This is a genomic window from Pseudomonas sp. 29 (genome assembly GCF_002754355.1).
Lineage (GTDB): Bacteria > Pseudomonadota > Gammaproteobacteria > Pseudomonadales > Pseudomonadaceae > Aquipseudomonas > Aquipseudomonas neuropathica.
This window is the reverse complement of record NZ_PEEY01000001.1, coordinates 1077269-1133036: the sequence shown is the minus strand read 5'-3', so window position 1 is coordinate 1133036 and position 55768 is coordinate 1077269. Positions and strand designations below refer to the sequence as shown.

The 55768-nt window shown below is 59.6% G+C and carries 61 protein-coding genes (2 of these 61 cut by a window edge); 53 read left to right on the top strand and 8 right to left on the bottom strand.

Annotated elements, in window-relative coordinates; translation table 11 throughout:
- Window positions 1-117, bottom strand: the 5' portion of a protein-coding gene (locus tag CLU80_RS05290) for an acyl-CoA dehydrogenase (protein WP_093435481.1). 2331 nt of this gene lie to the left of the window's left edge; the window shows 117 of its 2448 coding nt (coding positions 1-117); it begins with the start codon at window positions 115-117; its stop codon lies off the left edge, out of view.
- 248 nt (window positions 118-365) lie between these two features.
- On the opposite strand from CLU80_RS05290, the gene CLU80_RS05285 reads away from it, so the two are divergent.
- The 4 genes from CLU80_RS05285 (at window position 366) to CLU80_RS05270 (ending at window position 3534) form a co-directional block, all read left to right on the top strand.
- Window positions 366-1025 carry a transglutaminase-like domain-containing protein gene (locus CLU80_RS05285; RefSeq protein ID WP_093435478.1) on the top strand — a complete coding sequence of 220 codons (660 nt, stop codon included), beginning with the start codon at window positions 366-368 and terminating at the stop codon, window positions 1023-1025.
- Window positions 1026-1068: 43 nt separating this feature from the next.
- On the top strand, window positions 1069-1692 hold the full coding sequence (locus CLU80_RS05280) for a glutathione S-transferase family protein (RefSeq protein ID WP_093435475.1): 624 nt from the start codon (window positions 1069-1071) through the stop codon (window positions 1690-1692).
- 133 nt (window positions 1693-1825) lie between these two features.
- Window positions 1826-2758, top strand: coding sequence for an ABC transporter ATP-binding protein (locus CLU80_RS05275; protein WP_093435472.1), 933 nt, complete (start codon window positions 1826-1828; stop codon window positions 2756-2758).
- On the top strand, window positions 2755-3534 hold the full coding sequence (locus CLU80_RS05270) for an ABC transporter permease (protein ID WP_008087860.1): 780 nt from the start codon (window positions 2755-2757) through the stop codon (window positions 3532-3534). Before CLU80_RS05275 ends, CLU80_RS05270 begins: the two co-directional genes overlap by 4 nt.
- A gap of 147 nt (window positions 3535-3681) precedes the next feature.
- Here the strand turns inward: CLU80_RS05270 and CLU80_RS05265 are convergent, their stop codons facing one another.
- The gene (locus CLU80_RS05265; protein ID WP_099756917.1) at window positions 3682-4200 is read right to left on the bottom strand and encodes a DUF2062 domain-containing protein; all 519 of its coding nucleotides are present in this window, start codon (window positions 4198-4200) and stop codon (window positions 3682-3684) included.
- A 136-nt stretch (window positions 4201-4336) separates the two neighbouring features.
- Here CLU80_RS05265 and CLU80_RS05260 point away from each other — a divergent pair, with 136 nt between their 5' ends.
- The 12 genes from CLU80_RS05260 to CLU80_RS05205 all read left to right on the top strand — a co-directional run bounded on the left by CLU80_RS05260 (window position 4337) and on the right by CLU80_RS05205 (window position 15798).
- On the top strand, window positions 4337-6571 hold the full coding sequence (locus tag CLU80_RS05260; protein ID WP_099756916.1) for a DNA internalization-related competence protein ComEC/Rec2: 2235 nt from the start codon (window positions 4337-4339) through the stop codon (window positions 6569-6571).
- 101 nt (window positions 6572-6672) lie between these two features.
- Window positions 6673-7308 carry a flagellar polar localization protein PocA gene (gene pocA, locus CLU80_RS05255; RefSeq protein WP_042560451.1) on the top strand — a complete coding sequence of 212 codons (636 nt, stop codon included), beginning with the start codon at window positions 6673-6675 and terminating at the stop codon, window positions 7306-7308.
- Window positions 7305-7733, top strand: coding sequence for a flagellar polar localization protein PocB (gene pocB, locus CLU80_RS05250; protein ID WP_093435463.1), 429 nt, complete (start codon window positions 7305-7307; stop codon window positions 7731-7733). The genes pocA and pocB overlap by 4 nt, the downstream gene beginning before the upstream one ends.
- Window positions 7733-8743 carry a tetraacyldisaccharide 4'-kinase gene (lpxK, locus tag CLU80_RS05245; RefSeq protein ID WP_099756915.1) on the top strand — a complete coding sequence of 337 codons (1011 nt, stop codon included), beginning with the start codon at window positions 7733-7735 and terminating at the stop codon, window positions 8741-8743. Before pocB ends, lpxK begins: the two co-directional genes overlap by 1 nt.
- A gap of 21 nt (window positions 8744-8764) precedes the next feature.
- Window positions 8765-8950 (top strand): Trm112 family protein, encoded by a 186-nt coding sequence (locus CLU80_RS05240; RefSeq protein WP_003174668.1) that lies wholly within the window; start codon window positions 8765-8767, stop codon window positions 8948-8950.
- Window positions 8947-9711: a 3-deoxy-manno-octulosonate cytidylyltransferase gene (gene kdsB / locus CLU80_RS05235; protein ID WP_095048623.1), complete on the top strand. Its 765-nt coding sequence runs from the start codon at window positions 8947-8949 to the stop codon at window positions 9709-9711. The genes CLU80_RS05240 and kdsB overlap by 4 nt, the downstream gene beginning before the upstream one ends.
- The gene (locus CLU80_RS05230; RefSeq protein ID WP_093435454.1) at window positions 9711-10175 is read left to right on the top strand and encodes a low molecular weight protein-tyrosine-phosphatase; all 465 of its coding nucleotides are present in this window, start codon (window positions 9711-9713) and stop codon (window positions 10173-10175) included. Before kdsB ends, CLU80_RS05230 begins: the two co-directional genes overlap by 1 nt.
- Entirely contained in the window at window positions 10172-11191 is a 1020-nt protein-coding gene (gene murB / locus CLU80_RS05225; RefSeq protein ID WP_099756914.1) for a UDP-N-acetylmuramate dehydrogenase, read from the top strand. The genes CLU80_RS05230 and murB overlap by 4 nt, the downstream gene beginning before the upstream one ends.
- 245 nt (window positions 11192-11436) lie before the next feature.
- Window positions 11437-11907, top strand: coding sequence for a (2Fe-2S)-binding protein (locus tag CLU80_RS05220; RefSeq protein ID WP_095048621.1), 471 nt, complete (start codon window positions 11437-11439; stop codon window positions 11905-11907).
- Entirely contained in the window at window positions 11904-14225 is a 2322-nt protein-coding gene (locus tag CLU80_RS05215; protein ID WP_099756913.1) for a xanthine dehydrogenase family protein molybdopterin-binding subunit, read from the top strand. The genes CLU80_RS05220 and CLU80_RS05215 overlap by 4 nt, the downstream gene beginning before the upstream one ends.
- A complete protein-coding gene (locus CLU80_RS05210) occupies window positions 14225-15205 on the top strand; it encodes an XdhC family protein (RefSeq protein ID WP_099756912.1) in 981 nt (326 codons plus the stop codon). Before CLU80_RS05215 ends, CLU80_RS05210 begins: the two co-directional genes overlap by 1 nt.
- Window positions 15202-15798, top strand: a complete 597-nt coding sequence (locus CLU80_RS05205) for a nucleotidyltransferase family protein (protein ID WP_099756911.1) — start codon at window positions 15202-15204, stop codon at window positions 15796-15798. The genes CLU80_RS05210 and CLU80_RS05205 overlap by 4 nt, the downstream gene beginning before the upstream one ends.
- A gap of 267 nt (window positions 15799-16065) precedes the next feature.
- Here the strand turns inward: CLU80_RS05205 and rne are convergent, their stop codons facing one another.
- Window positions 16066-19305: a ribonuclease E gene (gene rne / locus CLU80_RS05200; RefSeq protein WP_093435441.1), complete on the bottom strand. Its 3240-nt coding sequence runs from the start codon at window positions 19303-19305 to the stop codon at window positions 16066-16068.
- Between the two features lie 699 nt (window positions 19306-20004).
- Between rne and rluC the strand changes: the two genes are divergently transcribed.
- Genes rluC through CLU80_RS05180 form a run of 3 tightly spaced genes read left to right on the top strand, consistent with a single transcriptional unit; the run spans window position 20005 to window position 22627 of the window.
- Entirely contained in the window at window positions 20005-20964 is a 960-nt protein-coding gene (rluC, locus tag CLU80_RS05190; protein WP_038364486.1) for a 23S rRNA pseudouridine(955/2504/2580) synthase RluC, read from the top strand.
- Window positions 20951-21613, top strand: a complete 663-nt coding sequence (locus CLU80_RS05185) for an HAD-IA family hydrolase (RefSeq protein WP_099756910.1) — start codon at window positions 20951-20953, stop codon at window positions 21611-21613. The genes rluC and CLU80_RS05185 overlap by 14 nt, the downstream gene beginning before the upstream one ends.
- Before the next feature lie 24 nt (window positions 21614-21637).
- Window positions 21638-22627: a S49 family peptidase gene (locus CLU80_RS05180; protein WP_099756909.1), complete on the top strand. Its 990-nt coding sequence runs from the start codon at window positions 21638-21640 to the stop codon at window positions 22625-22627.
- A 48-nt stretch (window positions 22628-22675) separates the two neighbouring features.
- Here CLU80_RS05180 and CLU80_RS05175 read toward each other — a convergent pair whose 3' ends face one another.
- A complete protein-coding gene (locus tag CLU80_RS05175) occupies window positions 22676-23254 on the bottom strand; it encodes a Maf family protein (protein WP_099756908.1) in 579 nt (192 codons plus the stop codon).
- Between the two features lie 105 nt (window positions 23255-23359).
- Here CLU80_RS05175 and CLU80_RS05170 point away from each other — a divergent pair, with 105 nt between their 5' ends.
- The 27 genes from CLU80_RS05170 to CLU80_RS05040 all read left to right on the top strand — a co-directional run bounded on the left by CLU80_RS05170 (window position 23360) and on the right by CLU80_RS05040 (window position 48230).
- Complete coding sequence (locus CLU80_RS05170) at window positions 23360-23887, top strand: YceD family protein (RefSeq protein ID WP_038364482.1); 528 nt, start codon at window positions 23360-23362, stop codon at window positions 23885-23887.
- Window positions 23888-23900: 13 nt separating this feature from the next.
- On the top strand, window positions 23901-24083 hold the full coding sequence (gene rpmF, locus CLU80_RS05165; protein ID WP_003179396.1) for a 50S ribosomal protein L32: 183 nt from the start codon (window positions 23901-23903) through the stop codon (window positions 24081-24083).
- A 4-nt stretch (window positions 24084-24087) separates the two neighbouring features.
- On the top strand, window positions 24088-25098 hold the full coding sequence (gene plsX, locus CLU80_RS05160; RefSeq protein ID WP_093435433.1) for a phosphate acyltransferase PlsX: 1011 nt from the start codon (window positions 24088-24090) through the stop codon (window positions 25096-25098).
- Window positions 25099-25220: 122 nt separating this feature from the next.
- Complete coding sequence (gene fabD, locus CLU80_RS05155) at window positions 25221-26159, top strand: ACP S-malonyltransferase (protein ID WP_034155355.1); 939 nt, start codon at window positions 25221-25223, stop codon at window positions 26157-26159.
- 16 nt (window positions 26160-26175) lie between these two features.
- Window positions 26176-26919 carry a 3-oxoacyl-ACP reductase FabG gene (fabG, locus tag CLU80_RS05150; RefSeq protein ID WP_034155354.1) on the top strand — a complete coding sequence of 248 codons (744 nt, stop codon included), beginning with the start codon at window positions 26176-26178 and terminating at the stop codon, window positions 26917-26919.
- 196 nt (window positions 26920-27115) lie between these two features.
- Window positions 27116-27352 (top strand): acyl carrier protein, encoded by a 237-nt coding sequence (acpP, locus tag CLU80_RS05145; RefSeq protein ID WP_003175607.1) that lies wholly within the window; start codon window positions 27116-27118, stop codon window positions 27350-27352.
- 108 nt (window positions 27353-27460) lie between these two features.
- Window positions 27461-28705 (top strand): beta-ketoacyl-ACP synthase II, encoded by a 1245-nt coding sequence (gene fabF, locus CLU80_RS05140; RefSeq protein ID WP_093435430.1) that lies wholly within the window; start codon window positions 27461-27463, stop codon window positions 28703-28705.
- Window positions 28705-29520 carry an aminodeoxychorismate lyase gene (pabC, locus tag CLU80_RS05135; protein WP_099756907.1) on the top strand — a complete coding sequence of 272 codons (816 nt, stop codon included), beginning with the start codon at window positions 28705-28707 and terminating at the stop codon, window positions 29518-29520. Before fabF ends, pabC begins: the two co-directional genes overlap by 1 nt.
- A gap of 3 nt (window positions 29521-29523) precedes the next feature.
- Window positions 29524-30705, top strand: a complete 1182-nt coding sequence (gene mltG, locus CLU80_RS05130; RefSeq protein ID WP_099756906.1) for an endolytic transglycosylase MltG — start codon at window positions 29524-29526, stop codon at window positions 30703-30705.
- Between the two features lie 19 nt (window positions 30706-30724).
- Window positions 30725-31357, top strand: coding sequence for a dTMP kinase (tmk, locus tag CLU80_RS05125; protein WP_093435422.1), 633 nt, complete (start codon window positions 30725-30727; stop codon window positions 31355-31357).
- Window positions 31350-32333 (top strand): DNA polymerase III subunit delta', encoded by a 984-nt coding sequence (locus CLU80_RS05120; RefSeq protein ID WP_095048608.1) that lies wholly within the window; start codon window positions 31350-31352, stop codon window positions 32331-32333. Before tmk ends, CLU80_RS05120 begins: the two co-directional genes overlap by 8 nt.
- Before the next feature lie 42 nt (window positions 32334-32375).
- Window positions 32376-32732 carry a PilZ domain-containing protein gene (locus CLU80_RS05115; protein ID WP_093435417.1) on the top strand — a complete coding sequence of 119 codons (357 nt, stop codon included), beginning with the start codon at window positions 32376-32378 and terminating at the stop codon, window positions 32730-32732.
- Window positions 32733-32746: 14 nt separating this feature from the next.
- Entirely contained in the window at window positions 32747-33538 is a 792-nt protein-coding gene (locus CLU80_RS05110) for a TatD family hydrolase (protein WP_099756905.1), read from the top strand.
- 351 nt (window positions 33539-33889) lie between these two features.
- Window positions 33890-34528, top strand: coding sequence for a TetR/AcrR family transcriptional regulator (locus CLU80_RS05105; RefSeq protein ID WP_007908276.1), 639 nt, complete (start codon window positions 33890-33892; stop codon window positions 34526-34528).
- A gap of 137 nt (window positions 34529-34665) precedes the next feature.
- Window positions 34666-35634, top strand: a complete 969-nt coding sequence (locus CLU80_RS05100) for a GTP 3',8-cyclase MoaA (protein ID WP_093435412.1) — start codon at window positions 34666-34668, stop codon at window positions 35632-35634.
- A gap of 171 nt (window positions 35635-35805) precedes the next feature.
- Entirely contained in the window at window positions 35806-36411 is a 606-nt protein-coding gene (locus tag CLU80_RS05095; RefSeq protein ID WP_007908280.1) for a DUF4823 domain-containing protein, read from the top strand.
- 15 nt (window positions 36412-36426) lie between these two features.
- Window positions 36427-36987, top strand: coding sequence for a DUF1285 domain-containing protein (locus CLU80_RS05090; RefSeq protein WP_053122580.1), 561 nt, complete (start codon window positions 36427-36429; stop codon window positions 36985-36987).
- Window positions 36988-37123: 136 nt separating this feature from the next.
- Complete coding sequence (locus tag CLU80_RS05085) at window positions 37124-37840, top strand: FadR/GntR family transcriptional regulator (RefSeq protein WP_095048605.1); 717 nt, start codon at window positions 37124-37126, stop codon at window positions 37838-37840.
- Between the two features lie 132 nt (window positions 37841-37972).
- Window positions 37973-38848 carry an SMP-30/gluconolactonase/LRE family protein gene (locus CLU80_RS05080; RefSeq protein ID WP_099756904.1) on the top strand — a complete coding sequence of 292 codons (876 nt, stop codon included), beginning with the start codon at window positions 37973-37975 and terminating at the stop codon, window positions 38846-38848.
- 270 nt (window positions 38849-39118) lie between these two features.
- The gene (locus CLU80_RS05075) at window positions 39119-39937 is read left to right on the top strand and encodes an SDR family oxidoreductase (protein WP_093435401.1); all 819 of its coding nucleotides are present in this window, start codon (window positions 39119-39121) and stop codon (window positions 39935-39937) included.
- 135 nt (window positions 39938-40072) lie between these two features.
- Window positions 40073-41077: a substrate-binding domain-containing protein gene (locus CLU80_RS05070; protein WP_077574064.1), complete on the top strand. Its 1005-nt coding sequence runs from the start codon at window positions 40073-40075 to the stop codon at window positions 41075-41077.
- 53 nt (window positions 41078-41130) lie between these two features.
- Complete coding sequence (araG, locus tag CLU80_RS05065) at window positions 41131-42678, top strand: L-arabinose ABC transporter ATP-binding protein AraG (protein ID WP_099756903.1); 1548 nt, start codon at window positions 41131-41133, stop codon at window positions 42676-42678.
- A 12-nt stretch (window positions 42679-42690) separates the two neighbouring features.
- Window positions 42691-43659: an L-arabinose ABC transporter permease AraH gene (gene araH, locus CLU80_RS05060; RefSeq protein WP_026000669.1), complete on the top strand. Its 969-nt coding sequence runs from the start codon at window positions 42691-42693 to the stop codon at window positions 43657-43659.
- A 259-nt stretch (window positions 43660-43918) separates the two neighbouring features.
- Entirely contained in the window at window positions 43919-44632 is a 714-nt protein-coding gene (locus CLU80_RS05055) for a GntR family transcriptional regulator (protein ID WP_093435395.1), read from the top strand.
- Entirely contained in the window at window positions 44629-45627 is a 999-nt protein-coding gene (locus CLU80_RS05050) for an ADP-ribosylglycohydrolase family protein (protein WP_099756902.1), read from the top strand. Before CLU80_RS05055 ends, CLU80_RS05050 begins: the two co-directional genes overlap by 4 nt.
- 214 nt (window positions 45628-45841) lie before the next feature.
- Window positions 45842-47308 (top strand): purine-cytosine permease family protein, encoded by a 1467-nt coding sequence (locus CLU80_RS05045; protein ID WP_093435390.1) that lies wholly within the window; start codon window positions 45842-45844, stop codon window positions 47306-47308.
- Entirely contained in the window at window positions 47301-48230 is a 930-nt protein-coding gene (locus tag CLU80_RS05040; protein ID WP_099756901.1) for a PfkB family carbohydrate kinase, read from the top strand. The genes CLU80_RS05045 and CLU80_RS05040 overlap by 8 nt, the downstream gene beginning before the upstream one ends.
- A gap of 150 nt (window positions 48231-48380) precedes the next feature.
- Here CLU80_RS05040 and CLU80_RS05035 read toward each other — a convergent pair whose 3' ends face one another.
- The 4 genes from CLU80_RS05035 to CLU80_RS05020 all read right to left on the bottom strand — a co-directional run bounded on the left by CLU80_RS05035 (window position 48381) and on the right by CLU80_RS05020 (window position 51066).
- Window positions 48381-48638: a hypothetical protein gene (locus CLU80_RS05035; protein WP_099756900.1), complete on the bottom strand. Its 258-nt coding sequence runs from the start codon at window positions 48636-48638 to the stop codon at window positions 48381-48383.
- Window positions 48639-48682: 44 nt separating this feature from the next.
- The gene (locus CLU80_RS05030) at window positions 48683-49024 is read right to left on the bottom strand and encodes a hypothetical protein (protein WP_007908306.1); all 342 of its coding nucleotides are present in this window, start codon (window positions 49022-49024) and stop codon (window positions 48683-48685) included.
- A gap of 82 nt (window positions 49025-49106) precedes the next feature.
- Window positions 49107-50303: an MFS transporter gene (locus CLU80_RS05025; protein ID WP_099756899.1), complete on the bottom strand. Its 1197-nt coding sequence runs from the start codon at window positions 50301-50303 to the stop codon at window positions 49107-49109.
- A 109-nt stretch (window positions 50304-50412) separates the two neighbouring features.
- Window positions 50413-51066, bottom strand: a complete 654-nt coding sequence (locus CLU80_RS05020) for an HD domain-containing protein (protein WP_099756898.1) — start codon at window positions 51064-51066, stop codon at window positions 50413-50415.
- A 228-nt stretch (window positions 51067-51294) separates the two neighbouring features.
- Here CLU80_RS05020 and CLU80_RS05015 point away from each other — a divergent pair, with 228 nt between their 5' ends.
- The 7 genes from CLU80_RS05015 to CLU80_RS04985 form a co-directional block, all read left to right on the top strand.
- Window positions 51295-51774 carry a GNAT family N-acetyltransferase gene (locus CLU80_RS05015; protein WP_093435380.1) on the top strand — a complete coding sequence of 160 codons (480 nt, stop codon included), beginning with the start codon at window positions 51295-51297 and terminating at the stop codon, window positions 51772-51774.
- Window positions 51775-51933: 159 nt separating this feature from the next.
- Window positions 51934-52596, top strand: a complete 663-nt coding sequence (locus tag CLU80_RS05010; protein WP_099756897.1) for a hypothetical protein — start codon at window positions 51934-51936, stop codon at window positions 52594-52596.
- Window positions 52593-53087: a PAAR domain-containing protein gene (locus tag CLU80_RS05005; protein ID WP_093435374.1), complete on the top strand. Its 495-nt coding sequence runs from the start codon at window positions 52593-52595 to the stop codon at window positions 53085-53087. Before CLU80_RS05010 ends, CLU80_RS05005 begins: the two co-directional genes overlap by 4 nt.
- Before the next feature lie 5 nt (window positions 53088-53092).
- Complete coding sequence (locus CLU80_RS05000) at window positions 53093-53821, top strand: alpha/beta hydrolase family protein (protein ID WP_007908319.1); 729 nt, start codon at window positions 53093-53095, stop codon at window positions 53819-53821.
- A gap of 1 nt (window position 53822) precedes the next feature.
- A complete protein-coding gene (locus CLU80_RS04995) occupies window positions 53823-54344 on the top strand; it encodes a hypothetical protein (RefSeq protein ID WP_093435370.1) in 522 nt (173 codons plus the stop codon).
- 154 nt (window positions 54345-54498) lie between these two features.
- Window positions 54499-55488, top strand: coding sequence for a 2-dehydro-3-deoxygalactonokinase (locus CLU80_RS04990; protein WP_099756896.1), 990 nt, complete (start codon window positions 54499-54501; stop codon window positions 55486-55488).
- A 19-nt stretch (window positions 55489-55507) separates the two neighbouring features.
- A protein-coding gene (locus tag CLU80_RS04985; RefSeq protein WP_093435368.1) for a 2-dehydro-3-deoxy-6-phosphogalactonate aldolase crosses the window boundary here: on the top strand, window positions 55508-55768 show its start. 360 nt of this gene lie beyond the right edge of the window; only the first 261 of its 621 coding nucleotides appear in the window; it begins with the start codon at window positions 55508-55510; its stop codon lies off the right edge, out of view.

Below are 55768 nucleotides of genomic sequence, written 5' to 3'. Positions count from 1 at the left end.
AATACCCATCGCCAGCAGGTAGACTGCCACGATGCCCAACGCAGGCAGAGGTGAAATACGCCGGTGGGCGAGATACGCCACACCAACGATCAAAACCAGTATCCACAACAACAGCATATTCAGTCCTCCGTGAACCAAGGCAAATCGACCCTCCAGAGCTTAGACGGCATCTGTAAAACCGGGTGGTCAGACCAAGGTGATTGAAATCGTGGGAAACCCCGGATGGTTTTCGTAGGTTCGGTGGGCAACACGTGTGGGAAATCGTTCGCTGATCCCGCGTCTTTGCGTCCAAGTTTGGCCGAAACGTCGTTATCTCTGTGCTGACGCTGTCGCTAGACTCGGGGCTCACCCAGGAGATTGTCGTCATGCGCGAGTATCTGAGTCCCGGCCGCTTCATCGATAGTGACCACCCGGCAGTGGTGGAGTTCGCCGAACAACATCGGGGTGCCAGCCGCGATCCGCTCGAGCGGGCGATCAATCTTTATTACGCGGTGCGTGAGGCGGTGCGCTACAACCCCTACACCTTCAGTCGCGATCCGCAGACCTTGCGTGGCAGCTATGCGCTGACGACGGGGGAGAGTTATTGCGTGCCCAAAGCCACGCTGCTTGCCGGTTGTGCGCGGCATTGCGGGATCCCGGCGCGTATCGGTCTGGCCGACGTAAAAAATCACTTATCGACGCCACGTCTGCTTGAGTTGCTGAAAAGCGACATGTTCGCCATGCACGGGTACACCGAACTGTTCCTCAATGGACGCTGGGTCAAAGCCACACCGGCGTTCAATCAGAAGCTATGCGAATTGTTCAACGTTGCGCCGCTGGAGTTCGACGGTATCAATGACAGCGTTTTCCACCCGTTCAATCGCGACGGCGCGCAGCTCATGGAGTATCTGGTCGATCACGGCCAATTCGCCGATGTCCCGGAAACGTTCTTCTTCGAACATTTGCAAAAGTGCTATCCGCATCTGTTCACTGATCAGCAGCCGCAACGGCTGGGCGATATGCAGAGTGATTTGAGCCGTACCTGATCCGGCGTATGCTGCCTGCCCACTCATTTGAAAAGAGGCGGTCATGCTGAAGATCTGGGGACGGAAAAACTCATCGAATGTCAGGAAGCCATTGTGGGCGGCTGAAGAGCTTGGCCTGGCCTACGAGGCAATCGATGCCGGCGGCGCATTTGGAGTAGTCGACACTCCCGAGTACCGGGCGATGAACCCGAACGGTCGGGTGCCGGTGATCGAAGACGACGGTTTCGTGCTGTGGGAGTCCAACGCCATCGTCCGCTATCTGCTGGCCAGACATGCGCCCGACAGTCACTGGTATCCGGCGGATCCGCAAGCGCGAGCCATCGCTGACAAATGGATGGACTGGACCACTTCAAGTTTTGCCGGTCCCTTCCGCACGGTGTTCTGGGGCGTCTTGCGCACGCCGGCGGACAAGCAGGACTGGGCTGCGATCAACGCCGCGATCAAGGAATGCAATGAGTTGCTGAGCATGGCCGATCATGCCTTGGCCAGTCAGCCATATCTCTCTGGACAAGACATCGGCATGGGCGATATCCCGCTCGGCAGTTTCATTTATGCCTGGTTCGAGATGCCCATCGAACGCGCACCACAAGCGCATCTGCAAGCCTGGTACGAGCGCTTGAAGCAGCGTCCGGCTTACCAGAAAGCGGTTATGACCGCGTTGACTTAATACTTACTATCGACACACTTGACTGTACTTGTGCGGCGGCGGCAAGCACCATTGCGCTCTGGTGCTGCGGTTGTTTCCCTCGCCGCCCGCCCTTATTTATCCCTTTCTTCCCTTCTTGGTGCGTAAATCCGATATGAGTTCCGCTCTGTCCATCCGGCAGCTAACCAAAACCTACGGCAACGGGTTCCAGGCCTTGAGTGGTATCGATCTGGACGTCGCCGAAGGTGATTTTTTCGCCTTGCTCGGCCCTAACGGTGCCGGCAAATCCACGACCATCGGCATTCTCTCGACCCTGGTGAACAAGACCAGCGGCACGGTGAATATCTTCGGCCATGACCTGGACAAAAATCCTGCGCAGCTCAAGCGCTCGATTGGCGTGGTGCCCCAGGAATTCAACTTCAATCAGTTCGAAAAGACCTTCGACATCGTCGTGACCCAGGCCGGTTACTACGGCATTCCGGCGAAGATCGCCAAGGAACGCGCCGAGCAGTACCTGACCCAGCTGGGCCTGTGGGACAAGCGCGATGTGCCGTCGCGTTCGCTGTCCGGGGGCATGAAGCGGCGTTTGATGATCGCCCGAGCGCTGGTGCACGAACCGCGTCTGCTGATCCTCGATGAACCGACCGCAGGCGTCGACATTGAGCTGCGTCGATCAATGTGGACGTTCCTCACTGAGCTGAACCAGAAAGGCATCACCATCATCCTCACCACGCACTATCTGGAAGAGGCTGAGCAGTTGTGCCGCAACATCGGCATCATCGACCACGGCACCATCGTCGAGAACACCAGCATGAAACAGTTGCTGGGCCAGTTGCACGTGGAGACCTTCCTGCTGGACCTGAAAAACGACTTGAACGCCGCGCCGCAATTGCTCGGTTATCCGGCGCGATTGATCGACAGCCACACCCTGGAAGTTCAGGTCGACAAATCCATGGGCATCACGGCGTTGTTCACCCAGTTGGCGCAGCAGAACATCGAAGTGCTGAGCCTGCGTAACAAAACCAATCGCCTCGAGGAGCTGTTCGTGTCCCTGGTGGAGAAGAATCTGTCGAAGGTGGCGGTATGAGTTCCGAATTCCGTCCCAACCTCGTCGCCCTGCAGACCATTGTTTACCGCGAGGTCAAACGCTTCACACGGATCTGGCCGCAGACGCTGCTGCCGCCGGCGATCACCATGGTTCTGTATTTCGTGATCTTCGGTAACCTGATCGGTCGGCAGATCGGCGACATGGGTGGCTTCACTTACATGGAGTACATCGTGCCGGGGCTGATCATGATGTCGGTGATCACCAACTCCTACGGCAACGTGGTCTCGAGTTTCTTCGGCAGCAAGTTCCAGCGTTCCATCGAAGAGCTGATGGTGTCGCCGGTGTCGCCGCACACTATTCTGATCGGTTTCACCATTGGCGGCGTGTTGCGTGGTCTGATGGTTGGCGTGATCGTGACCATTCTGTCGCTGTTCTTCACCCATTTGCAGGTACATCACCTCGGCGTGACCATTTTGGTGGTGGTACTGACGGCGACGATTTTCTCGCTGCTGGGCTTCATCAACGCGGTGTTCGCGCGCAACTTCGATGATATTTCTATCATCCCGACCTTTGTGCTGACACCGCTGACGTACCTGGGTGGGGTGTTCTACTCGATCACCTTGCTGCCGCCGTTCTGGCAGACCGTGTCACTGGCCAACCCGGTGCTGCACATGGTCAACGCCTTCCGTTACGGCATTCTGGGTGTGTCGGATATCAAGATCGGCATTGCGATCACCTTCATGCTGGTGGCGACCGTTGTGCTGTATCTCGGCTGTGCGCGGTTGCTGGTGAGCGGGCGCGGGATGCGTACCTGATCCAGAACCGCGTCGACTTCTTCGCGAGCAGGCTCGCTCCCACATTGGATCTATGTTGTGCTGAAGATCTTCTGTGGGAGCGAGCTTGCTCGCGAATGCAGACGCCACAAATCAGAACGGCCTCCCATTGCGGAGGCCGTTTTGCGTTCAGCGCATGCGACTCTTCTTGCGCCGCGCCCATTGCCGCGCCACCCACCAGCGCCAATACATCATCACAATGCAGTAGGCGAGGGCGCCGAGTACCAGTCCGACTACCACCGAGCCGAGCAGAAACGGCTGCCACAACGTCGACAACTCGCTGCTGATCCACTCCCAGGTCAGCTCGTCCGGTAGATGTCGGGCGGGCACATCCATCAAAAACGCCCCGGCCTGATAGGTGCAGAAGAACACCGCCGGCATGGTGATCGGATTGGTCAGCCAGACCAGGCTGACAGCAATCGGCATGTTGCCGCGCACCGTGATGGCGAGGGCGGCGGCCACCAGCATCTGCGCCGGGATCGGCAGGAACGCGGCGAACAGGCCAACCGCCATCGCCCGGGCGACCGAGTGACGATTGAGGTGCCAGAGGTTCGGGTCATGCAGCAACTTGCCGAGAAAGCGTAAGGATTTGTGTTCCCTGATGCTCGTCGGGTCGGGCATATAACGTTTGAATAAGCGCCGGGGCATAAGGCTTCTCGGTCGGTTAAGGCGGCAAGTATGTCTGGATTCTACGAAGCGCCCATTCAGACTTTGTGACAATTGTTGACGACGCGTGTAACCGATAACCGCTATGCCTAAGTGCGGGACTCTCAAGGACGGGCTTATGCGCACAGGGATGATGGCGCTCGCAGCCGGTCTGCTGGTCGCGGTTTTTATGCCGGCATTACCGCCGGTCTGGTTGATGCTGTTGTTGCCGGTCGTGGCTTTGATGCTGCTGCCGTTTCGCAGCTATCCGCTGGCGTTTTTGCTGTTTGGCTTCACGTGGGCCAGCGTCGGTGCGCAATGGGCGTTGAATGATCGTTTGCCGGCCGGGCTGGATGGCGAAACCCGGTGGGTTGAAGGGTGGGTCGTCGGTTTGCCGCAGAGCAGCGACGGCTTGGTGCGCTTCGAATTGGCTGATGCGCACTCGCGTCATGAAAAACTGCCATCGCTGATGCGGCTTGCCTGGTACGCCGGGCCGCCGGTCAACAGCGGCGAGCGTTGGCGCTTGGCGGTCAAGCTCAAGCGTCCCGGTGGATTGCGCAATCCCGAGGCCTTCGACTACGAGGCCTGGCTGCTGGCGCAACGCATTGGCGCCACCGGCACGATCAAGGACGGCCAGCGCTTGAGCGAAGCGCGTTGGGCCTGGCGTGACAGTATTCGCCAGCGTTTGCTGAGTGTGGATGCGCAGGGGCGAAACGGCGCATTGGCGGCGTTAGTGCTGGGTGACGGCTCGGGGCTCAGTCGCGAGGACTGGCAGACTCTGCAGGACACCGGCACCGTGCACTTGCTGGTGATTTCCGGTCAGCACATCGGTTTGCTGGCGGCGCTGATGTATGGGCTGGTCGCCGGCATGGCGCGATATGGCCTGTGGCCGCTGCGCTGGCCGTGGCTGCCGTGGGCCTGTGGTATGGGGTTCGCGGCAGCACTCGGTTATGGCCTGCTTGCCGGGTTCGACGTGCCGGTGCAGCGCGCCTGCGTGATGGTCGGACTGGTGCTGTTGTGGCGCCTGCGCTTTCGTCATCTTGGCGCAGGGTGGCCGTTGTTGCTGGCGTTCAACGCTGTGCTGTTGCTGGACCCGCTCGCCAGTTTGCGTCCGGGTCTGTGGCTCTCGTTTGCGGCGGTAGCGGTGCTGATCTTTACCTTTGGCGGCCGCTTGGGCGCGTGGCGCTGGTGGCAGACCTGGACGCGGGCGCAGTGGTTGATCGCGATCGGCTTATGTCCGGTGTTGCTGGCGCTGAACCTGCCGATCAGCCTCAGCGGGCCGCTGGCCAATTTGCTTGCGGTGCCTTGGGTCAGTCTTGCGGTGTTACCGCCGGCGCTGCTTGGAACCGTGTTGCTGCCTGTTCCTTTTGTCGGCGCCGGCCTGCTGTGGCTGGCCGGCGGTTTGATCGATGGGTTGTTTCACGCGCTGGCGACGATTGCCGGGCATTGGCCGGCGTGGATCGCACCCTCGATACCCGCTTGGGTCTGGGCCATTGGCAGCCTCGGCGCCGGGTTATTACTGTTGCCGCGCGGCGTGCCGCTGCGTCCACTGGGCTGGCCGTTGTTGTTGCTGCTGGTCGTGCCGCCACGCGATCAGATAGATGAAGGATTGGCCGATATCTGGCAGCTCGATGTCGGCCAAGGCTTGGCCATCCTGATCCGGACCCGCCATCACGCGTTGCTCTACGATGCGGGGCCGCGCTTTGGTGAGTTCGACCTCGGCGAGCGTGTGGTGCTGCCTTCATTGCGCAAACTGAGCGTGGAAAAACTCGATTTGATGCTGCTCAGTCATGCCGACGCCGATCACGCCGGCGGCGCTTTGGCGATCAGCCGTGGTTTGACCGTCGATCAGGTAATCAGCGGCGACCCGGCGGGGCTGCCCGCGCAATTGAACGCCCAAGCTTGTGCAAGTGGCCAGCAATGGCAATGGGACGGCGTGCGTTTTCAACTCTGGCAGTGGGCGGACGCTGGCGACAGCAATCAGCGTTCCTGCGTATTGCAGATCGAGGCCAATGGCGAGCGCCTGCTGCTGACCGGCGACATCGACAGCCATGCCGAGCGCGTGCTGCTCGACGGTCCACTGGCCGTGCCGACGCAATGGCTGCAATCGCCCCATCATGGCAGCCGCAGTTCATCGTCAATGGCGCTGCTCAACGTCTTGAAACCCGAGTCCGTGCTGATCTCTCGAGGTCATGGCAACTCATTTGGCCATCCACACCCGACCGTGCTGGCGCGTTATCGCAAACTGGGCCTGAATATTTACGACAGCGCCGAGCAGGGCGCCATTCATCTGCAACTGGGCACCTTCAGGGCGCCACGCACGATGCGTCATCAGCGGCGTTTCTGGCGTGATCCGCCCGCACTGGCCCGCTGATCGGGACGTAGGTAAATGGGGCGTCACGGTCGTCGGGGCGGCGGGTCTTAATCGTGGATCGGTATGGTAAAGTGGCGCACTTTTTCGAGGGGACTGTCACTGTGTGGGAATTGGTCAAATCCGGCGGCTGGATGATGTTGCCGATCATTCTGAGCTCCATCGCGGCCATGGCGATCGTCGCCGAACGCCTGTGGACCCTGCGCGCCAGTCGCGTTACCCCCGAGCATCTGCTGGGCCAGGTCTGGGTCTGGATCAAGGACAAGCAGCTCAATAAAGAAAAACTCAAGGAATTGCGCGCCAATTCGCCACTGGGGGAAATCCTCGCGGCGGGCCTGGCCAATTCCAAACATGGTCGCGAGATCATGAAAGAGTGCATCGAAGAGGCCGCCGCCCGGGTCATTCATGAACTCGAGCGCTACATCAATGCTCTTGGCACTATCGCAGCCATGGCGCCATTACTGGGTCTGCTTGGCACCGTGCTGGGCATGATCGATATCTTCAGCGCGTTCACTGGCTCCGGCATGACCACCAATGCCTCGGTGTTGGCGGGCGGTATTTCCAAGGCGCTGATCACCACCGCTGCGGGCCTGATGGTCGGTATTCCGGCGGTGTTCTTCCACCGTTTCCTGCAACGCCGCATCGATGAATTGGTGGTGGGCATGGAGCAGGAAGCGATCAAGCTGGTTGAAGTGGTACAGGGCGACCGTGATGTCGACCTGGCCGAGGGCCGCGCGTGAAGTTCCGTCGCAAACCCCGGGAAACCGTGGACATCAACCTCGCGTCGCTGATCGACGTGGTGTTCATTCTGCTGCTGTTTTTCGTCGTGACCACCACGTTCACTCGCGAAACCCAATTGCGTGTTGACCTGCCGGAAGCGGTCAGCGGCTCCCCGGCCGAAGACCAGCAAGTCAAGCAGATCGACGTGGCCATCAGCGCCGAAGGCGTGTTTTCGGTGAACAACAAGATTCTGCCGAAGAACGACCTGGCGACCCTGATGGAAGCCATGCAGAAAGAGTCCAACGGCGACACCAACATGCCGTTGTCGATCAGTGCCGATGGCAAGACTCAGCATCAATCCGTGATCACCGCCATGGATGCGGCCGGCAAGCTCGGTTTCAGCCATCTGCGCATGACCACGGTCGAGGCGGCGCCCAAATCCTGATGAGCCTGTCCGATCGCTTGCTCGCCGCGTGGTATCAGGGGCACCCGGCCCTGACGCTGCTGCGGCCGCTGGAAATGCTCTATCGCCGCGTGGTGGTGGGTAAGCGCCAGCGCTTTCTTGCCGGTGAAGGTCAGATCTACCAGCCATCGGTGCCGTTAATCGTGGTCGGCAACATCACCGTCGGTGGCACCGGCAAGACGCCGATGATTCTCTGGTTGATCGAACATTGCCGACGCAGCGGTTTGCGCGTCGGCGTGGTCAGTCGTGGTTACGGCGCCAAACCGCCGCAACTGCCGTGGCGCGTTGCGGCCGAGCAAACCGCTGACATCGCCGGTGACGAACCGTTGCTGATCGTCCAGCGCACCGGCGTGCCGCTGATGATCGACCCCGATCGCAGCGCAGCGGTCAAAGCCTTGCTCGCCAGCGAACCGCTGGACCTGATTCTGTCCGATGACGGTATGCAGCATTACCGTCTGGCGCGGGATCTGGAGCTGGTGCTGATCGACGCCGCTCGCGGTCTCGGTAACAAACGCTGCTTGCCGGCAGGGCCGTTGCGTGAGCCGATCGAGCGCCTGCAAAGTGTCGACGGCGTGCTGTTCAATGGTGCCACCGAGGATCGCGATGACGGTTTCGCTTTCCGTCTGCAACCGACCGCGCTGGTCAATCTGCGCAGCGGCGAGCGCAAGTCGCTTGATCATTTTTCGCCCGGCCAGGCCGTGCACGCGGTCGCCGGGATCGGCAATCCGCAACGTTTCTTCAATACCCTCGAAGCGCTAGACTGGCGAGCAGTCCCCCATGCGTTTGCCGACCACGCCGAATACAGCGTGCAGGCGTTGAATTTCACACCGTCATTGCCGTTGGTGATGACCGAAAAGGACGCGGTGAAGTGCCGTGCCTTTGCGGCTGACGACTGGTGGTATCTGGGGGTCGATGCGCTGCCGTCGCCGGCCTTTGTGGCCTGGTTCGACACGCAGCTGATGCGCCTGTTGCCGGATCGTCTTTTGCCTTAACTCTTTACTCAGGGAATGTTCATGGACACCAAATTGCTCGATATCCTCGCGTGCCCGATCTGCAAAGGCCCGCTCAAGCTCAGCGCCGACAAGACCGAACTGATCAGCAAGGGCGCCGGTCTGGCGTACCCGATCCGCGATGGCATCCCGGTCATGCTCGAAAGCGAAGCCCGCACCCTGACCACCGACGAGCGTCTGGATAAATGACCACTGCCTTCACCGTTGTCATCCCGTCGCGTTTCGCCTCGACCCGCCTGCCCGGCAAACCGCTGCTCGACATCGCCGGCAAGCCGATGATCCAGCACGTCTGGGAACAGGCGAGCAAAAGCAGCGCCAGCCGTGTGGTCGTCGCGACTGACGATGCGCGCATCGTCGAGGCCTGCAAGGCTTTTGGTGCCGAAGTGGTGCTGACCCGTGAAGATCACAATTCCGGCACCGATCGTCTGGCCGAAGTCGCGGCGAAACTGGGTCTTGAACCCGACGCGATCGTGGTCAACGTGCAGGGTGACGAGCCGCTGATTCCGCCGAGCGTGATCGATCAGGTCGCCGCCAATCTGGCTGCCCACACCGAAGCGCGCATGGCCACGCTGGCCGAGCCGATCGAAGACGTAGATACCCTGTTCAATCCGAACGTGGTCAAGGTCGTCAGTGATCTCAACGGTTTGGCGCTGACCTTCAGCCGCGCGACTTTGCCATGGGCGCGCGACGCGTTCGCCAAGAGCCGCGAGCAATTGCCCGAAGGCGTGCCGTACCGTCGCCACATAGGCATTTATGCCTACCGCGCCGGTTTCCTCCAGGACTTTGTGAGCTGGGGCCCATGCTGGCTGGAAAACACTGAATCCCTCGAGCAACTGCGTGCCCTGTGGCACGGTGTGCGGATTCATGTCGCCGACGCGCTGATCGCACCGCCGACTGGCGTTGACACGGCCGAAGACCTCGAGCGCGTTCGTCGCCTGCTGGAGGCCTGATGCGCGTTCTGTTTGTGTGCCTGGGCAACATTTGTCGATCGCCCACGGCCGAAGGCGTATTGCGCCACAAACTGCGTGAAGCAGGGCTGGCGGATCAGGTCGAAGTAGCCTCCGCCGGCACCGGTGACTGGCACGTTGGCAACCCGCCGGACAAACGCAGCCAGGCCGCGGCCAAAGTGCGCGGCTATGACCTGTCGGCGCAACGCGCGCAGCAGGTCCGCCGTGCCGATTTCGCCAGTTACGACCTGATTCTGGCCATGGACAACAGCAACCTGCGCAACCTCAAGGCGTTGCAGCCGTCCACCGGCAAAGCCGAGCTGGACCTGTTTTTGCGCCGTTATGCCGGTGTCGTCGATGAAGTGCCGGATCCGTATTACGACGGCGATCAGGGTTTCGAGCAAGTGCTGGATCTGATCGAAGCAGCCTGTGACCAATTGTTGATCGAAGTGAAGGGCCGGTTATGAGTTTGCAGGTGCAACCGCAGGTTTCCCTGAAACCGTTCAACAGTTTTGGCGTGGATGTGCGCGCGCAACTGTTCGCCGAAGCCCACAGCGATGCCGATGTCCGTGAAGCGCTGGCCTATGCCGTTGCTCATGATGTGCCGTTGCTGGTGATCGGCGGTGGCAGCAACTTGCTGCTAACGGCAGATATTCCGGCGCTGGTGCTGCGCATGGCCACGCGCGGGATTCGTGTGATCAGCAATGACGGCAACCGTGTGGTGATCGAGGCGGAAGCGGGCGAGCCGTGGCATCCGTTTGTGCAGCACACGTTGGCGCAAGGACTCTCCGGGCTGGAAAACCTCAGCCTGATTCCCGGCACGGTTGGCGCTGCGCCGATGCAGAACATCGGTGCCTACGGCGTCGAGATCAAGGATGTATTCGCCGGCCTCACCGCGCTGGATCGCCAGACCGGCGAGCTGCGCGATTTCACCCTCGAAGAATGCAACTTCGCCTACCGCGACAGCTTGTTCAAGCAGCAGCCGGGGCGTTGGCTGATTCTGCGCGTGCGCTTTGCACTCGACCGCATCGCGCATTTGCATCTGGAATACGGCCCGGTGCGTCAGCGCCTGACCGAGCAGGGCATCGAGCAGCCGACGCCTACCGACGTCAGCCGTGCGATTTGCAGTATCCGCAGCGAAAAACTGCCGGATCCGGCGGTACTCGGCAATGCCGGCAGCTTCTTCAAGAATCCGCTGGTGTCGGCGGCCATCGTCGCGAGGATCAAGGAACAGCATCCGGATGTGGTCGCCTACGCGCAGCCGAACGGACAAATGAAGCTCGCGGCAGGCTGGCTGATCGAGCGCGCCGGCTGGAAAGGTTTCCGTGAAGCCGATGCCGGCGTGCATAAACTGCAGGCGCTGGTGCTGGTCAACTACGGCGTGGCAACCGGGCTGCAACTGCTCGATCTGGCGCAACGCATCCAAAAAGACATTGCCGAACGTTTCAATGTCGACCTGGAGATGGAGCCTAATCGCTATTGAGGCTACGCTTTCAAAGCGCCATCCAAAGCCCTGCACTGATAAAAAGTGCAGGGCTTTTTTGTTAACGCTGGGTTAACTTAGCGAGCTAACGATAACCGTCATTTGCTCCACCAAAGGCCCGGTGCAGACGTTCGCGTCGGCACAAGAGAGCCTGATTAGCCTGAGTCGATCTGCGTGAACCACCGCCGATTCAACGGCGGCAGATTGCTCGACCCCATAACCACTACAAATATGCGGGCGTGCCCATGATTACCCTGAAACTCAACGGTCAAGACCATCCTCTCGATGTCACCGAAGACATGCCGCTGTTGTGGGCGATTCGTGATGTCGCCGGTTATAACGGCACCAAGTTCGGCTGCGGCATGGGGTTGTGCGGCGCCTGCACCATTCATATCGACGGCTTGCCGGCGCGCAGTTGCATCACGCCGATCGGTTCGGTGGTCGGCCAGAACGTCACCACCATCGACAACCTGCACGCCGACCCTGTGGGGCAGGTGGTACAGCAAGCCTGGCTCGACACCGCTGTAGCGCAATGCGGATTCTGTCAGGGCGGGCAGATCATGTCGGCTACCGCGTTGCTCAAGACCAACCCGAACCCGAGCGACGAGCAGATCGAAGAAGCCATGGTCGGTAACATTTGCCGCTGCGGCACCTACAACCGGATCAAGACCGCGATCCGCCAGGCTTCCACTCACTTGAAGGAGGCCAAGGCATGAGTCGCCTTCCGAATGATTTCGCCCTGAGCAATCTCAGCCGTCGCGGTTTCCTCAAAGGCGTCGGCGCCACCGGCGCGCTGGTGTTGGCCGCCAGTTGGGGTTGGCAGGATGCGTTGGCTGAAGACAAACCGAAGCAATTCGGCGCCGATGGCATGCCCAATGGCTGGATCGACGATCCGAAGGTCTACGTCAGCATTGCCGCTGACGGCACGGTCACTGTGGTGTGTAACCGTTCCGAGATGGGCCAGGGCGTGCGCACCAGTCTGACCATGGTTGTTGCTGATGAACTGGAAGCCGATTGGGCGCGCGTCAAAGTGCAGCAGGCGCCGGGTGATGAAGTGCGCTTCGGCAACCAGGACACCGACGGTTCGCGCAGCATGCGCCATTGGTATGAACCAATGCGGCGTTGCGGTGCGGCGGCGCGAACCATGCTTGAACAGGCCGCCGCTGCGCAGTGGAAAGTGCCGGTCGGTGAATGCCACGCGCAACTGCACAAAGTCATTCACAAACCGTCTGGCCGTGAGCTGGGCTATGGCGAACTGGCCGCCGCAGCCAGTGCGTTGCCGGTACCGGCGCGTGACAGCCTGCGCCTCAAGCAGCCGTCGGAGTTTCGCTACATCGGCAAGGAAGGTACGAAAGCCATCGATGGCGCAGACATCGTCAACGGTCGTGCGGTGTACGGCGCCGATGTGCATTTCGACGGCATGTTGTACGCAACTATCGCCCGTCCGGCGGTGTACGGCGGCAAGGTCAAATCGCTGGATGACAGCGCAGCGCTGAAAGTCCCCGGTGTGCTCAAAGTGCTGCAGATCGAAAGCCGTCCGCTGCCTTCCGAGTTTCAGCCACTGGGTGGTGTGGCCGTGGTCGCCAGCAATACCTGGGCCGCGATCAAGGGCCGTGAAGCGTTGAAAATCGAATGGGATGACGGCCCGAACGCCAGTTATGACTCGATCGCCTATCGCAAAGAGCTTGAAGCCGCCTCGCTGAAACCCGGCAAAGTGGTGCGCAACACCGGCGATATCGACAAGGCCCTGAGCGGTGCTGCGAGTACGCTTGAAGCATCCTACTACCTGCCGCATCTGGCCCAGGCACCGATGGAGCCAATGGTTGCCATCGCTCGCTACAAGGACGGCGTTTGCGAAGCGTGGGCACCGAGTCAGGCGCCGCAAGTCACTCGTGAGCGCATTGCCGAGCGTCTTGAACTGCCGTTCGACAATGTCACGTTCAATGTCACCTTGCTTGGCGGTGGTTTTGGTCGCAAGTCGAAACCGGATTTCGTCGTCGAAGCGGCGACTCTCGCCAAAGAGTTCCCCGGCAAAGCCGTGCGGGTGCAGTGGACGCGTGAAGATGACATCCACAACTCGTATTTCCACACCGTGTCCGCCGAGTATCTGAAGGCTGGCGTGGGCAAGGACAGCATGCCGTCCGGCTGGTTGCATCGCACCGTGGCGCCGAGCATCACCGCGCTGTTCGCGCCGGGGATGAACCATGAAGCGGCTTTCGAACTGGGCATGGGTTTCACCAACATGGCCTACGCGATTCCCAACGTACGCCTGGAAAACCCCGAGGCGACCGTGCACACACGGGTTGGCTGGTATCGCTCGGTGTCGAACATTCCTCATGGTTTTGCCATCCAGAGTTTCGTCGATGAGCTGGCGCACAAGGCTGGCGAGGATCCGCTCAAGTACCAGGTCAAACTGCTCGGTCCGGATCGGCAGATCGACCCGCGCACGTTGAGCGAAGAGTGGAACTATGGCGAGTCTCCCGAGCGTTATCCGATCGACACCGGACGCATGCGCACGGTGCTGGAAACTGCCGCGAAGGCTGCCGGTTGGGGACGCAAACTGCCCAAGGGCCGTGGTCTGGGTCTGGCGGTACATTACAGCTTCGTCACGTATGTGGCGGCGGTGATCGAAGTCGAGGTCAAGGACGACGGTACGCTGATCGTGCATAAGGCTGACATCGCTGTGGACTGCGGGCCGCAGATCAATCCTGAGCGCATCCGCTCGCAATTCGAAGGCGCTTGCGTGATGGGCTTGGGTAACGCGGTACTGGGTGAAATCAGTTTCAAGGACGGCAAGGTCCAGCAGGACAACTTCCACATGTACGAAGTGGCGCGCATGTCGCTGGCGCCGAAGGAAGTTGCCGTGCATCTGGTGACGCCGCCGGGCGAGGTGCCGTTGGGCGGTGTAGGCGAACCGGGCGTGCCGCCGATTGCCCCGGCCTTGTGTAACGCGATCTTCGCCGCCACCGGCAAGCGTATTCGCAACCTGCCGGTGCGTTACCAGTTGCAGGGCTGGCAGAAGGCAGAGGCGTAATGGACGGCGTCGACCTCAATGTCCTGCGCAGCGTCCTCGAATGGCGCCGCGCCGGACAGCGGGTGGTGCTGTTCAGCGTAGTGCAGACCTGGGGCACGGCGCCCCGGGCACCCGGTGCCATGCTCGCCTTGCGTGAGGATGGCGTGGTGATCGGTTCGGTGTCGGGCGGGTGCGTCGAGGATGACTTGATCGCCCGCCTACACGACGGCCGCATCGCCAGCGATGGGCCGCCGGTGCAGTTGATTACCTATGGCGTTACACGCGAGGAGGCGGCGCGCTTTGGCTTGCCTTGTGGCGGCACGTTGCGCCTGACTGAAGAACGGATCGGCGATCCCACGTGGGTTGCCGAGTTGCTCGCGCGGTGCGAAGCACACGAGATCGTTGCCCGTGAGTTGAACATTGAAACCGGTGAAGTGCTTCTGTCGCCGGCCAGCAAGTCTGACTCGCTGGAGTTCGACGGCAAAACCCTGCGCGCAATCTACGGCCCGCGTTGGCGTCTATTGTTGATCGGCGCCGGGCAGTTGTCGCGCTACGTGGCGGATATGGCGCGCCTGCTGGATTTCGAAGTACTGATCTGCGATCCGCGCAGCGAATTCGTCTACGGCTGGGAAGAGCATCACGGGCGTTTCGTCTCGGGCATGCCGGATGAGGCGGTGTTGAGTATCCAGACCGACGAACGTACGGCGATTGTCGCGTTGACCCATGATCCGCGGCTGGACGACATGGCGCTGCTCACGGCGCTGGATTCTCCGGCCTTCTATGTCGGCGCTCTCGGCTCTCGGGTTAACAGCCGGAAGCGTCGGGAGAATCTGGCTCAGCTAGGCTTGTCGGTGCAGGCGATCGATCGGCTGCACGGGCCGATCGGTTTGCACATCGGCAGTCATTCGCCAGCGGAAATTGCTTTGTCCCTGTTGGCGGAAATCGTCGCGATCAAGAACGGCGTCGAGTTGAAGCAGAAGAAAACTTTGGAGGACGCATGAGTCGATCCATTGCAGTGATTGTGCTGGCGGCGGGTGAGGGCAGTCGTTTTCGCCAGGTGGCAGGTGCTGATAAGGACAAGTTGCTGGCGGACTGCACCGGGCGTGATGGCGCGGTGCGTTCGGTGATTGAGCAGGTGCTGTTGAATCTGCCGGTCAGTCTCGACAAGCGTGTGCTGGTGACGACTGAAGCGCGGCCGCAAGCGATGCGCATGGCGCAGGCCTATGGCTGTGACGTGGTCTCGATTGAATCGACCGGGATGGGTGACAGCATTGCCGCTGGCGTCGCGGCATGCCCGGAGGCGGATGGCTGGTTGATTGTGTTGGGTGATATGCCGTTTATCTTGCCGTCGAGTATTGAGCGGGTGGTCGCGGCCATTGCCGATGATGCAGTGAGCGTGCCGGTGCAGGAAGGGGAGTTCGGTCATCCTGTGGGGTTTGGGCGGTCGTTTGGTGCGGGGTTGCAGGCTTTGAGTGGCGATCGAGGGGCTCGGCCGTTGTTCAAGCAGGGCAGGGTGGTGGAAGTGGTGGTGGATGATCCCGGGGTGTTGTGGGATATCGATGTGCCGGAGGCTTTGGTTTTTACTTCGTCTTGAGAGCTGCGTAAATTCCTGAGATCCCCTCACCCTAACCCTCTCCCAGAGGGAGAGGGGACTGACCGAGGTGTTCTTTCGAGGTACACCGACCTGAAACTTCGAGTCGAACTCCGGCCTTGAAACACACGGAGATCGGCTCCCTTTCCCCCTCGCCCCCTGGGGAGAGGGCTGGGGTGAGGGGGTTGATCTAGAGTCCAGCACAAAAAATCGAGGCATAAAAAAGCCCCGCCTGAATAATCGGGCGGGGCTTTTTATTGGCTTTGGAAATTACACGAGTGGTTTAGGCTCGTGTTCTTTTTCCTCGGCCTCTTGGTGCTGCTCGACCGCGTCCTGAACGGAGCGTGGTGCTTCAGCAATCACCGACTCAACCACAGCTTCTTCAGTCACCGGGGCAGGAGCTGCCTCGACCACTTCAGCAACCACGGCTGGCTCGGCAGCGACTGGCGCAGCAGCGGCAGCCAATTCGGCTTCCTTCTGCAGACGCTCTTCTTCACGCTTGCGACGACGCACTTCACGTGGGTCGTTTGGCGCGCGGCCGCTTGGCGTCAGAGCGCTGACCGGTGCTGGAGCTTCAACCACCGGGGCTGGCGCTTCGGTCACCACGGGTGCTTCGACAACCGCTGCTTCAACGACAGGTGCTGGTTCGGCAGCCTTACGTTCTTCAAACACCGGGGTTTCAAACACTGGCGCTTCAACAACCGGTGCTTCCACCACTGGCGCTGGGGTTTCAGCAACAGTCGGTTCGGCAACCCAGTTGAAGGCAGTCTGCTCTTCGCGAACTTCACGCACGGTTTCGGTTACGGTTTCTGCGACGGTTTCAACCACCGGCTCCGCAGCCACAACTGGCGCTGGCTCTACCTGAGGCAGGGTCTCTTGAACTGGAGCCACTTCGACTTCCGGAGCAGCAACCACTTCTACTGGAGTAGTCGCTTCAACAACCGGCGCTTCCACTGGAGCGGTTTCCTGAACAGCCGCGGTGGCGCGTTCAGCTTGCTCGTGGGCTTGAGCTTCAGCCGGTGCACTGATCACGGTGCTGGCAACAGCGGCGGTCACAGCCAGGCCAGCAGCCAGATCGGCGGTGCTTGGCGCTTCAGCGTTTTCGCCGGCTTCGGATTCTTCCGAACCTTCGATCACGTTGCCGTTGGCATCACGCTGACGCTCACGACGGTTGCTGCGACGACGCTGACCGCGCGAACGACGACGTGGGCGATCGCCTTCGGCGTTCTCCGAACCGTCTTCCGGCAGTTGCTCTTCGTTGGTGTTCACTTCTTCTTCAGCGACGGCAGCAGCGGCCTGTTCGGCACGCGGTTGACGCTCTTCACGTGGCGGACGCGGTGCGCGTTCTTCACGTGGCTGACGGGTCGGGCGTTCTTCAGCGGTAACGGCAACGTCAGCTACAGCGGCTGGAACGGCGTCCAGTGGCTCGCGCAGTTCACGCACACGCTCTTCACGCTCGCCGCGTGGCTTGCGGTCTTCGCGCGGCGCACGTGGTGCACGTTCTTCACGCGGAGCGCGTGGTGCACGTTCTTCGCGGGCAACTGGCGCTTCGGTACGAGCTTCACGTGGTTCGCGGACTTCACGGGTTTCACGTGGCGCGCGCTCTTCGCGCGGCTCGCGTGGCGCACGTTCTTCACGTGGAGCACGTTCTTCGCGTGGCTTGCGCTCTTCATCGCGGCGACCATTACGATTGCGGCTCTGCTGACGACCGTTGCGACGCTCTTCGTTGCGGGCCGGACGTTCGGCGGCTGGTTTTTCAACCACAACCGGAGCGGCTGGCTCTTCTTTGGTGGCGAACAGGCTGACCAGCGATTTCACCAGGCCTTTGAACAGGCTTGGCTCTGGTGCAGCGACTGGAGCTGGTGCAGCAACGGCCGGGGCGGCAACTTCGGTCGGAACCGGAGCGTTGGCACGGGCCGGAGCAGTCTTGACCGCGGCTTCCTGGCGAACCAGGGTGCGGGTCGCAGCGGCTGGCTGAACTTCTTCGACTTCGGCAGCGGCAGCAGCGATTTCGTAGCTGGACTGGTTGGTCGCGGCTTCCGGGCTGTCGTCACGCAGACGCTGAACTTCGAAATGCGGGGTTTCGAGGTGGTCGTTCGGCAGAATGATGATGCGGGCACGGGTGCGCAGTTCGATCTTGGTGATCGAGTTGCGTTTTTCGTTGAGCAGGAACGCAGCGACCGGGATCGGCACCTGGGCGCGCACTTCGGCGGTGCGGTCTTTCAGGGCTTCTTCTTCGATCAGGCGCAGGATCGCCAGCGACAGCGATTCAACGTCACGGATGATGCCGGTGCCGTTGCAACGCGGGCAAACGATGCCGCTGCTTTCGCCCAGCGATGGACGCAGGCGCTGACGGGACATTTCCAGCAGGCCGAAGCGCGAGATGCGGCCGATCTGCACGCGAGCGCGGTCGGCTTCCAGGCATTCGCGGACTTTTTCTTCCACGGCGCGCTGGTTCTTGGCAGGGGTCATGTCGATGAAGTCGATGACGATCAGGCCGCCGATGTCGCGCAGGCGCAACTGACGGGCGATTTCTTCGGCAGCTTCAAGGTTGGTCTGCAGAGCGGTTTCTTCGATGTCGCTGCCTTTGGTGGCGCGCGCCGAGTTGATGTCGATCGACACCAGGGCTTCGGTCGGATCGATAACGATGGAACCACCGGAAGGCAGTTCAACGACGCGCTGGAAAGCGGTCTCGATCTGGCTTTCGATCTGGAAACGGTTGAACAGCGGTACGCTGTCTTCGTACAGCTTGATCTTGCTGGCGTACTGCGGCATCACCTGGCGGATGAAGGTCAGGGCTTCGTCCTGGGCTTCAACGCTGTCGATCAGCACTTCGCCGATGTCCTGGCGCAGGTAATCGCGGATGGCGCGGATGATCACGTTGCTTTCCTGGTAGATCAGGAATGGCGCGGAGCGATCCAGCGAGGCTTCTTTGATGGCGGTCCACAGTTGCAGCAGGTAGTCGAGGTCCCACTGCATTTCTTCGCTGCTGCGGCCAAGGCCGGCAGTGCGCACGATCAGACCCATGTCGGCTGGTGCGACCAGACCGTTCAGCGCTTCGCGCAGTTCGTTGCGCTCTTCGCCTTCGATGCGACGGGAGATACCGCCGGCACGCGGGTTGTTCGGCATCAGCACGAGGTAACGACCGGCCAGGCTGATGAAGGTGGTCAGGGCTGCGCCCTTGTTGCCACGTTCTTCTTTTTCGACCTGAACGATGACTTCCTGGCCTTCGCTCAGGACGTCCTTGATGTTGACGCGGCCTTCAGGGGCTTTCTTGAAGTATTCGCGGGAGATTTCTTTGAGGGGCAGGAAGCCGTGGCGCTCGGAGCCGAAATCGACAAAGGCAGCCTCAAGGCTTGGTTCGATGCGAGTGATGCGGCCTTTATAGATGTTGGCCTTCTTCTGCTCGCGTGCACCGGATTCGATGTCCAGGTCGTAGAGGCGTTGGCCATCTACCAGTGCAACACGCAACTCTTCGGGTTGAGTTGCGTTAATCAGCATTCTTTTCATGTAGTACCGTCGGTTTCCGGGCTGCCGGAAACGGCGTTCGGCACACACGACTTCTCACGGTCGGTGTCAGGTGCGTCGGGAGTGGTTGGCCATTCCCGTGTCCAGCGATATGCGGCCAATTGGGCCGATATAGCGACGTACGCGTCCTGCTTGCTGTGGCTACTTAAGCACTCAGTCAGGAGGAGGAATCAACCAGCGGCTGTGGACGAGATGAAGCGTCTTGATAAAGCCTATTGCTACACAGTCCAGCGGTTGTGCATCTCCACCCTACACGTATCCCTGATAATTCGGGTGCTGCCGCGCGCAGAATCCGCAGCGGGTTGGCATTTACCGTGAGCTCCGAAAGGGGAGGTCACGCATCATGGCTAATTCAGGCGTTGTTTCCGAAGCATTCGCTCGGGGTCATCTGCAGCTGACTGCACTTTGTGAACTGGCCTTGAATGTGTGCCTGTCAGGCGAGTAAAAACTCTGCTCGACGGTGTAATTCAGGCCTCATGTCACCTGCGCTTGTTACAACTGAAAACTCCACCGTTACGTAGCGAAAGCCCCGTAGGACGGCCTCGCGTCCTGGTGAATTGCGTTGGTCAGGGCCGGTTTTTGACCGTGGTTCCTCTGTCCAGGCCGCTTTTGGCGGCGTTCGCGACTATAGCAGCAATGATTAAGTGCTTCAATTCCATAAAAATTGTTATCATCCGCGGCATGACAACTACTGCCCCTTCGACTCCAGGCGTTCAATTGCTTGAAGTCTCGCCGGAGTATGCCGGCCAACGAATCGACAACTTTCTCCTCGCCCGGCTCAAAGGCGTGCCCAAGACCTTGATTTACCGCATTTTGCGTAAAGGCGAAGTGCGTGTGAACAAAGGTCGGATCAAGCCCGAATACAAGCTGCAGGCCGGTGATATCGTGCGCGTGCCGCCGGTTCGCGTGCCTGAGCGCGATGAACCGGTGCCGCTGGCACAGGGTCTGTTGCAGCGCCTGGAAGCCTCGATTGTCTTCGAAGACAAAGCCCTGATCGTGATCAATAAGCCCGCCGGCATTGCGGTTCACGGTGGCAGTGGCTTGAATTTCGGTGTGATCGAAGCCTTTCGTCAGTTGCGTCCCGATGCCAAGGAGCTGGAACTGGTACACCGTCTCGACCGTGACACCTCCGGCCTGCTGATGATCGCCAAAAAACGCAGCATGCTCCGTCACTTGCACGAGCAATTGCGCGGCGATGGCGTCGACAAACGCTACATGGCGCTGGTGCGCGGCAACTGGGCGACCTCGATCAAGAAAGTCAGCGCGCCATTGCTCAAGAGCAATCTGCGTTCCGGCGAGCGCATGGTTGAAGTCAACGAAGAAGGTAAAGAAGCCCTGACAATGTTCAAGGTGCTGCGCCGTTTCGGTGATTTTGCCACCATGGTCGAGGCTAAACCGGTGACCGGTCGCACCCACCAGATTCGCGTGCATACCTTGCATGCCGGTCATTGCATTGCTGGCGACAGCAAGTATGGCGATGAGGATTTCACCAAGGAAATCCGTGATCTGGGCGGCAAGCGTCTGTTCCTGCACGCCTACATGCTGACCGTGCCGCTGCCCGATGGCGGCAAGCTGACCTTGCAGGCGCCGGTCGATGAAATGTGGGCCAAGACCGTGGAGCGATTGAGTGCGCCCATCTGATTACAAACTGCTGATTTTCGATTGGGACGGCACCCTGGCCGATTCCATTCACCGGATTGTCGAAGCCATGCATTCGGCGTCCGGGCGCTCCGGTTTCGAGTTGCGCGACGACTTTGCTGTCAAAGGCATCATCGGTCTGGGCTTGCCCGAAGCGATTCGCACGCTGTATCCCGAGATCAGTGACGCCGAAATGACCGCGTTTCGCGAGTATTACGCCGATCACTACATCGCCGCAGAAGCTGTGCCTTCGCCGTTGTTCGAGGGCGTAGTCGAGTCGATGGCGTCCTTTCGCGAGCAGGGTTATCACCTCGCGGTGGCGACCGGCAAGAATCGTCGCGGACTGGATCGGGTGCTCAAGGCCAATGGCTGGGAAGATTATTTCGATATCACCCGCGCCGCCGATGAAACTGCGAGCAAGCCGCACCCTCTGATGCTGGAGCAGATCCTTGCTCATTGTGGTGTACGCCCGGAGCAGGCGCTGATGGTCGGCGATTCATCCTTCGATCTGCTGATGGCGCGTAATGCTGGGATGGATTCGGTCGCGGTCAGTTATGGCGCGCAATCGATCGAATCGCTGCAACAATTCGAGCCACGTCTGTCGATCGACCGTTTTTCCGAATTGCATGCCTGGCTGGGGAAGCAGGCCTAATACGTTTTTGCTGGGGTGGATGGCATGACCGACGAATGGAAAGCACCGGCCAAGGCAAGTGCCGACGACGGTGACGAAAAAAGCTGGAAGCTGTTGGAAAAGACTCTGCTGGCTGGTGTTCAGGAACAGCGTCGTTCGCGGCGTTGGGGGATTTTCTTCAAGCTGCTGACGTTTGTTTATCTGTTTGTGGCGCTGATCCTGTTCACGCCGCTGATGGACATGGAAAAGAGCGCCACGCGCGGGCCGAACTACACCGCGTTGATCGACGTCACCGGCATGATCGCCGACAAAGAGCCGGCCAGTGCCGACAACATTGTTGGCAGCCTGCGGGCGGCGTTCGAGGACAAGAAGGTCAAAGGCGTGATCCTGCGCATCAACAGTCCTGGCGGCAGTCCGGTGCAATCGGGTTATGTGTATGACGAGATCAAGCGTCTGCGCGGTCTGCATCCGGAGATCAAGCTTTACGCGGTGATTTCCGATCTGGGCGCCTCCGGTGCTTATTACATTGCCAGTGCGGCGGATCAGATCTATGCCGACAAGGCGAGTCTGGTTGGCTCGATTGGTGTGACGGCGGCCGGTTACGGCTTTGTTGGCACCATGGAGAAGCTGGGTGTCGAGCGTCGCACGTACACCTCGGGCGAGCACAAGTCGTTCCTTGACCCGTTCCAGCCGCAGAAGTCTGATGAAACGGCCTTCTGGCAAACGGTGTTGGACACCACGCACAAGCAGTTCATCAATAGCGTCAAGCAGGGGCGTGGCGATCGTCTGAAAGACAAAGAGCATCCGGAGCTGTTCTCCGGGCTGGTCTGGTCGGGTGAGCAAGCGCTGCCGCTGGGCTTGATCGATGGTCTGGGCAATGCCAGTTCGGTGGCGCGTGATGTGATTGGCGAGAAGGAGCTGGTCGACTTCACCGTTCAGGAGTCGCCGTTCGATCGCTTCTCGAAGAAGCTGGGTGCCAGTGTCGCTGAGCAGTTGGCGATGTGGATGGGTTTCCACGGGCCGTCGTTGCGTTAAAAAGTCGCGGCATAAAGAAACCGGCCTTGATGGCCGGTTTTTTGTGGGTCAGGGGATTTGCACGCCTTCAGCCAACAGCATGTCGATCAGGCGAATCAGCGGCAGGCCGATCAGGCTGGTGGCGTCAGGGCCTTCGGTGGATTGAAACAGGCTCACGCCCAGTCCTTCAGCCTTGAAGCTGCCCGCGCAATCGTAGGGCTGCTCCAGTCGCAGGTAGCGCTCAATGCGTGCCTGATCGAGTTGGCGCATGTGCACGGTGAACGGCACACAGTCGACCTGGCATTGGCCGGTCTGGCTGTTAAGCAGGGCCAGGCCGGTGAGGAACGTTACGCTGGCGCCACTGGCAGCCATCAGTTGCTCGCGAGCCTTCTCGAAGGTATGCGGCTTGCCGATGATCTGCTCGCCGAGCACGGCAATCTGGTCCGAGCCGATAATCAGATGGGTGGGATAGCTGTCAGCCAATGCCCGGGCTTTTTGTTCGGCGAGGCGCTTGACCAGTTCGATCGCCGATTCGCCCGGGCGGTGACTTTCATCGATATCCGGCGAGCTGCAGACGAACGGTAGGTGCAGGCGGGCGAGCAATTCCCGACGATAGGTCGAGCTTGAAGCAAGTAATAAAGGCAGCATTCGCGTCTCCTGAGGCAGGTGCGAATTCTAGCGGAGGCACGCAAGTGACGGACAGGGCACAATTTCCTTTGACATGGGTGGGTGCATCCCTATAATGCTGCGCCTATGTTGAATGACCCGATTCCACCTCACGTTGACCCGCGCAAATTGGCTGACCGTGGCACCACCCTTCAAGGTGAACTGCTGCTGGCCGATTTGAAGAGACTCTGCGACCCGCTTTCCGACGATGTCGGTACGGTGCAGGCGAAATTCGTTTTTGAACGAGATGAACGTAAATCTGTGGTGATCCACAGCTTTATCGACACCGAGGTCAAAATGGTTTGCCAGCGTTGTCTTGAGCTGGTCACCCTGCCGATCCACAGCGAATGCAGTTACGCTGTAGTGAAGGAGGGTGCGAATACCCAGTCGTTACCGAAAGGTTATGACGTGCTGGAACTGGGCGAAGATCCATTGGATCTGCAGTCACTGGTCGAGGAAGAGCTTTTGCTTGCCTTGCCTATTGTGCCTGCTCATCATCCGGAAGAATGCCAGCAGCCGGCGGGAGCAGATGAGCCCGAACCGAGCGAGGACGAGGTAACGCGGTCCAACCCGTTCAGTGTATTGGCGCAGTTAAAGCGTGACCCAAACGTTTAGGAGTTAATCAATTATGGCTGTTCAGCAGAACAAAAAATCCCGCTCTGCCCGTGACATGCGCCGTTCGCACGACGCTCTCGAGGCTAGCACCCTGTCTGTAGAAAAAACCACTGGTGAAGTTCACCTGCGTCACCACGTATCGCCAGAAGGCGTATACCGTGGCCGTAAAGTGATCGACAAGGGCGCTGACGAGTAATCACTTGTCCGCTCAAGTCATCGCGATTGACGCAATGGGCGGGGACTTCGGTCCCCGCAGCATTGTTCAGGCCAGCCTTGCTTGCCTGTCTGCTACGCCCTCGCTGCACCTGACCCTCGTCGGTCAACCCTCCCTTCTTGAAGAATTGATCCACGGCCAATCGGCTGCCGATCGCGCGCGCCTGACGATTGTTGCGGCCAGCGAAGTCATCACCATGGACGAAAAACCGACCCAGGCCTTGCGTGGCAAGCCGGACTCGTCGATGCGTGTCGCCCTTGAGCTGGTGCGTGACGGCAAGGCTCAGGCCTGTGTCAGCGCCGGCAATACCGGTGCGTTGATGGCGCTGTCACGATTCGTGCTGAAGACGCTGCCCGGTATCGATCGGCCGGCAATGGTGGCGGCTATCCCGACGCAGAAGGGTTATTGCCAGTTGCTTGATCTGGGCGCCAACGTCGATTGCAGCGCCGAGCATTTGCTGCAATTTGCGGTAATGGGCTCGGTGGCGGCGCAGACGCTGGGCATCCATCGCCCGCGCGTCGCGCTGCTGAACATCGGCACCGAAGACATTAAGGGCAATCAGCAGGTCAAGCTGGCTGCGACGCTGTTGCAGGCTGCCCGTGGCATCAATTACATCGGCTTTATCGAAGGCGACGGTTTGTATCGCGGCGAGGCGGATGTTGTGGTGTGTGATGGTTTCGTCGGCAACATCCTGCTCAAGTCCAGCGAAGGTCTGGCGACGATGATTGCTGCGCGTATCGAGGCGCTGTTCAAAAAGAATCTGGCCTCCCGTGCCGTGGGGGCGTTGGCGTTGCCGCTGATGAAACGTTTGCAGGCGGATCTGGCGCCGGCGCGACATAACGGCGCAAGCTTTCTCGGCTTGCAGGGTATCGTGGTGAAAAGCCACGGTTCGGCCGGTGTTCAGGGCTTTCAGAGTGCTATTTCCCGTGCGCTGATCGAGATTCAGGAAAATCTTCCCGAGCGTCTCCATGGCCGTCTGGAGGATTTGTTGTCTTAGGCGTTTTCGTCGGACAATGCTTAAATGTGACCGCCCGGTTCAAAGGGCCATCCAACTGTCAGTTTCTTGCGTCCCCAGTGGGGCGCCATTTTCCGACGACAAGATCATTAGGGGCTTGTTACATGTCTGCTTCCCTCGCATTCGTCTTTCCAGGACAAGGTTCGCAGTCCCTCGGCATGCTGGCCGAGCTGGGCGCGGAATATCCGTTGATCCTCGAAACTTTCAAAGAAGCCTCTGAGGCTCTGGGCTATGACCTGTGGGCGCTGACCCAGCAGGGCCCGGAAGAGCTGCTCAATCAAACCGATAAAACCCAACCGGCCATTCTGACCGCTTCGATCGCCCTATGGCGTCTGTGGCTGGCTGAAGGTGGTGCGCGTCCGGCTTTTGTTGCCGGTCACAGTCTGGGTGAATACAGCGCGCTGGTTGCTGCCGGCAGCCTGACACTGGCTGATGCGGTGAAGCTCGTCGAGCGTCGCGGTCAGTTGATGCAGGAAGCTGTTCCGGCCGGGCAGGGCGGCATGGCTGCCATCCTCGGTCTGGAAGATGCCGATGTGCTGGCTGCCTGCGCCGAAGCGGCGCAAGGTGAAGTGGTCAGCGCGGTCAACTTCAACTCGCCGGGCCAAGTGGTCATTGCCGGTGCCAAGGCTGCCGTCGAACGCGCGATCGAAGGCTGCAAGGCGCGTGGCGCCAAGCGTGCCATGCCGCTGCCGGTGAGCGTGCCGTCGCACTGCGAGCTGATGCGTCCGGCCGCCGAGCGCTTTGCCGAATCCATCGCCGCCATCGACTGGCAGGCGCCGCAGATCCCGGTGGTACAGAACGTCAGCGCGCAAGTGCCGGCTGATCTGGAAACCCTCAAGCGTGATCTGCTCGAACAACTGTACAAGCCAGTGCGCTGGGTCGAGTCGGTACAGACCCTGGCCGCCAAAGGCGCGACCAATCTGGTCGAATGCGGCCCGGGCAAAGTCCTGGCCGGCCTGAACAAGCGTTGCGCCGAAGGCGTGGCGACTTCCAACCTCAATACCCCAGACGCTTTCGCTGCCGCTCGTGCAGCGCAAGCCTGAATCAGGAGAAACTTGCATGAGTCTGCAAGGTAAAGTTGCACTGGTCACCGGTGCAAGCCGCGGCATCGGCCAGGCTATCGCGCTGGAACTGGGTCGTCAGGGCGCCATCGTCATTGGCACCGCGACTTCCGCTTCGGGTGCCGAGCGTATCGCTGCGACCCTGAAGGAAAACGGTATTCAGGGCGCTGGCTTCGAACTCAATGTCACCAGCGATGAATCTGTCAGTGCAGTGCTGGCGGGTATTCAGGAACAGTTCGGTGCGCCGGTGGCAATCCTGGTCAATAATGCCGGCATCACCCGCGATAACCTGATGATGCGCATGAAAGACGACGAGTGGTACGACGTGATCGATACCAACCTGAACAGTCTGTATCGCCTGTCCAAGGGCGTTCTGCGCGGCATGACCAAGGCTCGCTGGGGTCGAATTATCAGTATTGGCTCGGTGGTGGGTGCCATGGGCAACGCTGGCCAAGTAAACTATGCAGCCGCCAAGGCCGGTCTGGAAGGTTTCAGCCGTGCGATGGCGCGTGAAGTCGGTTCGCGTTCGATTACGGTCAACTCGGTAACCCCAGGGTTTATCGACACCGATATGACGCGCGAACTGCCTGAAGCACAGCGTGAAGCCTTGCAGACGCAGATTCCGCTGGGTCGTCTGGGGCAAGCTCAAGAGATCGCGTCTGTGGTCGCTTTTCTTGCATCGGACGGTGCGGCATACGTCACTGGGGCTACAATCCCGGTGAACGGTGGGATGTACATGTAAGTAAAATGTGACGGATTGCTTCAAAAAAATGTCATACGAGCTGTCTAAAATCCGTTATAAAGCTGCAATCTATTTATAGGCAGAGGGCTGCAGGGTTTGAGGAGTGAAGCTTTCAGTTGAAAAACTGAAAAGTCTTTCTATACACTTACCCACTGGCCAGCTGCCTGAATTTGTCCATTAGGAGTGAAAACAAGGTATGAGCACCATCGAAGAGCGCGTCAAGAAAATCGTTGCCGAGCAACTGGGTGTTAAAGAAGAAGAAGTGGTCAACACCGCTTCCTTCGTAGAAGACCTGGGTGCCGACTCCCTTGACACCGTTGAGCTGGTGATGGCTCTGGAAGAGGAATTCGAGACCGAAATCCCTGACGAAGAAGCTGAAAAGATCACTACTGTACAAGCTGCAATCGACTACGTTACTAGCCACCAGGCGTAATAGTTTGTAATCGTTGTTTGCTGTCATGGAAAAACCGCACTGCCATCATGGCGTGCGGTTTTTTCTTTAGGCCTGATGCAAAATCGTCATTTGAAAAAGGAGAGTGCTGTGTCGCGTAGACGCGTCGTAGTCACCGGTATGGGTATGTTGTCGCCACTGGGCACGGATGTGCCGAGCAGTTGGCAGGGCATTCTGGCTGGCCGCAGTGGCATTGGTCTGATCGAACACACCGACCTTTCTGCCTATTCCACCCGCTTTGGCGGCTCGGTAAAGGGCTTCAATGTCGAGGAATACCTGTCGGTCAAGGAAGCGCGCAAGCTCGACCTGTTCATTCAGTACGGTCTCGCTGCCGGCTTTCAGGCTGTACGCAACGCTGGTCTGGAAGTCACCGACGCCAACCGTGAACGCATTGGCGTGGCCATGGGTTCGGGAATCGGCGGTCTGACCAACATCGAAGAAACCAGCCGTACCCTGCATGAGACGGGCCCGCGTCGAATCTCGCCATTCTTCGTACCTGGCTCGATCATCAATATGATTTCCGGTTTCCTGTCCATCCACCTGGGGGCACAGGGACCTAACTACGCCATCGCCACTGCATGTACCACCGGTACGCACTGCATCGGCATGGCGGCGCGCAACATCATGTACGACGAAGCCGACGTGATGATTGCCGGCGGTGCCGAAATGGCCGCATGCGGTCTGGGCATGGGTGGCTTCGGCGCGTCCCGTGCGCTGTCGACCCGCAATGACGAACCGACCCGCGCCAGCCGTCCATGGGACAAGGGCCGTGATGGTTTCGTCCTGTCCGACGGTGCCGGTGCACTGGTTCTCGAAGAGCTGGAACACGCCAAGGCGCGCGGCGCGACCATCTATGCCGAACTCATCGGCTTTGGCACCAGTGGCGACGCGTTCCATATGACCTCGCCACCTGCCGACGGCGCCGGTGCAGCACGCTGCATCACTAACGCGCTGCGCGATGCGAAGATCAATGCCGATCAAGTGCAATACATCAACGCTCACGGTACTTCGACTTCGGCCGGCGACCTCGCCGAAGCCAATGCGATCAAGACCGTGTTCGGTGATCACGCCTACAAACTGGCAGTGAGCTCGACCAAATCGATGACCGGTCACCTGTTAGGTGCGGCGGGCGCGGTTGAAGCGATCTTCAGCGTTCTTGCGATCAACAGCCAAGTGGCACCGCCGACCATCAACCTCGATGAGCCGGATGAAGGCTGCGATCTCGATTTCGTGCCGCACACTGCGCGCAACATGGACATCGATGTCGTGCTGTCCAACTCCTTCGGTTTTGGCGGCACCAACGGCACCTTGGCGTTCCGTCGGTTCGCGGGCTGATGGACAGCTGGGTCGACGGTCAACCGGCTGACGCTCTGTCGCTGAAAGATCGCGGCCTGGCTTACGGCGACGGTCTGTTCGAGACCATCGCCGTGCGTGATGGACAGCCGATCCTGCTGGATCGGCACCTGACGCGTCTGGCCGATGGCTGTTCGCGTCTGGCCATCGCCGCCGATATCGAACGGGTTCGCCACGAGCTGCTGAGTTATGCGGCAGCGATGGGCGAGGGTGTACTCAAGCTGATCCTCACCCGTGGCGACGGTCTGCGCGGTTACGCACCTGATCCGGCGGCGCCTGGCCGACGTATTCTGCAAGGCAATCCTCCGGCAGCTTATCCCGCTGTGCATGCTGAACAAGGCATTCGTCTGTTTCCCTGCAACACGCGACTCTCCATACAGCCTTTACTGGCTGGACTCAAACACCTCAATCGACTGGAACAAGTCATCGCCCGTGCCGAATGGCAGGACAGCGAGCACGCCGAAGGCTTGATGCTAGATCAGGCCGGTCGAGTGATCGAAGGGGTGTTCAGTAATGTGTTTCTGGTGCGCGACGGCGTATTGATCACGCCGGATCTGAAACGCTGCGGCGTTGCCGGTGTGATGCGCGCCGAAATATTGTTTCAGGCCGAGTCACTGGCCATTCCCACGCAGATCGCCGACATCAGCCTCGAACAGCTGCAATGGGCCGATGAAGTATTTGTCTGCAACAGCGTGTATGGCGTCTGGCCGGTACGCGCCTACGCTGCACTGAGCTGGCCGGTTGGCCCGCTCACCCGTAAACTGCAAACCATTGCCCGCGCCCTACTGGATGCCTGATTTGTGAGACGTAAACTTTTGCTGCTGCTGGAAACCGGACTGGTTCTGGCAGGGCTGTTGATGGGCGCCAGCGCCTGGAAGATTCACTCCGCGCTGGAACAGCCTCTGAACATCACGCAGGAAGAACTGCTGGATGTGCCGAAAGGCTCCACTCCGACCCGTACGTTCCTTTCCCTCGAAACCGATGGCGTCATCAAGGACGCATTCTGGTTGCGAGTCTATTGGCGCTTCAATCTCGCCGGTACACCGATCCATAGCGGCGAATACCGTATGCAGCCGGGCATGACCGTCAACGGTCTGATCGACTTGTGGAAGCGCGGTGAAGTGGTCCAGTACAGCCTGACGCTGGTCGAGGGCTGGAATTTCCATCAAGTGCGCGCGGCGTTGGCCAAAGACGACAAGGTCGAGCAGACCCTCAACGGTTTGAGCGACAGCGACGTCATGGCGAAGATTGGTCATAAAGGGTTGTTCCCGGAGGGCCGTTTCTTCCCGGACACTTACCGCTTTGTGCGCGGCATGTCCGATGCCGAACTGCTGAAGAAAGCCTTTGATCGCCTCGATGAAGTGCTGGCGAAAGAGTGGGAAAGTCGTTCTGCCGATGTGCCGTATACCGAACCCTATCAAGCGCTGATCATGGCGTCGCTGGTCGAAAAGGAAACCGGTGTACCGCAGGAGCGTGGGCAGATTGCCGGTGTCTTCGTGCGTCGCATGGCCCTGGGCATGCAACTGCAAACTGACCCGACCGTCATCTATGGTCTGGGCGATCGCTACACCGGCAAGCTGACTCGGGCGCATTTGAAAGAGCCGACGCCTTACAACACCTACGTAATTCCCGGCCTGCCACCGACTCCGATTGCGATGGTCGGGCGTGAAGCGATTCACGCGGCACTGAATCCTGTGGACGGCACCAGCCTGTACTTCGTTGCACGTGGCGATGGCAGCCATGTGTTCTCTGACGATCTGGATGCACACAATAACGCGGTGCGTGAGTACCAGCTCAAGCGCCGTGCCGATTACCGTTCCAGCCCCGCGCCGGCGGTAACGCCTGAAGCGGCTCCGGCGACGGAAGAAGCGATTCCAGCCGCATCACCGGATACGGCGCCGGAAGCGTTGCCGCAGGTTCCAGGCCAGGAGTCTGCGCCGACCCCGGCACCGGAAGCCGCCGCCCCACAAAACACGCAATGACTTTGACTAAGGACTGCCTGTGACTGGCTTGTTTATTACGCTGGAAGGTCCGGAAGGCGCCGGCAAAAGCACTAACCGCGAATACCTTGCCGAGCGCCTGCGCGCCGCCGGTATCGAAGTGGTGCTGACCCGCGAGCCGGGTGGCACGCCATTGGCCGAGCGGATTCGCGAAGTGCTGCTGGCGCCGGCCGACGAGGTCATGAACCCGGACGCCGAGTTGTTGCTGGTATTCGCCGCGCGCGCTCAGCACCTGGCTGAAGTGATTCGACCGGCGCTGGCCCGGGGTGCGGTAGTGCTGTGTGATCGTTTCACCGATTCCACGTACGCCTATCAGGGCGGCGGTCGCGGTTTGTCGCTGGAGCGCATCGCCACACTGGAAACTTTCGTGCAGGGCGACCTGCGTCCGGATCTGACGCTGATTTTCGATCTGCCGGTAGAAATCGGCCTGGCCCGCGCCAGTGCCCGTGGCCGTCTGGATCGTTTCGAACTGGAAGGCCGGGCGTTTTTCGAGGCTGTACGCAATGCGTTTCTGAAGCGCGCCGAAGCCGATCCCGCGCGCTATGTGCGCATCGATGCCGGTCAGCCATTGGCCAAGGTTCAACAATCGCTGGATACCCTGATTCCGAATTTGCTGGAGCTGGCCCGTGGCTGAGGCCTATCCATGGCAGGACAGCCTCTGGCAGCAACTGGCCGGGCGTAAACAGCACGCCCACGCCTATCTGCTGCATGGCCCGGCCGGCATCGGCAAACGTGCGCTGGCCGAACGCTTGATGGCCAGCCTGTTGTGCCAGCGGCCGACGCCGGAAGCTTGCGGCGAGTGCAAATCCTGCCTGCTGCTCAAGGCCGGCAGTCACCCCGATAATTACATTCTCGAACCGGAAGAAGCCGATAAGGCGATCAAGGTCGATCAGGTCCGCGATCTGGTCAGCTTCGTGGTGCAGACCGCGCAACTGGGCGGGCGCAAAGTGGTGCTGATCGAGCCGGTCGAGTCGATGAACATCAATGCCGCCAACGCCTTGCTCAAGAGCCTTGAAGAGCCTTCCGGCGATACCGTTCTGCTGTTGGTCAGCCACCAGACCAGCCGCTTGCTGCCAACGATCAAGAGCCGTTGCGTGCAGCAGGCCTGTCCGCTGCCGGGCGAGGCGATGAGCCTGCAATGGCTGGCTCAGGCGCTGCCGGACTGCTCCGAAGACGAACGTGTCGAACTGCTGACGCTGGCCGCCGGCTCACCGTTGATGGCGGTCAGTCTGCAGTCTCAGGGCGTGCGCGAGCAGCGCGCGCAAGTGGTCGAAGGCGTGAAGAAGTTGCTCAAGCAGCAGCAATCGCCGACGCAACTGGCTGAGGAGTGGAAAAGCATTCCGATGCTGCGTCTGTTTGACTGGTTCTGCGATTGGTCGAGCCTGATCCTGCGTTATCAATTGACTCAGGATGAAGCAGGGCTCGGTCTGACCGACATGCGCAAAGTCGTGCAATACCTGGCGCAGAAAAGTGCGCAAGGCAAAGTCCTCGAGATTCAGGACTGGATTCTCGCCCAGCGGCAGAAAGTCATGAGCAAAGCCAACCTCAATCCGGCCTTGCTGCTGGAAGCGTTGTTGGTGCAATGGGCGGGATTGCCTGGTCAAAGATAAGAATGTGTACCTAGACTCTGAACATCAGCAGTGGAGGTCAACATGAATGAATCCGTCAGCCCCGGGCCGCGCAACGGCATTTTGTCCCTGAACATCAAGGACAAGTCGGTGCTCTACGCCGCTTATATGCCGTTTATCAAGAACGGTGGCTTGTTCATCCCGACCAACAAGAGTTACCGCTTGGGCGATGAGGTGTTCATGCTGCTCAACCTGATGGACGAGGCCGAGAAGATCCCGGTGGCCGGCAAGGTCGCGTGGATCACCCCCAAAGGGGCGCAAGGCAATCGCGCTGCCGGTGTCGGCGTACAGTTCAACGATGGCGACAACACGGCGCGCAGTCGCATCGAAACCCATCTGGCCGGAGCGCTTAAATCCGACCGTCCCACTCATACGATGTAAGTAGCCGTCTTTTTATGCTTGTAGATTCCCATTGTCACCTTGATCGCCTCGACCTCGCCGCCCATGACGGCTCGCTGGATGCTGCACTGGATGCGGCCCGTGAGCGCGGAGTAGGGCACTTCTTGTGCATCGGCGTGAGTGCCGATAACGCCGCCGACGTCAAAGCCCTGGCTGAGCGTTATGACGATGTCGATTGTTCGGTCGGCGTGCATCCGCTCGATGTACAACCCGGTGCGGCGCCAGCGCTGGACTGGCTGTTGCACGAACTCAATCACCCGAAAGTCGTGGCGATCGGTGAGACCGGCCTCGATTATCACTACGAACCGGAAGCCGCCGAACTGCAGCAGGAGTCGTTCCGTCTGCACCTGCAAGCGGCGCAGCAGACCGGCAAACCGGTGATCATCCACACCCGTGGCGCGCGTGCCGATACCCTTGAATTGCTGCGCGAAGCGGCGTTGCCTCAGGCCGGTGTGCTGCATTGCTTCACCGAAGACTGGGACATGGCCAAGGCTGCACTGGACATGGGTTATTACATTTCCCTGTCGGGTATTGTCACGTTCCGCAATGCTGATGCGTTGCGCGACGTCGCGAGCAAGGTCCCGGCGGATCGCTTGCTGGTGGAAACCGACTCACCGTATCTGGCGCCGATCCCTTATCGCGGCAAGCCGAACCTGCCGCAGTACGTGCGTGAAGTGGCGGAGTTTCTGGCGATGTTGCGTGGGGAAAACTACGAGCGTTTTGCTGAGCAGACAACCGAGAACTTCAAGCGTCTGTTCCCGCTGGCCTGTGTTAAATCTGCCCTGTAGGCCTTAGCCAAATCGCAGGCAAAAAAAACCCGGGTTCTGGGGGGTGAATCCGGGTTAAGACCATTAGGAGTAAAACAAAGGCACGCGGTCCCTTGGTACCTTTACCGGCACGACACTTGGGGGAGATGTCGCCCGACAGTTCAAGTATTGATCAGTCTGGCGTGCAGTCCAGTTAGCCGGTCGGGGTTTTTAAACAAATTTGGAATACGTTCGCTTCAGTTGAGTTCTCATTGCGCCCAAAACGTTCTCAAAATGAACATGAAACACAGATATGGTCGGATGATCCGTGCATTTTTGCGCAAGTTAGGCATAATACGCGGCTTCGAATTTTGACCCTTCAGACCTTTTCTTATGCACAAAGAACCTCGTAAGGTCCGTGAGTTTCGTCGCCGCGAGCAAGAAATTCTCGATACCGCGCTCAAGCTGTTCCTCGACCAAGGTGAAGACAGCGTCACCGTCGAGATGATTGCTGATGCCGTGGGTATCGGCAAAGGCACGATCTACAAGCACTTCAAATCCAAGGCCGAGATCTATCTGCGCCTCATGCTCGATTACGAGCGCGATTTGAACGAGCTGCTGCATTCGGCCGATGTCGACAAGGACAAGGAAGCGCTGTCCCGCGCCTACTTCGAATTCCGCATGCGCGACCCGCAGCGTTATCGCCTGTTCGACCGTCTCGAAGAGAAGGTCGTCAAAGGCAATCAGGTGCCGGAAATGGTCGAGGAGTTGCACAAGATCCGTGCCTCGAACTTCGAACGCCTGACCCTGTTGATCAAGGGCCGCATCAGCGAAGGCAAGCTCGAAGACGTGCCGCCATACTTCCACTACTGCGCGTCCTGGGCGCTGGTGCACGGCGCTGTGGCGCTGTATCACTCGCCGTTCTGGAGCAATGTGCTGGAAGATCAGGAAGGTTTCTTCCAGTTCCTGATGGACATTGGCGTGCGCATGGGCAACAAACGCAAGCGTGACCCGGAAACGCCAAGCAGCTGAGCCATTCAGCCGCCTTATTGCGCCATGATTTCGCTACATGACGCAGTAACGCAGGAATATACTCAGGCATAGGGCTTGCTAAAACTTGATTTGTGAGTCAAGTTTTAGCGGCTCGATTTTCTATCGCCGGAGTGATCATGATCGTTGACCGTCAAGGCAGGCGTTTTCGCAATTTGCGGATCAGTCTGACTTCAGCCTGCAATTACGCGTGTACCTACTGCGTGCCCAACGGCAAGCGGCTGGTGGCTGCGCAGGATGAACTGTCGGCCGAAGCCATGGCGCGTGGCGTGGCGTATCTGATCGAAGCCGCCGGCATCGAGCGGCTGCGAATTACCGGTGGCGAGCCGCTGGTCAGCCCCAAACTCGAAACGTTCATGACCGCTGTCGGCAAGATGGGCCTTGAAGACATCAGCCTGACCACCAACGGTCAACTCCTCGCAAAAAAACTGCCACTGCTGGTGGATGCCGGTCTGCGCCGGATCAACGTGTCCCTCGATACCCTCGACGCCGGTGCTTTCCGCAGCATCGCCCGTGGCGGCGATCTGGCCACCGTGCTTGACGGCATGGATCAAGCGGCAGCGGCGGGGATGAAGATCAAGGTCAACATGGTGCCGTTGCGTGGGCAGAACCTCGACCAGGTGATGCCGCTGCTGGATTACTGCCTGGAGCGCGGATACGAACTGCGCTTTATCGAGCTGATGCGCATGGGCCATTTGGCCAAGGACTCCAATGCCTTCCTGCAACAGTTCGTCAGCCTGCAGCAATTGCTGCAGCTGATTGGCGAACGTTACGAGTACGCGCAAACCGACGCGCCAGTGGACGCTACGGCGGTGCGCTATGCGATTCCTGGCCTGGGCAACTTTGGCGTGATCGCCAACGAAAGCGTGCCGTTCTGCCGGACCTGCTCGCGCTTGCGCCTGTCGTCGACCGGTTGGCTACATGGTTGCCTGTCGTCGAGCAACCGTCACTATGTCGGCGATTTGCTCGATAAGCCGCGTCATCAGGCCTTGCCAGCGCTCCAGCGTTTGCTGGTCAAAGCGTTGGGCGACAAGCAGGAAGTGGCGTTCTCCGGCGGCGCAACGATCATGAAGATTATCGGCGGCTGACATCCCCCTATTCGCGAGCAGGCTCGCTCCCACCTTGGAATGCATTCCACTGGTGGGAGCGAGCTTGCTCGCGAATACGATTTATCAATCAACGAAGAACCAGAGCTGGCGCAAAAGCTGCATCCTACGGCCATTCGCCGGTTTTCCGTCACCGGCCTCTGGAGGAATAGGATGCGTAGCCTGGTTTTGCTGCTGGCCGTTTTGGCGCTTGGCGGCTGTATGACTGTCAGCGATATGGCCGAAGGCACTCGCTACCAGATGAGCGACGCGGGCTTGCTGGATCATAGCGACAGCCGTCGCGTGAACAACTTCCGCATTCAGCCGGACTCGTTCATCTACATCGCCCAAGGCGCGTTCGCACCGCCGGGCGGTTCCTACCCGCGCCCGAACGTGGTGGCCGAAGAAGCCTTCAAAGGCTTCGTCGAGTACTTCCCGATGGTCCGCCGTGCTCGCGCGCCGGAAGGCCTCGATCAGGCGATGGGTGAAGCTCGTGATGCCGGTGCGCACTATCTGCTGTACACGCGTTTCGCCAAGGCTGACGACCGCATCGGCAACTCCGATGAGTGGCTCGATGAAGAAGCGGTGGATCGCCTCGGCATCGACGGCGGCGTGATTCAGATCATGTTGATCGAGACCAGCACCCAGTATTTGATTGATACTGCACGGATCAAGAGTCGTGGCGGTTTACTGACGTTCCACGACAGCAAGCCCGAAGACCTGATCGGCCCGCCACTGGCCCAGTACGCGCGCAGCCTGTTGGGAGTCGGCGACCAATAATTCAAGGAGAACGCCATGAGTGGCCCGCAAAAAGCCAATGACCTGTTGGGACAGATCCCGAAAACCAAAGGCTTGCCGCCGGTGCACTTGTGGAATCCGGACTTCTGCGGCGACATCGACATGCGCATCGCCCGCGACGGCACCTGGTATTACCTGGGCACGCCGATCGGGCGCAAGCCGATGGTCAAATTGTTCTCCACGATCATGCGCCGCGACGGCGATGATTACTTCCTGATTACCCCGGTCGAGAAAGTCGGGATCAAGGTCGACGACGCGCCGTTTGTGGCGATTGCGGTCGAGGTTGAAGGCGAAGGGGAGGCGCAGCTGTTGCGCTTTACCACCAACGTTGATGAAACCGCTGAGGCCGGGCCGGAGCATCCGATCCGCGTCGAGATTGATCCCACGACCCAAGAGCCGGCGCCTTACGTGCATGTGCGTACCAATCTTGAAGCGCTGATTCATCGCAATGTGTTCTATCAACTGGTGGAACTGGCGGTGAGCCGTGAAATCGACGGGCAGCGTTGGCTCGGTGTATGGAGCGGCGGAGAGTTCTTCCGCATCGGCCTCGAACCTTAAAAGATTGCAGCCTTCGGCAGCTCCTACATGGCTTACACCTGTAGGAGCTGCCGAAGGCTGCGATCTTTTTTGTCGTTGACAGCTAATCGTATGATGATTAGCTTGATCACCCATCGCGACCCGCTTTGAGGTGTTCATGTCCAGCAGCTTTCACGCATCCACGGTCGACTGGCTGGGCAGCTGGATCGCCGCTGGCCAGGTCAAGCCGGGGCAGACCATCAAGGTCGAGGCCGATCTGGGTGAACAGCTCGGCGTCAGTCGCACGGTTATTCGCGAAGCAATCAAAACCCTCGTCGCCAAAGGCATGCTCGAAGTCGGGCCGAAAGTCGGCACCCGCGTGCTGCCGGTGCGGCGCTGGAACCTGTTCGATCCGCAAGTGGTCGGTTGGCTGTCGCGCAACGGCCTGCCGGAAAATTTTGTCGATGACTTGCTTGACCTGCGCCGCACCATCGAACCGATGGCCGTGCGCTGGGCATGTGAGCGGGCGACGCTGGACCAGATCGAAGCGGTGCAACTGGCTTACAACGCCCTCGAGCGCGCGGTCGACAGCGGCACCGATTACAACCGCGCCGACCAGTTCTTCCACGAATGCATCCTCGCGGCCAGCCACAATCAATTCATTGAACAAATGGTTCCGGCGCTCGGTGCGTTGCTGGCGGTATCGTTCGAAGTCTCCGCCGCTGATCCCGATGAACTACGCCGTACGCTGCCGATTCACAAAGACATGGCGGATGCCATTGCCGCCCGCGATTCAGCGCGCGGCGTGTGGGCGTGCATGACCCTGATCGACAACGCCGACCTGGCAATCAAACGTTTTTACCCGAAAGTCATGGCCGACAAAAAAGCCGGCTAACACCCAGATCCCCTGTAGGAGTGAGCCTGCTCGCGATAGCGGTATATCAGCCGCATTGAAGTCAACTGACACTACGCCATCGCGAGCAGGCTCACTCCTACAGAAAATCACAAGAACAATGGAGACCGTTATATGCCGTGGACCGCCCTGACCCAACACCGCGCCCGACTCGGTGAAGGCCCGTTCTGGGACGCGCCGACCCAGGCGTTGTACTGGGTCGACATTGCCGGCAAACAGGCCCTGCGTCTGATCGGCCAGAACGTGCAGATCTGGCAGATGCCCGAACACGTTTCCGCCTTCATCCCCTGCGCCAGCGGCGATGCACTGGTCACCCTGAGCAGCGGCGTCTATCGCCTCGACCTAGATTCCCCGGGCCTCGAACCACGCCTGACGCTGTTCTGCGTCGCCGACCCGCAACCGGGCAATCGCCCCAACGAAGCGCGTTGCGATGCTCAGGGGCGACTGTGGCTCGGCACCATGCAAAACAACATCGGCGAGCAGGGCGAAGATCTGCCGATCACCCAGCGCTCCGGTGGCCTTTTCCGCATTGATCCGGATAAACGGGTCACGCCATTGCTGCGCGGCCTGGGCATTCCCAACACGCTGCTGTGGAGCGACGACGGCACCACTGTCCTGTTCGGTGACAGTCTCGATGACACGCTGTATCGCTATTTTATTCACGCCGACGGCAACCTTGATGTGGCCACTCCCTGGTACGGCCCTGATCAGAACGGTGGCCCGGACGGTTCAGCAATGGATGCCGAAGGCTACGTGTGGAATGCCCGCTGGGACGGTAGCTGCCTGCTGCGCCTGACGCCTGACGGCAAGGTCGACCGCAGGATTGATCTGCCAGTCAGCCGCCCGACCAGTTGTGTGTTCGGCGGTGAAGACCTGAAAACCCTGTACATCACCAGTGCCAAGAGTCCGCACAACCATCCGCTGGATGGCGCGGTGCTGTCGATGCGCGTGGATGTCGCAGGAAAACTCTGTACGCGGTTTGCCAGTTAAATCCCAAAATATGGGATGCAAAATTATATATTGAGATTATTCGGCAGTCGGGTTTATAGTCGGCTCCAGCAGTAACACGCACTCACACTTAAAAAAACAAAACAGGTGAAGTGATGCAGCGAATGTCTATCGCACTCCCGTGTGGAGTCCGCGTCTCGCAACGGCCCCAAGCTGTCGCGTGCGCTTGCCTGTTTCGTTCCAACCGCCTTCCAGACCGGACATCGGCAGATGCCCGGTTTTTTTGTGCTTGCGAAACAGGAGTCCTGATCCATGGCTGAACCTCTTTCCCTGCCGTCGGTGCCCGCACCGCCGAAGGGCGAGCGTCTGAAAAACAAGGTCGTGCTGCTGACCGGGGCCGCGCAAGGCATCGGCGAAGCCATTGTTGCGGCGTTCGCCTCGCAGCAAGCGAAACTGGTGATCAGTGATATTCAGGCGGAAAAAGTCGAGACGGTTGCCGTGCACTGGCGTGAGCAAGGTTACGACGTGCAAGCGCTGAAGGCGGATGTCTCGCATCAGCCCGACCTGCATGCCATGGCCAAACGCGCCGTTGAGCTGCACGGGCGCATCGATGTGCTGGTCAACTGTGCCGGGGTCAACGTGTTCCGTGATCCGCTGGCCATGACCGAAGAAGACTGGCGTCGCTGCTTCGCCATTGATCTGGACGGCGCCTGGTTTGGTTGCAAGGCAGTGCTGCCGCAGATGATCGAGCAGGGCGTCGGCAGCATCATCAATATCGCCTCGACCCATTCCAGCCACATCATTCCCGGTTGCTTTCCGTACCCGGTGGCCAAGCACGGTTTGCTCGGCCTGACCCGCGCGCTCGGCATCGAATACGCGGCGAAAGGTATTCGCGTCAACGCCATCGCCCCGGGCTATATCGAAACGCAACTGAACGTCGATTACTGGAACGGTTTCGCCGACCCGCACGCCGAGCGTCAGCGCGCCTTCGATCTGCACCCGCCGAAACGCATCGGTCAGCCGCTCGAAGTGGCAATGACGGCGGTGTTTCTGGCCAGTGATGAAGCGCCGTTCATCAATGCTTCATGCATCACCATCGATGGTGGTCGCTCGGTGATGTACCACGACTGAGCACAGTGGCTTTCACGCGGATAAATCCGTGTGAAATCCAATCATCATACGATATGACTATTTTCAACAGGCATTGCAGGAACACGCTTTAACGCTTTTCAAATATTGCTCAAAAAAATAACAAGGAGTCAGCTTATGAAACGTCGTTTCGGGATTCGTACCCTGTGCAGTACCGCCCTGGCGGTCACCGCGTTCAGCCTGAGCAGTGCCCTGCTCGCTGCCGACACCGTGAAAATCGGTTTTCTGGTCAAGCAGGCGGAAGAACCGTGGTTCCAGACCGAGTGGGCCTTCGCCGAGAAAGCCGCCAAGGACAAGGGCTTTGAACTGATCAAGATTGCCGTGCCGGACGGTGAGAAAACCCTCTCGGCGATCGACAGTCTTGCTGCCAACGGTGCCAAGGGCTTCGTGATTTGCCCGCCGGACGTCTCGCTCGGCCCGGCAATCATGGCCAAGGCCAAACTCAACGACCTGAAAGTGATTGCCGTCGATGACCGTTTCGTCGACGCCAATGGCAAGTTCATGGAAGACGTGCCATACCTCGGCATGGCCGCGTTCGAAGTCGGCCAGAAGCAGGGCAACGCGATGGTCGCCGAAGCGAAGAAACGCAACTGGGACTGGAAAGACACCTACGCGGTGGTCAACACCTACAACGAACTCGACACCGGCAAGAAGCGCACCGACGGTTCGGTGAAATCCCTCGAGGACGCCGGGATGCCGAAGGATCACATTCTGTTTGCCGCACTGAAAACCCTCGACGTACCGGGCAGCATGGACGCCACCAACTCGGCGCTGGTGAAACTGCCAAGCGCGGCGAAAAACCTGATCATCGGCGGCATGAACGACAACACTGTGCTCGGCGGCGTACGCGCCACCGAAGCCGCCGGTTTTGCCGCGACCAACGTGATCGGCATCGGCATCAACGGCACCGACGCCATCGGCGAACTGAAAAAGCCTAACAGCGGCTTCTTTGGCTCAATGCTGCCAAGCCCGCACATCGAAGGCTACAAAACCGCAGAGATGATGTACGAGTGGGTCACCACCGGCAAAGAACCGCCGAAGTACACCGCGATGGACGACGTCACCCTGATCACCCGCGAGAACTTCAAGCAAGAGCTGGAAAAAATCGGCCTGTGGAACTGACGCAGTGACGGCCCGGGCAGCCGGGCCGTTTTTCGGTGTGAAGAGGTGGCTTTATGCACGCGCAAGTACAAACACAAGAACAACACGGTGCCAGCGGCAGCCTGCGCTTCAACGGGATCGGCAAAACCTTTCCCGGGGTGAAAGCGCTGGACGCCATCAGCTTTGTCGCCCATCCCGGCCAGGTTCACGCCTTGATGGGCGAGAACGGCGCTGGCAAATCGACCCTGCTGAAAATCCTCGGCGGTGCTTACATCCCGAGCAGCGGCGAGTTGCAGATCGGCGAGCAGACCATGGCGTTCAAGTCGACCGCTGACAGCATCGGCAGCGGCGTCGCGGTGATTCACCAGGAGCTGCATCTGGTGCCGGAAATGACCGTCGCCGAAAACCTGTTTCTCGGCCATCTGCCGGCCAGTTTCGGTTTGATCAATCGCGGTGTCCTGCGTCAGCAAGCGTTGAACTGCCTCAAAGGCCTGGCCGACGAAATCGATCCGCAGACCAAGGTCGGGCGCTTGTCCCTCGGCCAGCGGCAACTGGTGGAAATCGCCAAGGCGCTGTCGCGCGGTGCCCACGTCATCGCTTTCGACGAGCCGACCAGCAGCCTTTCGGCCCGCGAGATCGACCGCTTGATGGCAATCATCGGCCGCTTGCGTGACGAGGGCAAAGTCGTGCTCTACGTTTCCCACCGCATGGAAGAAGTGTTCCGCATCTGTGACGCCGTGACGGTGTTCAAGGACGGTCGCTACGTGCGCACATTCGACGACATGAGCCAGTTGACCCACGATCAACTGGTGACCTGCATGGTCGGTCGCGACATTCAGGACATCTACGATTATCGCCATCGACCACGCGGTGCCGTCGCGCTGAAGGTTGATGGTTTGCTCGGCCCGGGTCTGCGCGAGCCGATCAGTTTCGAAGCGCACAAAGGTGAAATCCTTGGCCTGTTCGGATTGGTCGGGGCAGGGCGCACCGAGCTGTTTCGCTTGCTCAGCGGGCTGGAACGCAACACCGCCGGACGCCTCGAATTGCGCGGTCACGAACTGAAACTGCGCTCACCGCGCGACGCGATTGCTGCGGGCATTCTGCTCTGCCCGGAAGATCGCAAGAAGGACGGCATCATCCCGCTGGCCAGCGTCGCGGAAAACATCAACATCAGCGCACGCGGCGCTCATTCGGGCCTCGGTTGCCTGATTCGTGGTCTGTGGGAAAAGGGCAACGCCGACAAACAGATCAAAGCGCTGAAAGTGAAAACCCCGCACGCCGGCCAGCAGATCAAATTCCTCTCCGGCGGCAATCAGCAGAAGGCCATTCTCGGTCGCTGGCTGTCGATGCCGATGAAGGTCCTGCTGCTCGACGAACCGACGCGCGGCATCGACATCGGTGCCAAAGCCGAGATTTACCAGATCATCCATAACCTCGCTGCTGAGGGTATTTCGGTGATCGTGGTGTCCAGCGACCTGATGGAAGTGATGGGCATTTCCGATCGCATTCTGGTGCTCTGCGAAGGCGCCTTGCGCGGCGAAATCAGCCGCGACCAGGCCAATGAATCCAACCTGCTGCAACTGGCTTTGCCGCGCCACCGCGCTGACGGCGTGGCGAACTGAGAGGTGACTATGATGACAACCCAAAACGAAACCCTGCCGAAAGAGCGCAAGCCGCTGGACATGCGACGCTTCCTTGATGACTGGGTCATGTTGCTGGCGGCTGTGGGCATATTCGTTGCCTGCACGCTGCTGATCGACAACTTTCTTTCGCCGCTGAACATGCGTGGCCTGGGCCTGGCGATTTCCACCACCGGGATTGCCGCGTGCACGATGTTGTACTGCCTGGCGTCGGGGCATTTCGACCTGTCGGTGGGCTCGGTGATTGCCTGCGCCGGGGTGGTTGCGGCGGTGGTGATGCGCGACACCAATAGCGTGTTTCTCGGTGTCAGCGCGGCGCTGGTGATGGGCCTGATTGTCGGGTTGATCAACGGCATCGTGATTGCCAAGTTGCGCGTCAATGCGTTGATCACGACGTTGGCGACCATGCAGATCGTTCGCGGTCTGGCGTACATTTTTGCCAACGGCAAAGCAGTGGGCGTGTCGCAGGAATCGTTCTTCGTTTTCGGCAATGGCCAGTTGTTTGGCGTGCCGGTGCCGATTCTGATCACCATTGTTTGCTTTCTGTTTTTTGGTTGGCTGTTGAATTACACCACCTACGGGCGCAACACCATGGCCATCGGTGGCAACCAGGAAGCGGCGTTGCTCGCGGGTGTGAACGTTGACCGGACCAAGATCATTATCTTTGCCGTGCATGGTGTGATCGGTGCGTTGGCGGGGGTGATTCTGGCGTCGCGGATGACCTCGGGGCAGCCGATGATTGGTCAGGGATTTGAACTGACGGTGATCTCGGCCTGCGTGTTGGGCGGGGTGTCGTTGAGCGGTGGGATCGGCATGATTCGGCATGTGATTGCCGGGGTGTTGATTCTGGCGATCATTGAGAATGCGATGAACTTGAAGAATATCGACACGTTTTATCAGTATGTGATTCGTGGTTCGATCCTGCTGCTGGCCGTCGTGATTGACCGCCTGAAGCAACGCTGAGTCAAAGGCTACCCTCATCGGAACGCCGCCCGCCCAGCCCTCTCCCAGAGGGAGAGGGGAAAGGGAGCAGATCTCTTAGCTTTTCAAACCTGAGTTCGACTGGATATTTCAGGTCGATGTAATTGGAATAAACACCTCGATCAGTTCCCTCTCCCTCCGGGAGAGGGCTAGGGTGAGGGGCTTTTGATTCTCCCGCCTTTCGTCACTCTCCCCAAATATTCCTTGCCCGCCCGCACCCGTTTCGGGTATCAATTTGTACATGATTAGACAGGTACGATTTGACAAGAAACAACGGGTGGTCGACGAACTCGTCCGGCGCATCGAAAGCGGCCTCATGGAGGACGGCTTTCTGTTGCCCGGCGAACATCAGTTGGCTCAAGAATTCCAAGTCAGCCGAGGCACGCTGCGCGAAGCGCTGGCCGAACTGAAACGGCGCAATTACATCGCCACGCAAAGCGGCGTCGGCTCCATCGTCACTTTCGACGGTGTCGCGCTCGACCAGCGCAGCGGCTGGGCGCAGGCGCTGGCCGACAGCGGCGCGCTGATCAACACCGAAGTGCTGCGTCTGGAAGCCGTGACCCGGCCCGATCTGCTCTCGCGGTTCGGCACTGACCAATTCATCACCCTCGACCGTCGCCGCCGCTCTAACGAAGGCACACTGGTCTCCCTCGAACGCTCTTTGATGCCGGCCACTGGCGGCCTGGAAAGCCTGCCGCGTGTCGGCCTGATCGACAATTCCCTGACCATCACCCTTGCCGCATACGGCTACATCGGCGAACGCGGTGACCAGTGGATCGGTGCCGAGCCGTTGAATGCCGAAGACGCGGAATTGCTCGGGCGCCCGGTCGGCACCGTTTTCCTCAAGGCGTTGCGTACCACCTACGATCGCCAGAACCGTTTCATGGAGTTGGTCGAAAGCCTGCTCGATCCGGTGCATTTCCGTTTGCACCTGCAATTTGGAGAATCGAAATGACCGCGCTCAACCGTGCCCTTGGTGCTTTCTATGGCCTGGCCCTCGGTGATGCACTGGGCATGCCGACGCAATCGCTGAACCGCGAAACCATCAAGACCCGCTTCGGCCAGATCACTGATCTGCAGGATGCCGGGCCACTGCAACCCATCGCCGCGAACATGCCCAAAGGCTCGATCACCGACGACACTGAACAAGCCATTCTGGTTGGTGAGTTGCTGGTCGAAGGCAAAGGCCGCATCGAACCGGCGATCCTCGCGCAACGCTTGATCGAGTGGGAAGCCGAGATGCAGGCCAAGGGCTCGCAGGACTTGCTCGGGCCGTCGACCAAGCGCGCCATCGAAATGATCCTCGCCGGCCATTCGCCGGAAGAGGCCGGACGCTACGGCACCACCAACGGCGCGGCCATGCGCATTACGCCGGTAGGGATCGCGGCGGATGTTGCCGATCCTCAGCGGTTTATCGCAGCGGTGGTACAGGCCTGTCAGGTCACCCACAACACCACGCTGGGGATTTCCAGTGCGGCGGCGGTGGCAGCGGTGGTATCTGCCGGCATCAATGGCATGGACCTGGGCGAGGCGTTGAACCTCGGCCAGCACATCGCTCAGCAAGCCGAGGCGCACGGGCACTGGGTGGCCGGTGGGCGCATTGGCTCGCGAATCAGTTGGGCGCGCACCATCAGTGTCGATAGCGACAAGGCTTTGCTGGCGGATCTGCTCTACGACGTGATCGGTACTTCGGTGGCGTCGCAGGAATCGGTGGTGGTCTCGTTTGCCCTGGCGCAGCAAGTGGCCGTCGGCGAGATGAGCGCGTTTGATGCGTTGTGCATGGCCGCCAGTCTTGGCGGTGACACTGACACCATCGCGGCGATTCTCGGCGCCATGCTCGGGGCCTGCCTGGGTCTTGAGAGCTGGCCAGTGCCGATGATCGACACGGTGAAGGCCGTCAATCATCTGGAGCTGGAGCCGTTGGTGCAGGGGCTGTTGGCCTTGCGCTGACCAGGTTAGCGCCTTCGCAAGCAGGCTCGCTCCCACAAGCGTTATGTGAACGCCATAAATCCAATGTGGGAGCGAGCCTGCTCGCGAAAGCCGCACCGCGAATTTCGAATTTTTAACCCGCAATGGATCGCGCAGACAGGCCGAGGACGGCCGCGATGTCTTGTCGTTTTGCATCATTGCCACAACCACAAAAAAGGCAAACAGGAGCATCTTCATGAGTTCATCAAACGCCGGGCAGAGCGCCGGGCAACTGGAAACCCGCGGCATCGAACCGGTGCCGGAAGCCGAGTGCAACGGCCATCCGCTGCAACTGTTCTGGGTCTGGTTCGCCGCCAACATTTCCATCCTCGGTCTGCCGCTGGGCGCCACGCTGGTGGCGTTTCGCGGGCTGGCGATCTGGCAGGCGATCATCGTCGCAATCATCGGTGCTGCCGGTTCGTTCGCGGTGGTCGGGATCATATCGATTGCCGGTCGCCGTGGCCGCGCGCCGAGCCTGACCTTGTCGCGGGCGATCTTCGGCGTGCGCGGCAATATCGGCCCGACGCTGGTCTCGCTGATGTCGCGCCTGGGTTGGGAAACCGTCAACACCACCACCGCTGCATTTGTGCTGTTGTCGCTGTGCTCGATCCTGTTCGGCTCACCCGTGGAAGCGAAAAGTGCGCCGATACTGACGTTGATCTTTATCGCGATTTTCGTGCTGCTGACTCTGTCGGTATCCGGCCTCGGCCATGCGACCTTGCTGGTGATCCAGAAGTGGGCGACCTACGTGTTCGGCGCGCTGAATCTTCTGGTCGGCGGTTTCCTCTGCGCGACCATCGACTGGAGCGCGGTGTTCAACGCTACGCCAGCGCCGATGAGCGCAATGATCATCGGCATTGGCACCATGGCCGCCGGCACCGGCATCGGTTGGGCCAACGCTGGCGCCGACATGTCGCGCTATCAGCATCGCAGCGTCAAGGCTGTGCGACTGGTCGCGTCCGCCGCGTTCGGCGCGGGCATTCCGCTGGTGCTGCTGATCACCCTCGGCGGCTTGCTGTCGGTGGGCAACAACGACCTCGCTTCGGCGACTGACCCGATTGTTGCAATCCGCGACATGCTCCCAACGTGGATGGCCGTGCCGTACCTGATCACGGCGTTCGGTGGCTTGTTGCTGTCGAACAACCTGTCGGTGTACTCCGCCGGTCTGACCACGCTGACCCTCGGCCTGAAGGTCAAACGCGTCTACGCGGTGGTGGTCGATATCGTCGCGATCTTCGCCGGCTCAATCTACTTCATGCTGATCGCCGACAGCTTCTACGGCCCGTTCATTACCTTCATTTCCCTGCTGGCGGTGCCGATCACCGCGTGGGTCGGGATCTTCGTCGTTGACCTGATTCACCGTCATTACTACAGCCCGAAAGACCTGCTCGACGTCAGCCCGAGCAGTGCCTACTGGTATCACGGCGGTATCGAGTGGCGCGCGTTTGGCGCGTGGGCGATTGCCATCGTCCTTGGCTTCAGTTTCACCACCATTGGCACTACCGCCGAGAACGTCTGGTTCAAGGGCTTTTTGTCCGACTCGTGGCTGGGCCACAACGGCCTCGGCTGGATCGTGACCTTCGTGGTGGCTGGTGGCATTTACTTTGTCCTCGGCGGGGCGAAAGACCGCCGCGCCGCGCAAACCGAGAATGCTCATGCCTAAGATGTTGCACACCGGCCAGGTCATCATCGACCTGGTCATGGCCGTGGATAAGCTGCCGCAGGTTGGCGGCGACGTGCTGGCGCAGTCGGCGGGTTTCGAAGCGGGCGGCGGTTTCAATGTGATGGCGGCGGCCGTGCGCAATCGCCTGCCGGTGGTTTATCTCGGCCGCCATGGCAGCGGGCGTTTCGGTGATCTGGCGCGTGAAGCGATGAATGCCGAGGGGATTCACATCGGCATTCGCCAGCCTGCGCAGCGCGACACAGGGTTGTGTGTGGCGCTGACCGATGCGTCGGCGGAGCGCAGTTTCATTTCCTACATCGGCGCTGAAGGTGAGGTGACGGCGGAGGATCTGAACAGCGTTGCGGTCGAGGCGGGCGATTACGTTTATCTCAGTGGCTACAGCCTGTTGCACGAAGGCAAAGCGCAGGCGTTGCTCGACTGGACATTGGCGTTACCGGAGTCGATCAACGTAGTGTTCGATCCTGGCCCGTTGGTGGAATCGCCGGACTCGCCGCTGATGCAGGCGCTGCTGCCGCGCATTGATGTGTGGACCAGCAACAGTGTTGAAGCGCTGCGCTTTACCGGGGCTGAGGACATTGGCGCAGCGCTGGATCGACTCGCTGAACACCTGCCCAAAGAGGTGCTGATGGTGGTGCGGGACGGGCCGCAGGGTTGCTGGATTCATCAGCGCGATGAGCGTCGGCATGTGCCCGGGTTTGCGGTTAAAGCGGTAGACAGCAATGGCGCCGGTGATGCCCATGCCGGGGTGTTTGTCGCCGGGTTGGCGCAGGGTTTGTCAGCGCATGAAGCGGCGCGGCGGGCGAATGCGGCGGCGGCTATTGCAGTGACACGCTGGGGGCCGGCGACTTCGCCGGGAGCGGCAGAGGTGGATGCGTTTATCATTGATTCCGGCGGCGCATGATCCACCGCTTTCGCGAGCAGGCTCGCTCCCACAGGGGATGTGTGAACGACATCGATCCAGTGTGGGAGCGAGGGCGAAAGGGCAATTAGCTTCATCACAAAATTCAATGTTGGATACCGCTCGCCGCGTCGGCAGCGAGCGACCTCAGGGCTACTGCAGATCCAGCTTGCGCGCTACCTCAACGCCAGCCGCACTGAGCTTGATCGGCAGGTTCAACGAATGTTCGCCAGCCTCGTTGCAGGTCACATGCCCGTGGTGAATCAGTCCACGATCCTGCAAAGCGGCGAGGGCGCTGGCCACTACCTTCTCGCCCCGGTAATTATCCAGCACCTCTTTTCCCAGACCACTCGGATGGGCGTGCAACAGACGGGTGAGGACTTCTTTTTCCAGGTTTTTATCGACGTTCATGGTTACCTCTTCATTGGGTTGAACAGGACGCTCGCGTCGGCGAACTACTGACCGGAGCCTTCGGAACCGGAGCCACCGGTGGTGGTTTTCGAGCCGACGCCGGGGCCCGCGTTGTCTGGCGTGGCGGGGGCGTCGGGGGTATTCATGCCGCCCTGCCGGCCCGGGTCACTGCCCTGGGTGCGCGGATCAGTACCGGTGGCGGGCGGCTGATTGATCAAGGGAACGCCCGAGCCATCGGTATTCATACCGGGAGCACTGTTGATGGCGGGGGCGCGTGGCGGAGTCGGATCGGTAGGGCCGGTGCCCGCAGCGGTGGCGGATGCGGCGAAAACCGCAGGGCAGAGCAGGGCGCTGAATACAAAAGCGGTCAACCTTGACGGGATCATAGGGCTTCTCCAGTGATTGGAATCCTTACCTGTCGTTGGTCTGCCCAGTGATCGGATTGGTGCCTGATCAGCGACGAACGGTCTAGGTTGCCTGCGCGGCTTTCAGACTGATCCGCCGCCAGAGCAAGCGGCCAAGGGTAATCAGCCAGTTGGCCAACGCGACGATCAAGACCGTCAAAAGCAGTGTGCTCATGCCGTGCTCAACGATGATTTTGCCGGCCAATAGCGGGAAACCAAACACGCCGATGAAGTACGAAAGACTGAATAGCAACAACGCCTGCGATGTAGTACCGGCCGGTGCTTCGTTGGCCGCCAGGCCGTTGATCACCGAATAGGTCAGCCCATACCCGACGCCGAGCATCAACGCCGCCAGCAAATAGGTGAATCCACTGTGTACGCCGAAGGCGAACAGCACGATCGAGCCGAGCATCAGCCCCGACAACAGGTACGATGCGCGCAAAGGATCACGCTTGACGACATATCCGGCGATCAACATCCGACTGCTGATTGCCGCGCTCATGAAGCCGAGAAAAAATAACGAATAATCCAGCGAGCGGGCGGCGGCATAGCTGGTCTGAAAGCTCGACAATCCACCGAATACGCAACCGCCGAGACCAACCATGATGATCGGAAACAGCGCGCGCGAGCCGAGCACTTGAGTGGTCGCTTGCCAGCTGATTTTTGCCGCTGTCGGGGTCTGCGTGCTTTTCAAACGAGCACCTAGCTGCCAGAACAGCAGCACCCCGATCAGGCTTGCCAGCGCCGCCAGATAAAACGCCGAGGTCACTGGCAAGCCCAGCGCACTCGCTGCCCGTCCGAGTAAAGGGCCGCTTCCGATCCCGGTCATCATGCTGCCCGACAGCAGCGCGAAGTACTTGGCGCGCTGCGCCGGAGTCACCAGACTGGCGACGATGATCGGTCCCAAGGTATAGAAAACGCCCCAGCCCAAACCCAGCAGCAAACCGAAAAACAGCAGCAGATGGCCGACCCCCGGCGTCATCGCAAAGCCCAGACTCGCCGCGACCAGCAACAACCCGAACACTGCAATCGAGCGCGCCGCCCCGAGCCAGTCCGACAGATGCCCGGACACCAGCACCGCCACAAACGTACTGAGCATCGCCGCCGAAATCACACTGCCGGCATCGTGCTCATTGCCGCCGCGAGAACTGATCAACAGCGACAATAAAAACGTCGAGCCGTACGAAAGCGACAGCAGATAACTGGCGAGGCAGAACAGACCGAACAGCTTGCCTGAAACCTTGGGTGTTACTTGCGACATGACGTGAATCCTTAAGCGGAAAAATTCAGCGTCATCTGTTTAACACGTCAGGCAGGCGGCTTAGGTCTGAGCTTGGCGAAGTCAGGATCACTGCACGCCGGAGTAATGCTCAAGCGAGGCCGATCTCTTCCTTGAACTGCTCCATGAATCCCTTCAGGCGCAGATGACGGATCTGCGCAAGACGCTGACCGGCGGTGGTCTGGAAACCGTCGGCGAGGTGCAGCAGTTTGGTCTGGAAATGATCGAGGCAAAAACGCGTGTCATCGTAATCGCGTTGTTTCGCTTCGGGATCCTGCGGGTCGTACAGCGCCGAGCCCATGCGTCCGGCGACGTAGAACGTGCGGGCGACGCCAAGCATGCCGAGTGAGTCGAGCCGGTCAGCGTCCTGGACTATTTTCGCTTCGAGGGTGAGCGGGGTGATGTTGGCGGAGAAACTGTGGGCTTCGATGGCGTGGGCGACGGCGGCGATTTTTTCTTCGGACCAGTTCAGATCGGCCAGCACTGACGAAGCTTTATCTGCCGCCAGCCGCGAAGCCTGCGAACGCAGTGGCGAGTTCTTCTCGACGGCGACGCAATCGTGCAAGAGCACGGCGGCCAACAACACCTCAAGATCGCCGCCTTCTTCTGCTTGCAGCGTACGCACGTTATGCCAGACCCGCTGCAGGTGAGCGAGGTCGTGAGCGCCGTCGTCTGATGGCTCGAGGGCGTGGGGCAACAGGGCTACTGCGAGTGCCTCTACGGGGGTAAAAAACGCTGGGTTCATGAGCATCCTTTCAGATTGTCGAAGTCCCTGTGGGAGCGAGCTTGCTCGCGAAGGCGTCCTTACAGTCACTTGCATTGTTGAATGACAGAATGCTTTCGCGAGCAGGCTCGCTCCCACAGGGAACTGCAGTGTTTGCAACATTGCGCAGGGTAGTGTGTGTTTTGCCATGTGACGAGCGCCGCTCACCACCTTAGTATGGCGTTTTCCTTTTTCCGACAAGGCCCGTCCATGACGATCGAAATCCGCCCGGCGACCCCCAGCGATGCCCCGCAAATCCTCGCCTTCATCACTGAACTCGCCGATTTCGAAAAGGCCCGTCACGAAGTCATCGCCAGCGTTGCCGACATCGAACGCAGCCTGTTCAGCGAAGGCGCCACCGCCCACGGCCTGATCTGCCTACGCGACGGTTTGCCAATCGGTTTCGCGGTGTTCTTCTTCAGCTATTCGACCTGGCTCGGCAGCAACTGCCTGTACCTCGAAGACCTCTACATCACCCCCGAACAACGCGGCGGCGGTGCTGGCAAAACCTTGTTGCGTCACTTGGCGAAAATCGCCTGCGATAACGACTGCGGCCGCTTCGAATGGAGCGTGCTCGACTGGAACACGCCGGCCATCGAATTCTACAAATCCCTCGGCGCACAACCCCAGGAAGAGTGGGTGCGCTACCGCATGGATGGCCAGGTTCTGCGTGAGTTTGCCGAGGGCTGATCACAATGATGGCATTGTGGTGCTAATTCGATTGTCGCCAACGCTCTAGTCCGGCATTCTACGCGCCATTTTTGCGCGCTCACGGACGACACCTGCAATGCCTCTGGCACAATTTCTCCACGCCCGTGGAGCCTTCGCTGCGTCAACGAGTGACCAGCGATGAGCGGACTACGGGCGACAATGCGTCTGTATGGCCTGGTGAAAAACTCAGGCTCAAGCGACAACCCCAAGCGGCAACCGGTCGACATTCTCTGCATGACAAACCGCACGGGCGGCAGCGCGATTCGTGCGTTCGTGTCACGCCTTGATGCCGAGTTGATGACGCGCAGTGCCGGGCTCGCCGATTACCGCGTGATACCGCTACGCACCTTCGATCCAACGGCGTTTATCGACGCCCATCAAGGTTGGCTGACGCTGCACATTTGTTGTGGTTTCGTCGCCCCTGCCGGGCATTCGCTGCTCAAGGACGGCGGGTTGATGCCGATGGGCTGGTACGTCTATTCCGAGATCGGCCAGTGGACGGCCCAGCATCATCTCGACCTCGGCACACAAATGGCCGATTTGCTGCAATCGACTTACGAACGCAATCACCTGCGCAACTACAACGCCTGGCTCAACGAGCTGGATGACGCGACGCCTGCCGAGCTGGCATGGCATGTCGATCAAGCCTGGCAACATCTGCAGATCGCTACATCCCCCGACAGCCGTGAACAATGCCACGCCCTGTTCGACCCCGTCGACAACCGCTGGCGCTTTGCCGCGACCGAAGTCGATCTCCACCAGCCGCACCCGGAACCCTTGAAGCAAGGAGCTTTGAATTGAGTGGTAAACCTGCTGCACGCGTCACCGACCCGACCGCCTGCCCATTGCCAGGCCATGGCACCAACCCGATTGCTTCCGGCTCGCCGAACGTCTTCTTCGACGGCCTCGCGGCTGCGCGCATGACCGATAAATCGGCGTGTGGCAGTCCGATTACCGGAGCCGTTTCCGGCACCGTTTTTATCAACGGCTTGAATGCCGCAACGCTCGACAGCACCGGAGGCCACGGCAATGTCGTGGTGGGTGGCTCGGGGACGGTGATTATCGGCCAGAGTGGCGGAGGGGCAGCGTTTAGTGGGCTGTTGCCGATGCCGGTGCATTTTACGGACAGGTTGCAAGTGGTGAATGAAGCAACTGGCGAGCCGGTGCCCGATCATCCCTATGTGATTCAACGGGGCGATGGCAGCATGGAACACGGAATCACCAATGAGCAGGGCTTTACTCATATGGTCAGCTCGCATTTGGCCGAAACAATCAAACTGTTTGTAGAGTGATCGAAATGGAAGTCGCAAACCCTGCACTCAAAGATTGCAAAAACGAGGTGGTGAGTCATGAGTTGACTTGCAAAACCGACCAGACTGTAAAAGCTGTGGCAATCAAAATCAAAAAAATCGTCGTGTTTTTCATCGGCGGCGCTGGAGACAAGGAACCGTATTATCAAGATCAACCACCTCACGGTAACGTAACCAGTGCGCAGGTTTTATTGCCTAAAAAATTCAGCGACGCGCAAATTGGAAAAATAAAGTCGGTGTACCTTAGTTATAAGGATGTGCGCGGCAAGAAAGACATAGAAAAGTATGTGCTGAGTTATCTGAAAGGTGATAAATCAATTTATATAAGTATCGTCGGTCACAGTCTGGGAGGATGGAACGGCGCTCATCTGGCAGCCATACTCAAAGAACAGGGATTTACGGTGAAGTCCTTGGTCACGCTTGATCCTGTGGGCGGCGGACTGGGTGTCTGGCTGATTTCAGACATTTACGCCACCACCCCGAAGCCTGGTGCAGAGTACTGGATCAATATATTGGCTGCACCGGCGAAACCCAATCAGTCCGATGATGTCGCCGAGATGGGAGAACGCTGGGTCATGAGCTCGGGTCCTGATATCAATAAAGCGGTAGACACCAATCACGAAGATGCAGGCGTAATGTTCAAGGCGAGGATTCTTGGCGAACAGTCCGCATGTGATCTCATCGCTGAAAAAATGATCAAATACCTGGAGTCTTGACATGCGAGTGTTGCTTGCAGTTCTAGTTCTTTGTTTGTGTGCTTCGTGCGCAAAAAGAGTGCCATTACCAGAGACCGAAATTGAATTTGTTTCTGTTACCAAGCCTGGAGACAGTGCTCTTCTGGATGTTCGCTTCAGTTCAATGACTGATCTGTTGCGATTCTTCGAGATCAATGCCGGCCAACATCAGGTCGGCAATGCCTTGATCTGTTCATTGGATGAGAGTGGCTTCTTCGAAACAAAACAGGACCTGACCCGGTATCTCGAAGGGGAGGTCGTCGCGGTATTAAATGAATCTGCTGCGGGGCCATATGTGTATTCGGCTGAGGTCTCTGCGGTGCATACACCGGACGGTGGAACGCTGAGTACGTACTTCAATAAAAAACAACTGTTGATGGTATTGAGCGCGCGTCAGGTCGTGGCATGTAAGTTCAGGACAGCTGCCTACGCTTACGGTCCGTATTACTCAAAATCGATGAATATTCCTGCCAGTGTTTTCGTTCAGGCGATAGAGCGTCAGTAGTGATATTGATAACGGTGAATCACGGATCTGTTCGAGGAGGTTGGGTAGATGTAATCATCCCAAAATATGGGATGCAAAATTACATATTGAGATTTACCGTCTGAGAGGTCTATAGTCCGTCGCACTCACTGCCAAAAACAAAACAGGTGAAGCGATGCTGGCGCAATTGATCGCGCTCGACTGGGGTACGACCTCATTACGTGCTTACAAACTCGCGGCGGACGGTGTGGTGCTGGAGCAGCGCGCGCTGTCGTCCGGGATTATGCAGTTGCCCAAGACCCCGCGAATCATCAACGGTCGCGAATGCGCCGATGGTTTTGAACTGGCGTTCGACGAGGCGTGCGGCGACTGGCTTGATGCGCAGCCGGATCTGCCGGTGATTGCCTGCGGCATGGTTGGCAGCGCACAGGGCTGGCGTGAAGCGGCCTACTGCGAGACGCCGGCGAACGTCGCCAATCTCGGAAAATCCCTACAAACACTGATCAGTCTGCGCGGCACCGTGGTGCATATCGTGCCGGGCGTGATCCAACGTTCGCGTCTGCCGAATGTGATGCGCGGCGAAGAAACCCAGGTGCTTGGCGTGCTGCAGAATCTGCCGATTGAGGCAGGCGCTGATCTGTTGATCGGCCTGCCGGGAAGCCACTCGAAATGGGTGGACGTGGTCGATGGCTGCATCATTCACTTCGACACGTTTATGACCGGCGAAGTGTTCGCCGTGCTCAGTGAACACAGCATCCTCGGCCGGACTCTGAAGCAAGGCGCGACGTTCGATGCTCTGGCGTTTGACCGTGGTGTGCAGATTGCGCAGTCGGCGGACGGTGAACTCGGAGTGCTGTCGACGTTGTTCAGCGCCCGTACCTTAGGCCTGACCGGCGAACTCAGCCCGACCGCGCAGGCCGATTATCTGTCCGGCCTGATGATCGGCCATGAGCTGGCGGCGCTCGCCACGGTTCAGCGACGTCGTCGCAACAACACGAATCTTCCTTCGATCATCCTCATCGGCAACGCGCAGCTCTGTGCGCGCTACAGCCGTGCGCTCGATGCCTGTGGTTTCGCCAACGTGACGCTGGCGGAGCAGGCCACCGAGCGTGGCTTGTGGCAACTGGCGCTGGCCGCCGGACTGATCGACACCTCATTCCGTTAAACCTGACTGGAGGCCTGACATGCTCAAGCAAGCACTGGCGCAAAACGGTCTGATCGCGATCCTGCGGGGCCTGCATCCGCAGGAAGCCGCCGCTGTCGGAGAAGTCCTGTATGCCGCCGGATTTCGCGTCATCGAAGTACCGCTCAATTCCCCTTCGCCGTACGAAAGTATCCGCATCCTGCGTAAGGCCCTGCCCGCCGATTGCCTGGTCGGTGCCGGCACGGTGTTAACCCCGGCACAGGTCGAGCTGGTGAAAGAAGCCGGCGGCCAAGTGATTGTC

Bases quoted from the DNA above. Each gene is read 5' to 3' on its own strand.
- CLU80_RS04990 (WP_099756896.1), top strand. From the start codon at position 54,499: ATGCTGGCGCAATTGATCGCGCTCGACTGGGGTACGACCTCATTACGT.
- pabC (WP_099756907.1), top strand. From the start codon at position 28,705: ATGGACAGCTGGGTCGACGGTCAACCGGCTGACGCTCTGTCGCTGAAA.
- CLU80_RS04995 (WP_093435370.1), top strand. From the start codon at position 53,823: ATGCGAGTGTTGCTTGCAGTTCTAGTTCTTTGTTTGTGTGCTTCGTGC.
- CLU80_RS05180 (WP_099756909.1), top strand. From the start codon at position 21,638: ATGACCGACGAATGGAAAGCACCGGCCAAGGCAAGTGCCGACGACGGT.
- araH (WP_026000669.1), top strand. From the start codon at position 42,691: ATGACAACCCAAAACGAAACCCTGCCGAAAGAGCGCAAGCCGCTGGAC.
- CLU80_RS05220 (WP_095048621.1), top strand. From the start codon at position 11,437: ATGATTACCCTGAAACTCAACGGTCAAGACCATCCTCTCGATGTCACC.
- CLU80_RS05075 (WP_093435401.1), top strand. From the start codon at position 39,119: ATGGCTGAACCTCTTTCCCTGCCGTCGGTGCCCGCACCGCCGAAGGGC.
- CLU80_RS05100 (WP_093435412.1), top strand. From the start codon at position 34,666: ATGATCGTTGACCGTCAAGGCAGGCGTTTTCGCAATTTGCGGATCAGT.
- CLU80_RS05010 (WP_099756897.1), top strand. From the start codon at position 51,934: ATGAGCGGACTACGGGCGACAATGCGTCTGTATGGCCTGGTGAAAAAC.
- CLU80_RS05260 (WP_099756916.1), top strand. From the start codon at position 4,337: ATGCGCACAGGGATGATGGCGCTCGCAGCCGGTCTGCTGGTCGCGGTT.
- CLU80_RS05015 (WP_093435380.1), top strand. From the start codon at position 51,295: ATGACGATCGAAATCCGCCCGGCGACCCCCAGCGATGCCCCGCAAATC.
- CLU80_RS05070 (WP_077574064.1), top strand. From the start codon at position 40,073: ATGAAACGTCGTTTCGGGATTCGTACCCTGTGCAGTACCGCCCTGGCG.
- acpP (WP_003175607.1), top strand. From the start codon at position 27,116: ATGAGCACCATCGAAGAGCGCGTCAAGAAAATCGTTGCCGAGCAACTG.
- rne (WP_093435441.1), bottom strand. From the start codon at position 19,305: ATGAAAAGAATGCTGATTAACGCAACTCAACCCGAAGAGTTGCGTGTT.
- CLU80_RS05095 (WP_007908280.1), top strand. From the start codon at position 35,806: ATGCGTAGCCTGGTTTTGCTGCTGGCCGTTTTGGCGCTTGGCGGCTGT.
- CLU80_RS05085 (WP_095048605.1), top strand. From the start codon at position 37,124: ATGTCCAGCAGCTTTCACGCATCCACGGTCGACTGGCTGGGCAGCTGG.
- CLU80_RS05080 (WP_099756904.1), top strand. From the start codon at position 37,973: ATGCCGTGGACCGCCCTGACCCAACACCGCGCCCGACTCGGTGAAGGC.
- CLU80_RS05210 (WP_099756912.1), top strand. From the start codon at position 14,225: ATGGACGGCGTCGACCTCAATGTCCTGCGCAGCGTCCTCGAATGGCGC.
- CLU80_RS05050 (WP_099756902.1), top strand. From the start codon at position 44,629: ATGACCGCGCTCAACCGTGCCCTTGGTGCTTTCTATGGCCTGGCCCTC.
- CLU80_RS05285 (WP_093435478.1), top strand. From the start codon at position 366: ATGCGCGAGTATCTGAGTCCCGGCCGCTTCATCGATAGTGACCACCCG.
- CLU80_RS05040 (WP_099756901.1), top strand. From the start codon at position 47,301: ATGCCTAAGATGTTGCACACCGGCCAGGTCATCATCGACCTGGTCATG.
- CLU80_RS05175 (WP_099756908.1), bottom strand. From the start codon at position 23,254: ATGCTGCCTTTATTACTTGCTTCAAGCTCGACCTATCGTCGGGAATTG.
- araG (WP_099756903.1), top strand. From the start codon at position 41,131: ATGCACGCGCAAGTACAAACACAAGAACAACACGGTGCCAGCGGCAGC.
- CLU80_RS05280 (WP_093435475.1), top strand. From the start codon at position 1,069: ATGCTGAAGATCTGGGGACGGAAAAACTCATCGAATGTCAGGAAGCCA.
- CLU80_RS05045 (WP_093435390.1), top strand. From the start codon at position 45,842: ATGAGTTCATCAAACGCCGGGCAGAGCGCCGGGCAACTGGAAACCCGC.
- CLU80_RS05090 (WP_053122580.1), top strand. From the start codon at position 36,427: ATGAGTGGCCCGCAAAAAGCCAATGACCTGTTGGGACAGATCCCGAAA.
- rpmF (WP_003179396.1), top strand. From the start codon at position 23,901: ATGGCTGTTCAGCAGAACAAAAAATCCCGCTCTGCCCGTGACATGCGC.
- CLU80_RS05275 (WP_093435472.1), top strand. From the start codon at position 1,826: ATGAGTTCCGCTCTGTCCATCCGGCAGCTAACCAAAACCTACGGCAAC.
- CLU80_RS05055 (WP_093435395.1), top strand. From the start codon at position 43,919: ATGATTAGACAGGTACGATTTGACAAGAAACAACGGGTGGTCGACGAA.
- CLU80_RS05020 (WP_099756898.1), bottom strand. From the start codon at position 51,066: ATGAACCCAGCGTTTTTTACCCCCGTAGAGGCACTCGCAGTAGCCCTG.
- fabD (WP_034155355.1), top strand. From the start codon at position 25,221: ATGTCTGCTTCCCTCGCATTCGTCTTTCCAGGACAAGGTTCGCAGTCC.
- CLU80_RS05030 (WP_007908306.1), bottom strand. From the start codon at position 49,024: ATGATCCCGTCAAGGTTGACCGCTTTTGTATTCAGCGCCCTGCTCTGC.
- rluC (WP_038364486.1), top strand. From the start codon at position 20,005: ATGACAACTACTGCCCCTTCGACTCCAGGCGTTCAATTGCTTGAAGTC.
- CLU80_RS05270 (WP_008087860.1), top strand. From the start codon at position 2,755: ATGAGTTCCGAATTCCGTCCCAACCTCGTCGCCCTGCAGACCATTGTT.
- kdsB (WP_095048623.1), top strand. From the start codon at position 8,947: ATGACCACTGCCTTCACCGTTGTCATCCCGTCGCGTTTCGCCTCGACC.
- CLU80_RS05215 (WP_099756913.1), top strand. From the start codon at position 11,904: ATGAGTCGCCTTCCGAATGATTTCGCCCTGAGCAATCTCAGCCGTCGC.
- murB (WP_099756914.1), top strand. From the start codon at position 10,172: ATGAGTTTGCAGGTGCAACCGCAGGTTTCCCTGAAACCGTTCAACAGT.
- CLU80_RS05115 (WP_093435417.1), top strand. From the start codon at position 32,376: ATGAATGAATCCGTCAGCCCCGGGCCGCGCAACGGCATTTTGTCCCTG.
- CLU80_RS05230 (WP_093435454.1), top strand. From the start codon at position 9,711: ATGCGCGTTCTGTTTGTGTGCCTGGGCAACATTTGTCGATCGCCCACG.
- lpxK (WP_099756915.1), top strand. From the start codon at position 7,733: ATGAGCCTGTCCGATCGCTTGCTCGCCGCGTGGTATCAGGGGCACCCG.
- CLU80_RS05110 (WP_099756905.1), top strand. From the start codon at position 32,747: ATGCTTGTAGATTCCCATTGTCACCTTGATCGCCTCGACCTCGCCGCC.
- fabG (WP_034155354.1), top strand. From the start codon at position 26,176: ATGAGTCTGCAAGGTAAAGTTGCACTGGTCACCGGTGCAAGCCGCGGC.
- CLU80_RS05105 (WP_007908276.1), top strand. From the start codon at position 33,890: ATGCACAAAGAACCTCGTAAGGTCCGTGAGTTTCGTCGCCGCGAGCAA.
- CLU80_RS05000 (WP_007908319.1), top strand. From the start codon at position 53,093: ATGGAAGTCGCAAACCCTGCACTCAAAGATTGCAAAAACGAGGTGGTG.
- CLU80_RS05170 (WP_038364482.1), top strand. From the start codon at position 23,360: ATGTTGAATGACCCGATTCCACCTCACGTTGACCCGCGCAAATTGGCT.
- CLU80_RS05025 (WP_099756899.1), bottom strand. From the start codon at position 50,303: ATGTCGCAAGTAACACCCAAGGTTTCAGGCAAGCTGTTCGGTCTGTTC.
- CLU80_RS05205 (WP_099756911.1), top strand. From the start codon at position 15,202: ATGAGTCGATCCATTGCAGTGATTGTGCTGGCGGCGGGTGAGGGCAGT.
- CLU80_RS05035 (WP_099756900.1), bottom strand. From the start codon at position 48,638: ATGAACGTCGATAAAAACCTGGAAAAAGAAGTCCTCACCCGTCTGTTG.
- CLU80_RS05240 (WP_003174668.1), top strand. From the start codon at position 8,765: ATGGACACCAAATTGCTCGATATCCTCGCGTGCCCGATCTGCAAAGGC.
- CLU80_RS05265 (WP_099756917.1), bottom strand. From the start codon at position 4,200: ATGCCCCGGCGCTTATTCAAACGTTATATGCCCGACCCGACGAGCATC.